General features: G+C 65.8%; 41 protein-coding genes and 1 tRNA gene (1 of these 42 running past the window's edge). 18 read left to right on the top strand and 24 right to left on the bottom strand.

Annotated elements, in window-relative coordinates:
• From ACOGJB_RS19505 to gap, 5 genes are all read right to left on the bottom strand, one after another.
• A protein-coding gene (locus ACOGJB_RS19505; protein WP_419838732.1) for a S8 family serine peptidase crosses the window boundary here: on the bottom strand, positions 1 to 2,480 show its 5' portion. 4,384 nt of this gene lie to the left of the window's left edge; 2,480 of the gene's 6,864 nt are visible here — the first part of the coding sequence; it begins with the start codon at positions 2,478 to 2,480; its stop codon lies beyond the left edge, outside the window.
• Between the two features lie 200 nt (positions 2,481 to 2,680).
• Positions 2,681 to 9,541, bottom strand: coding sequence for a S8 family serine peptidase (locus tag ACOGJB_RS19500; protein ID WP_419838731.1), 6,861 nt, complete (start codon positions 9,539 to 9,541; stop codon positions 2,681 to 2,683).
• Between the two features lie 165 nt (positions 9,542 to 9,706).
• Entirely contained in the window at positions 9,707 to 10,489 is a 783-nt protein-coding gene (gene tpiA, locus ACOGJB_RS19495) for a triose-phosphate isomerase (protein ID WP_419838730.1), read from the bottom strand.
• Between the two features lie 162 nt (positions 10,490 to 10,651).
• Complete coding sequence (locus tag ACOGJB_RS19490) at positions 10,652 to 11,833, bottom strand: phosphoglycerate kinase (RefSeq protein WP_419838729.1); 1,182 nt, start codon at positions 11,831 to 11,833, stop codon at positions 10,652 to 10,654.
• Complete coding sequence (gap, locus tag ACOGJB_RS19485) at positions 11,830 to 12,834, bottom strand: type I glyceraldehyde-3-phosphate dehydrogenase (RefSeq protein WP_419838728.1); 1,005 nt, start codon at positions 12,832 to 12,834, stop codon at positions 11,830 to 11,832. The genes ACOGJB_RS19490 and gap overlap by 4 nt, the downstream gene beginning before the upstream one ends.
• A 275-nt stretch (positions 12,835 to 13,109) precedes the next feature.
• Here gap and ACOGJB_RS19480 point away from each other — a divergent pair, with 275 nt between their 5' ends.
• Complete coding sequence (locus tag ACOGJB_RS19480; RefSeq protein ID WP_419838727.1) at positions 13,110 to 16,055, top strand: hypothetical protein; 2,946 nt, start codon at positions 13,110 to 13,112, stop codon at positions 16,053 to 16,055.
• A 5-nt stretch (positions 16,056 to 16,060) separates the two neighbouring features.
• Here the strand turns inward: ACOGJB_RS19480 and rapZ are convergent, their stop codons facing one another.
• Together rapZ and uvrC are read right to left on the bottom strand one after the other, a co-directional pair.
• Positions 16,061 to 16,975 carry an RNase adapter RapZ gene (gene rapZ / locus ACOGJB_RS19475; protein ID WP_419838726.1) on the bottom strand — a complete coding sequence of 305 codons (915 nt, stop codon included), beginning with the start codon at positions 16,973 to 16,975 and terminating at the stop codon, positions 16,061 to 16,063.
• 176 nt (positions 16,976 to 17,151) lie between these two features.
• Entirely contained in the window at positions 17,152 to 19,008 is a 1,857-nt protein-coding gene (gene uvrC, locus ACOGJB_RS19470; RefSeq protein WP_419838725.1) for an excinuclease ABC subunit UvrC, read from the bottom strand.
• Between the two features lie 163 nt (positions 19,009 to 19,171).
• Here uvrC and ACOGJB_RS19465 point away from each other — a divergent pair, with 163 nt between their 5' ends.
• The 5 genes from ACOGJB_RS19465 to ACOGJB_RS19445 all read left to right on the top strand — a co-directional run bounded on the left by ACOGJB_RS19465 (position 19,172) and on the right by ACOGJB_RS19445 (position 24,904).
• Positions 19,172 to 19,507 (top strand): STAS domain-containing protein, encoded by a 336-nt coding sequence (locus tag ACOGJB_RS19465; RefSeq protein WP_419838724.1) that lies wholly within the window; start codon positions 19,172 to 19,174, stop codon positions 19,505 to 19,507.
• Between the two features lie 8 nt (positions 19,508 to 19,515).
• Positions 19,516 to 20,691, top strand: coding sequence for a PP2C family protein-serine/threonine phosphatase (locus tag ACOGJB_RS19460; RefSeq protein WP_419838723.1), 1,176 nt, complete (start codon positions 19,516 to 19,518; stop codon positions 20,689 to 20,691).
• 91 nt (positions 20,692 to 20,782) lie between these two features.
• Positions 20,783 to 21,211: an ATP-binding protein gene (locus tag ACOGJB_RS19455; protein WP_419838722.1), complete on the top strand. Its 429-nt coding sequence runs from the start codon at positions 20,783 to 20,785 to the stop codon at positions 21,209 to 21,211.
• Positions 21,212 to 21,269: 58 nt separating this feature from the next.
• A complete protein-coding gene (locus ACOGJB_RS19450) occupies positions 21,270 to 22,571 on the top strand; it encodes an ABC transporter substrate-binding protein (RefSeq protein WP_419838721.1) in 1,302 nt (433 codons plus the stop codon).
• Entirely contained in the window at positions 22,568 to 24,904 is a 2,337-nt protein-coding gene (locus ACOGJB_RS19445; RefSeq protein WP_419838720.1) for an ATP-binding protein, read from the top strand. Before ACOGJB_RS19450 ends, ACOGJB_RS19445 begins: the two co-directional genes overlap by 4 nt.
• 41 nt (positions 24,905 to 24,945) lie before the next feature.
• Here ACOGJB_RS19445 and uvrA read toward each other — a convergent pair whose 3' ends face one another.
• Positions 24,946 to 27,819 carry an excinuclease ABC subunit UvrA gene (uvrA, locus tag ACOGJB_RS19440; RefSeq protein WP_419838719.1) on the bottom strand — a complete coding sequence of 958 codons (2,874 nt, stop codon included), beginning with the start codon at positions 27,817 to 27,819 and terminating at the stop codon, positions 24,946 to 24,948.
• A gap of 240 nt (positions 27,820 to 28,059) precedes the next feature.
• On the opposite strand from uvrA, the gene ACOGJB_RS19435 reads away from it, so the two are divergent.
• Positions 28,060 to 29,151 carry an S-(hydroxymethyl)mycothiol dehydrogenase gene (locus ACOGJB_RS19435; RefSeq protein ID WP_419838718.1) on the top strand — a complete coding sequence of 364 codons (1,092 nt, stop codon included), beginning with the start codon at positions 28,060 to 28,062 and terminating at the stop codon, positions 29,149 to 29,151.
• 11 nt (positions 29,152 to 29,162) lie between these two features.
• Here ACOGJB_RS19435 and uvrB read toward each other — a convergent pair whose 3' ends face one another.
• A complete protein-coding gene (gene uvrB / locus ACOGJB_RS19430) occupies positions 29,163 to 31,277 on the bottom strand; it encodes an excinuclease ABC subunit UvrB (RefSeq protein ID WP_419838717.1) in 2,115 nt (704 codons plus the stop codon).
• 178 nt (positions 31,278 to 31,455) lie between these two features.
• On the opposite strand from uvrB, the gene ACOGJB_RS19425 reads away from it, so the two are divergent.
• Positions 31,456 to 31,980, top strand: a complete 525-nt coding sequence (locus tag ACOGJB_RS19425; RefSeq protein ID WP_419838716.1) for a hypothetical protein — start codon at positions 31,456 to 31,458, stop codon at positions 31,978 to 31,980.
• A gap of 50 nt (positions 31,981 to 32,030) precedes the next feature.
• Here ACOGJB_RS19425 and coaE read toward each other — a convergent pair whose 3' ends face one another.
• The 5 genes from coaE to ACOGJB_RS19400 all read right to left on the bottom strand — a co-directional run bounded on the left by coaE (position 32,031) and on the right by ACOGJB_RS19400 (position 37,925).
• Positions 32,031 to 32,660, bottom strand: coding sequence for a dephospho-CoA kinase (coaE, locus tag ACOGJB_RS19420; RefSeq protein WP_419838715.1), 630 nt, complete (start codon positions 32,658 to 32,660; stop codon positions 32,031 to 32,033).
• Between the two features lie 59 nt (positions 32,661 to 32,719).
• Positions 32,720 to 34,045, bottom strand: a complete 1,326-nt coding sequence (gene rpsA / locus ACOGJB_RS19415) for a 30S ribosomal protein S1 (protein WP_419840779.1) — start codon at positions 34,043 to 34,045, stop codon at positions 32,720 to 32,722.
• Between the two features lie 278 nt (positions 34,046 to 34,323).
• Complete coding sequence (gene polA, locus ACOGJB_RS19410; RefSeq protein ID WP_419838714.1) at positions 34,324 to 37,059, bottom strand: DNA polymerase I; 2,736 nt, start codon at positions 37,057 to 37,059, stop codon at positions 34,324 to 34,326.
• Positions 37,060 to 37,136: 77 nt separating this feature from the next.
• Positions 37,137 to 37,712, bottom strand: coding sequence for an ANTAR domain-containing response regulator (locus ACOGJB_RS19405; protein ID WP_419838713.1), 576 nt, complete (start codon positions 37,710 to 37,712; stop codon positions 37,137 to 37,139).
• 130 nt (positions 37,713 to 37,842) lie between these two features.
• A tRNA-Leu gene (locus ACOGJB_RS19400) sits at positions 37,843 to 37,925 on the bottom strand.
• 147 nt (positions 37,926 to 38,072) lie between these two features.
• On the opposite strand from ACOGJB_RS19400, the gene fabD reads away from it, so the two are divergent.
• The 8 genes from fabD to ACOGJB_RS19360 all read left to right on the top strand — a co-directional run bounded on the left by fabD (position 38,073) and on the right by ACOGJB_RS19360 (position 46,463).
• Positions 38,073 to 39,257, top strand: coding sequence for an ACP S-malonyltransferase (gene fabD / locus ACOGJB_RS19395; protein WP_419838712.1), 1,185 nt, complete (start codon positions 38,073 to 38,075; stop codon positions 39,255 to 39,257).
• Between the two features lie 14 nt (positions 39,258 to 39,271).
• Positions 39,272 to 40,237, top strand: a complete 966-nt coding sequence (locus ACOGJB_RS19390) for a beta-ketoacyl-ACP synthase III (RefSeq protein WP_419838711.1) — start codon at positions 39,272 to 39,274, stop codon at positions 40,235 to 40,237.
• A 69-nt stretch (positions 40,238 to 40,306) separates the two neighbouring features.
• Positions 40,307 to 41,041, top strand: coding sequence for a 3-oxoacyl-ACP reductase FabG (fabG, locus tag ACOGJB_RS19385; RefSeq protein WP_419838710.1), 735 nt, complete (start codon positions 40,307 to 40,309; stop codon positions 41,039 to 41,041).
• Between the two features lie 161 nt (positions 41,042 to 41,202).
• Positions 41,203 to 41,436 carry an acyl carrier protein gene (gene acpP / locus ACOGJB_RS19380; protein WP_419838709.1) on the top strand — a complete coding sequence of 78 codons (234 nt, stop codon included), beginning with the start codon at positions 41,203 to 41,205 and terminating at the stop codon, positions 41,434 to 41,436.
• A complete protein-coding gene (locus ACOGJB_RS19375; RefSeq protein ID WP_419838708.1) occupies positions 41,433 to 42,608 on the top strand; it encodes a beta-ketoacyl-[acyl-carrier-protein] synthase family protein in 1,176 nt (391 codons plus the stop codon). Before acpP ends, ACOGJB_RS19375 begins: the two co-directional genes overlap by 4 nt.
• Positions 42,609 to 43,337: 729 nt before the next feature.
• A complete protein-coding gene (locus ACOGJB_RS19370) occupies positions 43,338 to 43,601 on the top strand; it encodes a hypothetical protein (protein WP_419838707.1) in 264 nt (87 codons plus the stop codon).
• Between the two features lie 164 nt (positions 43,602 to 43,765).
• Entirely contained in the window at positions 43,766 to 44,440 is a 675-nt protein-coding gene (locus ACOGJB_RS19365; RefSeq protein ID WP_419840778.1) for a DUF5819 family protein, read from the top strand.
• Between the two features lie 982 nt (positions 44,441 to 45,422).
• Positions 45,423 to 46,463: a serine hydrolase domain-containing protein gene (locus ACOGJB_RS19360; protein ID WP_419838706.1), complete on the top strand. Its 1,041-nt coding sequence runs from the start codon at positions 45,423 to 45,425 to the stop codon at positions 46,461 to 46,463.
• Positions 46,464 to 46,736: 273 nt separating this feature from the next.
• Here ACOGJB_RS19360 and ACOGJB_RS19355 read toward each other — a convergent pair whose 3' ends face one another.
• Together ACOGJB_RS19355 and ACOGJB_RS19350 are read right to left on the bottom strand one after the other, a co-directional pair.
• On the bottom strand, positions 46,737 to 47,903 hold the full coding sequence (locus ACOGJB_RS19355; RefSeq protein WP_419838705.1) for a serine hydrolase domain-containing protein: 1,167 nt from the start codon (positions 47,901 to 47,903) through the stop codon (positions 46,737 to 46,739).
• 328 nt (positions 47,904 to 48,231) lie between these two features.
• On the bottom strand, positions 48,232 to 48,381 hold the full coding sequence (locus ACOGJB_RS19350; RefSeq protein WP_419838704.1) for a hypothetical protein: 150 nt from the start codon (positions 48,379 to 48,381) through the stop codon (positions 48,232 to 48,234).
• On the opposite strand from ACOGJB_RS19350, the gene ACOGJB_RS19345 reads away from it, so the two are divergent.
• Complete coding sequence (locus tag ACOGJB_RS19345; RefSeq protein WP_419838703.1) at positions 48,380 to 49,435, top strand: CapA family protein; 1,056 nt, start codon at positions 48,380 to 48,382, stop codon at positions 49,433 to 49,435. The genes ACOGJB_RS19350 and ACOGJB_RS19345 overlap by 2 nt on opposite strands.
• A 5-nt stretch (positions 49,436 to 49,440) precedes the next feature.
• Here the strand turns inward: ACOGJB_RS19345 and ACOGJB_RS19340 are convergent, their stop codons facing one another.
• On the bottom strand, positions 49,441 to 51,891 hold the full coding sequence (locus ACOGJB_RS19340; RefSeq protein ID WP_419838702.1) for a CaiB/BaiF CoA transferase family protein: 2,451 nt from the start codon (positions 51,889 to 51,891) through the stop codon (positions 49,441 to 49,443).
• 274 nt (positions 51,892 to 52,165) lie between these two features.
• Here ACOGJB_RS19340 and ACOGJB_RS19335 point away from each other — a divergent pair, with 274 nt between their 5' ends.
• Positions 52,166 to 52,633, top strand: a complete 468-nt coding sequence (locus ACOGJB_RS19335) for a PPOX class F420-dependent oxidoreductase (RefSeq protein ID WP_419838701.1) — start codon at positions 52,166 to 52,168, stop codon at positions 52,631 to 52,633.
• A gap of 4 nt (positions 52,634 to 52,637) precedes the next feature.
• Here ACOGJB_RS19335 and ACOGJB_RS19330 read toward each other — a convergent pair whose 3' ends face one another.
• From ACOGJB_RS19330 to ACOGJB_RS19300, 7 genes are read right to left on the bottom strand one after another with little or no spacing between them, the layout of a single operon-like run.
• Positions 52,638 to 54,311, bottom strand: a complete 1,674-nt coding sequence (locus ACOGJB_RS19330; protein ID WP_419838700.1) for an acyl-CoA dehydrogenase family protein — start codon at positions 54,309 to 54,311, stop codon at positions 52,638 to 52,640.
• Between the two features lie 51 nt (positions 54,312 to 54,362).
• Positions 54,363 to 54,731, bottom strand: a complete 369-nt coding sequence (locus ACOGJB_RS19325; protein ID WP_419838699.1) for an MmcQ/YjbR family DNA-binding protein — start codon at positions 54,729 to 54,731, stop codon at positions 54,363 to 54,365.
• A gap of 14 nt (positions 54,732 to 54,745) precedes the next feature.
• Positions 54,746 to 55,534 carry an enoyl-CoA hydratase/isomerase family protein gene (locus tag ACOGJB_RS19320; RefSeq protein WP_419838698.1) on the bottom strand — a complete coding sequence of 263 codons (789 nt, stop codon included), beginning with the start codon at positions 55,532 to 55,534 and terminating at the stop codon, positions 54,746 to 54,748.
• 37 nt (positions 55,535 to 55,571) lie between these two features.
• Positions 55,572 to 55,964, bottom strand: coding sequence for a MaoC family dehydratase (locus ACOGJB_RS19315; protein ID WP_419838697.1), 393 nt, complete (start codon positions 55,962 to 55,964; stop codon positions 55,572 to 55,574).
• Positions 55,957 to 56,409 carry an FAS1-like dehydratase domain-containing protein gene (locus ACOGJB_RS19310; RefSeq protein WP_419838696.1) on the bottom strand — a complete coding sequence of 151 codons (453 nt, stop codon included), beginning with the start codon at positions 56,407 to 56,409 and terminating at the stop codon, positions 55,957 to 55,959. The genes ACOGJB_RS19315 and ACOGJB_RS19310 overlap by 8 nt, the downstream gene beginning before the upstream one ends.
• A gap of 50 nt (positions 56,410 to 56,459) precedes the next feature.
• Positions 56,460 to 56,753 (bottom strand): hypothetical protein, encoded by a 294-nt coding sequence (locus ACOGJB_RS19305; RefSeq protein ID WP_419838695.1) that lies wholly within the window; start codon positions 56,751 to 56,753, stop codon positions 56,460 to 56,462.
• A gap of 6 nt (positions 56,754 to 56,759) precedes the next feature.
• On the bottom strand, positions 56,760 to 57,527 hold the full coding sequence (locus tag ACOGJB_RS19300) for a Phenylacetic acid catabolic protein (RefSeq protein WP_419838694.1): 768 nt from the start codon (positions 57,525 to 57,527) through the stop codon (positions 56,760 to 56,762).
• Positions 57,528 to 57,671 lie beyond the last annotated feature (144 nt).

Genomic DNA, 57,671 nt, shown 5'->3' with positions numbered 1-57,671 from the left:
ACCGACACCGTCACATCCAAACTCCCGCCCTCAGCGACGCTCGCCGCCCCGAAAGACAGCGAAACCGGCTTCGTAGGCACGCTCGTGTGCCCCGTCACCTCGACGCTCCACGAGCTGACAACCTGCCTGAAGCCAGTGCCGCAATACACGATGTACCAAAACGGGTTCGAGAGGAAGAAGGAACGGTCGGAGCAATCCGGCCAAGTCGGCATGTGCTGGATTCTCAGCTTCCAAGTGCCCCTCGGGTTCTCGCCCAGGTGGCGCGACGATCCGAAGTCGAACGAGCCCCGCAACGAGCACGCGGCCGCAAAGCACGAGTCCCTCTCAGGCGAAAGGAGCGACTCGGTGCCCGTCGGCGACACCAGCGTCCACCGGTAGGCGCGGAAGTCAGACATGTCGCCGGCGACGGTTACCTTGACGTGCTCTGTGAAATCGATGGCCGTCTGCAAGTCCAGGGCCAACTCGATTTCATGGCCGCGCCCCGGAAGCGACACAGCGCCGGCGTGCGAAGCCGTGAAGGTTTGCATCGAGGGCAGCAGCGTCCAGCTCGCCGCGGCATCCACGGCGGCCTCAGCATCCACCAAACCGAAGCCGTACTTGTGGTTGAACGGGTACAACTCGGCCACCAGCTCCGTCGAGCTGTACTTCCTCGCACCGCTCAGCCAACCCGAGTCCCGCGGGTCGACCTTTTGCGCCGTGTCGGCCAGGATCACCTTCACATCCCGCCACGTCAACTCGGCGTTCAAGCTGCGCATCAACGCAATCACGCCCGACACCATCGGCGCTGCCGCGCTGGTGCCCCCGAAGGCGTCGCTGTAATAGTTCTGGCCCATCGGCGCCAAGATCCCCGCTCGGCCCGGAGGACCGTTCGACAGCCCGCACACCCACAGATTGGGACCCTTCTCGGAGTACCACGCCAATTTCCCCGTCATGTCCACCGCGCACGCCGAGATGATGGCTCGATAGTTGTTCCCAGCCTCCAAGCCTGACCAACCGAGCGGGCCGCCGTTGCCGGCCGCCGTCACGTAGGAAGTCCCCTTGCCGCCGAACCCCTGCTGAAGGCCGGTCTCCAATGCCCGCTGATAAATCGAGCCCTTCTTCGAGAGCCCCGGCCAATCGATGGCGCCGTAGCTCATGTTGACCACCGCCACCGTCGCCATGTTGAGCGTCAGCGCCTCGGCTTCTCGCGCGGCGGAGGAGTTGTCCAACAGGTTGTAGTTCACCAGGGTGGCCCGGGGCGCGACGCCGCGCCCGCCCACCGCGTTGTCGCGGGCGCCCACAACCCCGGCAACCGCAGTGCCGTGAAAGGCAGCGTCTCGGGTGGTCTCCGAGGTGAAACCGCCCCAGTTCGTGCTCCGGCTGGCATCCGCGTTGTCCCGGAGATCCTCGTGGTTCGGATTCCAGGTGCGGTCCACCACCGCCACCGTCACCCCGGCCCCCATCGTCGCGGACCACGCATCGCCGAGGTTGATGTCGATAAGCGGTTCCCTGGCCCCGTAGTAGAAACCGGCAGCGTCGTCATACCGGAAGTCGCCAGACGCGTCCAGATACCACTGGCAGCTCGACAGCTCGTCGGCCCAAAGGTCGGTGTATGCGTTGCACCGCCGCCTCGCATCCGCGGTCTGCGAAACGTAGTCGTCCGAGGCGTCCAACAGGTCCTGCCCCACCTCGAACGGGGTGAACGTGTTGGGAACCGCGGTGTCGACACCGGGCTCGGCCGACAACGCGTCTGCCAGACGCAGCGACTCAGCATCAGACACCGTCTTTACCAAGAACCCGTTGGGTAACTCGCCCAGCGGCGACACCCGCCCCGGCGCGACGCCGTGGCGGTCCCACACCGCCTCGATTGCCGATCCGCCCACATGTGGACCGAACAGCACATTCACGCCGCCCACCAGCAGGAGCGGCTCGCCGGTATCGGACACGAACCATGTGTCCGGCTTCGCCGCCGAACTCGCCGCAGCCCCCGACGCGTTACCAGCCGCCCCAGGCGCATAAGCAGTGGCCGCCGCAGATGCCGCCAACGACCGGGCATCACCCAGTTCCGCTACTTCCGCGGCATCCAGCAGGCGCAGCGGCACCTCACGCCCGCCGTCATGCATGATCCACACGCCGTCGGGCCCCACCAGATCGGTGACCCCCAACTCCTGCACCGCCTCGCCCAGCTCCGGAGCACCCAAACCGTCCTCAGGCGCCAGCCCGTCCTCGACATCGGGCGCGGGCACCGGCGGCGCAGGATCGCCGTCAGATGCTGAGGGCTCACCACCTATCGCGGACGGCGCCCGATTCTCCGTCGACTCCGCTGTCTGGAGGACGGCGCTGTACGACTCGCCCTCAGCGTCGAGCGGGGTCCGCGGATGCTGTGCCGGTGGGGACTGCTGTGACGCGCCCGCCGCGGGCACGCCGGCCAGCACCCCGCCCAACAGCGCCAACACCAAGCAGAAAACGTTGACTCGAACAGCCCGGGCCTTGACCACCATGACCCCTCAGCCTAATTCACCCACCGCAGCGGACCCGCAGACCACGCCCGCCAGACAAGCAAAGACGCCCTCGCGCCCACAGCTCGACAAGAGAGCATCTGACAACCTTGCTCCCTGAGACGAGGGCACCCGTGACTAGGCGGCGGCCAAGTTGCTGCACGACGGCGGACACTGGCGCGGCGGCGCCCGTCGGCGAGGAATCAGTCGGTGATGGTGGATGTGGCTTTGGCTGTGTTGTTGGCGGCGCCGATGAGGTACACGATGTGGAATTCGATGTCTGCTTCGATGCCTTGAGTGGGGACGTTCACGGTCGCGCCGGTTTCGCCGCTTTCGATGGTGATGGTGACGACGTTGCCGAGTTTTCGGTCGAGTGCGACGGCGTAGTAGACGGTGACATCGCTCGTCGAGCGGCAGCTGAGGCTGATCTCGAAGTGGAGGTCGTCGCCTCGTGCGGCTGTGGCGTCGGCGACGCTCACCCTCGGAGCGCCGGCGCAGGCCGCGACGGCAGGCTCGGGCGGCGGGTCGTCGTCGTCGGCGATGTGTGCGCTCTGAGTGGCTTGCCGGCCGATGGTGTAGCCGCTGCCTGTTGCGATGGTGGCGGTGATCGACCCGTCGGGCTCGTCGACGCTGTCGTCGGTCGTGGCAACAGCGAGGGTCGCCTGGTTGGCGCCTTGGGGGATCGTCACCGTCTGCGTGCCTGTCGTTGCGCCCCAGTCGCCTGCCGAAGCGATGTCAACGCTCACGTCGAGGTCGGCTGTCGTCGGGGTCGACGCGGTGACCGTGAACGTCGCAGCCGTGCCCTCGATCCCGCCGGTCGCGGCGGTGATGTCGATCTGCGGGGGCGGCTCGTCGCTGTCGATAATGACAACGGTGGTGGAACCGTCGGCGCGCTCCACGCCGTCAGGACCCCACGAGATCCCCAACGTCACCCCCTCGGTGCTGCCGTTCAGCGTCGGCACTCGAGCGCCGGTGCCGTACCACACAGTGATCTCCTGGTCGACCCAGTCGCTGTCATCCACAGCCGTCAACACCAACTCAGCACGCTGGTCACCGGGCTCCAGCACAACACCGCGATCACCCGGCCCGAAGACCACCTCGAACTCATTCGCGAACACCGCATCAGGATCATTGAGGTCGCGCATCGTCCAATGCGTGCCCTCAACGCCTCCGGTCACCCTCAACGGCACCGTGAGCGTCTCCCAAGACCGCAAAGCACGCGTCGGGGCGATCCTCAGATGCGCCTGATTGTCATCGCCGGCGCCGTCCTCAGCGATCGACCTCGCAAAAAAGATCATGTACACCGTCAACGGATCCACATCATCATCAAACACCCCCACCGCGGCCGTGCCCTGGACGGCCGAGATCGTGTAGCCCGCGTCCGCGGCCGGCGCGTCCAACGACACAGTGATCGACCCGTCGGCCTCGTCTGTGCTGTCGCCCGCAGTGGCCACCGTCAGCGTCGCCGTCGGCGTATTCGCGGCCAGCGTCACCGTCTGCGAGCCGACCGAGGCGCCCCAGTCACCGGCCGCCGAGACCGTGACGCTCACGTCAACACCGGCCGGCGGCGCCGGGTCCGCGGTCACCGTGAACACCGCGTCGGCGCCCTCGGTGACGTCGCTTGAGGCGGTGATGGTGACCTCGGGGATCACCAGCGGCGGGTCGTCGTCGTCGAGAACCTGCACCGTCTCCGACGCCAGCGGGCCGACGGTGTAGCCGCTGCCCGCGACCAAAGTCGCGGTGACGCTGCCGTCGGGCTCGTCGACGCTGTCGTCGGTCGTGGCGATGGTAAGGGTCGCCTGGGTGGTGCCTGATGAGATCGTCGCGGTGCGTGTTCCGGTTGTGGCGCCGTAATCGCCTGATGCGGTGATCGCCACGGCCACATCGAGGTTGGCTGTCGGCTGCGGCGTAGCGGTGATGGTGAACACCGCATCTGTGCCCTCGGTGCCCCCCGAGCCAGCAGTGATGTCCACCTGCGGCGGCGGGTCGTCGTCGTCGGCCACGACGACCGTTGCGGTCTTGTCAACGCCCAGGTCATAGCCGGCGCCGTCCACCACAGTGGCGGTGACCGAACCGTCGGCCTCGTCGGCGCTGTCGTTGGAAGTCGCGACCGACAGGGTCGCCGACCCCGACGTCGGGATCGTCACCGTCCGCGCGCCGACCGTCGCGCCGAAGTCCCCGGCAGCCGACACCGACACATCGACCGCCATCGGGCTCGTCGGCGAAGGCTCCGCGGTGACGGTGAACGTCGCGCTGTGACCCTCGGTGACATCGCCGCCGGCAACGATGGTGACCACCGGCCGCGGGTCGTCATCATCGGCGACTGCGACCGTCGCCGTGCTGCTGGTGCCCAGGTCGTAGCCGGCGCCGTCGACCAGCGTGGCAGTGACCGACCCGTCGGGCTCGTCGACACCGTCATCCCGGGTCGCAACGAGGTAGACCGCGGCACTGTTGCTCAAGACCAAGGTTCGCTGTCCCGACCGATAGGCGAAGTCGCCGCTTTGGGAGATGTCCATGGCGATGGTGATCGGGCTCGCCGGCGCAGGGACCACGGTCACGGTGAACGCCGCGGCGGCACCCTCGGTGATGTCGCCGCCGGCGACGATGCTGACCACCGGCGAGGTGGTGACGATGGTGCCGATGGCCGCGGGCACACGGAAGGCGTTCGCAGCGCCGGGGGCCCATGCGACCTGCAATTTCACCGTGTCGGCGTCCTTGGTGGGCACGCTCACCGTCGCGTGCGTGTCGCCGGGCTCGAAAGTGACCCTTTGGGTATTCCCGACGATCTCACCGTCGCGCGCTATGTAGTAGTGAGCCACCACCGAACCAGACGCACGACAACTCAAACTGAACTCGAACACCAACCTCCCACCCCGCGCCGCACTCGCATCAGCCACCGACACCGTCGGGCGGCCGTCGCACACCGGCGGGAGGTCGTGGTCGGTGATGGTGACGGTGAGCGGCCCGCCGAGCGTGATGCCGCCGGCGACGCCGACATGGGTCGGCGCTGTAGTCCCAGTGCCGAACGAGAACGTAATGGGCCGGTCAAACGTCTCGTCGTCGTCGACAGCCTCGAAACGCATCACCGCGACGCGCCCGCCGGCAGTGAACTCCACCGCGGTGGTCTTGCCGTAGCCGGTGCGCGTCACCCCCGGCCCGACCGGGTCGCCCAATATCCAGTCGCTGCCCGGCGTGCCTGTCACCGTTATCGGCACGCTGACCGTCTCGCCTGCTCTGAGCGCCCGGCTCAAAGCGATCTCGAAATCGGTCGCGCCGCCGTTCTCAGACACCGACGCGTCCGCCGCCGACAAAGAGACCGCCACCGGAACCGGGCCACCGTCATCGTCGCCGACCGTGACCGCCGCCGTGCTGCTGGCGCCAAGGTCGTAGTCGAGACCGTCGACCACAATCACGATGACCGACCCGTCGGGCTCGCCGAACGAGTCATCTGTTGTCGCCACCGACAGCACAACGCTGCCCGAAGCGGGCACCGTGACCGACCGCACGCCGGTGACAACGCCAAAGGCGCCCTGCTGAGCCACCGTCACGCTCACCGCCAGATCACCCGACGGCGCCGGGTCGGCAGTCAGGGTGAACTCCGCCGCGGAACCCTCCGCGACATCTGGGCTCGCAGCGATCGACACCCGAAGCCTCGCAGCGTCGTCGTCGAACACAGCCACGCTCGCCGACGGCACCGGCGGCGGCGTGTAATCGGCGCCCGCGGCGACCGTCACGGTGACCGACCCGTCGGGCTCCGCTGTCGAGTCGTCGGCAGTCGTCACAACCAGAACCGCACGGCCCGACGCGGGGACCGTGACCGTCTGCGCGCCGGTTGTGACGCCGAACGCACCCTGCTGGGCCACCGTCACGCTCACCGCCAGATCACCCGACGGTGCCGGGTCGGCGGTGAGGGTGAACTCCGCCGCCGAACCCTCCGCCACCGCAGTGCCCGCGGCGATGGCAATCACCGGGGCGGACTCGTCGTCGTCGATGCTCAACGTGATCGCCGCCGGGTCGGCCACGCCGTTGCCGCCGACAGCGGCAGCGGACACCTCGAACGTCTTCGCCGCCGACCCCGACAGCTCGTACACGTCGTTCTGCGACGCCGTGAACGCCACCGACCCCGAACTCGCCGTCGACCCCGCCGGGACCCTCAACACAGCCGGCGAGCCCAGCCACCCGTCTGAAGGCTGGGCCGGCGCGACCGCCGCCGCCGACAGACTGGCGGTCACATCCTCAGACGACAAGCCGCTGAGCCGCGCCGTGACATCCACCGAGCCGCCCTCGGCCACCGACGCGCTCGCGGCGCGCAACGACAGCACCGGCAGCGGATCGTCGTCGTCGATCGACACCACAACCAACCCCGACGCGGGCCGGTACCCAATCGGCAAAGCGCCCAGCCTGACCGCGAACGACTCCTCCCCCTCATGCACCACGTCCTGGGCGGTAGAGACCGTCGCAGTCGCCGAAGACGAGCCCTTCGGCACCGTGATCGATGCAGGCGCTGTGTAGTCGGCGCCCGCCTCAGCAGACACGCCGGCGAACGCCAGCGGGACCACCAGATCCTCGGAAGGCGCCGGGCCGCCCACCGACACCGCCACATCCACGCTCCCGCCCTCCGCGACGCGCGCCGCCGAAACCGACAAAGAAACCGGCTCCGTCGGCCCGCTCGTGTGCCCCGTCACCTCGACGCCCCACGAGCTGATGACCTCCCTGTAGCTGTTGTCGCAGTACCCGATGTACCTGAATCGGCTATCGCCGCAGTTCGGCCAGGTCGGCATGTGCTGGACTCTCAGCTTCCACGTGCCCCTCGCGTTCTCGCCCAGATGCCGCGACGACCCGAAATCGAACGAGCCCCGCAACGAGCACCGGCCCGCTTTGCAGTCGCTGTCTTCCGGCGCCAGGAGGGATTCGGCGCCCGACGGGGATACCAGCGTCCACCGGTAGTCGCGGACGTCCGATATGTCGCCGGCGACGGTGACCTTGACGTGCTCGGTGAAATCGATGCTCGTCTGCAAATCCAGGGCCAGCTCGATCTCCTCGCCGCGCCCCGGCAGCGCCACATCGCCGGTGTGCGAAGCCGCGTACGTCTGCATCGGGGGCAAAAGCGTCCAGCCCGCCGCGGCAGCCACCGCGGCCTCGGCGTCCACCAAACCGAAGCCGTACCTGTAGTTAAACAAGTACACCTCGGCCCCCGGCCCCGTCGAACTGTACTTCCGGGCGCCGCTCATCCAGCCCGAGTCCTGCGCGTCGACTATGCGCGCCGTGTCGGCCAGGATCACCTTCACATCCCGCCACGTCAACTCGGCGTTCACGCTGCGCATCAACGCGATCACCCCAGACACCATCGGCGTAGCCGCGCTGGTTCCGCCGAAATGGGCGGTGTAGTGATTCTGGCTCACAGGCGCCAAGATCCCCGCCTGGCCCCGCTCCCTTGCCAGCCCGCACACCCAAAGACTGGGGCCCTCCTCGGAGAAATCTGCCTGTATCCCCGCCGAGTTCACCGCACACACCGTGATCATGCCGCGATGGTTGTTGGATGCCTCCAAGGCCTCCCAGTAGCGTCCTGGACGAGTGCTGTCGCGGCCGTTGCCGGCTGACGTCACATGGGAGGTCCCCTTGCCGCCGAACCCCTGCTCGAGGCTGGTCTCCAAAGCCCGCTGATATATCGAGCCAGCCGGAGAGAGCCCCTGGCTAGGACGATCGCCATAGCTGTGGTTGGCCACCGCTACCGTCGCCTTGTTGAGCGTCAGCGCCTCGGCCCTCTTCGCCGAGGAATAGCAGTTCAACAGGTTGTAGTTCACCAGCGTGGCCCGGGGCGCGACGCCGCGCCCGCCCACCGCGTTGTCGCGGGCACCCACGACCCCCGCAACCGCAGTGCCGTGAGTCGCGCTCTCCAAGTAGATGTGGTAACACATGTTCTTGGTCCGCGCGTTGTCCACGTTGTCGACGAGGTCCTCGTGGTTCGGATTCCAGACAGTGTCCACCACCGCCACCGTCACCCCGGCCCCCATCGTCGTGGACCACACATCGCCGATGTTGATATCGATCCTCGGATCGCTGACTCGCACCGGCACCCAATACGGGGAAAACCGGTAGTCGCCCGACGCGTCCAGGTGCCACTGGCAGCTCGACAGCTCGTCGGGCCAGGGGTCGGTGTATGCGTTGCACCGGCTCCTCGCATCCGCCGTGTGCCAGGTACAGCCCTGGTAGGCGACCGAACAGTCTTCCGAGGCGACCGACGAGACCTGCCCCATCTCGAACGGCGTGAACGTATTGGGAACCGCGGCCTCCACACCCGGCTCGGCCGACAACGCGTCGGCCAGGCGCAGCGATTCGGCGTCCGACACCGTCTTCACCAAGAACGCGTTGGGCAGCTCGCCCAGCGGCGACACCCGTCCCGGCGCCACGCCGTGGTGGCGCCACACCGCCTCGATCGCCGGCCTGCCCACATGCGCACCGAACAGCACGTTCACTCCGCCTACCAACAGATGCGGCTGCCCGGTGTCGGACACGAACCATATGTCGGGCTTCGCCGCCGCTGCGGCACCTGACGCCGAAGCCCCCGACGCGTTCCCGACCACCCCAGGCGCATACGCGCTCGCGGCCGCAGACGCCGCCAGCGACCGGGCATCGCCCAGCTTCGCTACCTCGGCCGCGTCCAACAAGCGCAGCGGCACCTCACGCCCGCCGTCATGCATGATCCACACGCCGTCGGGCCCCACCAGATCCGTTACCCCCAACTCCTGCACCGCCTCGCCCAGCTCTGGAGCGCCCAAGCCGTCCTCAGGAGCCAAACCGTCCTCAGGAACCAGCCCGTCCCCGTCACCCGGCGCGGGTTCCGTCGGCGCAAGATCGCCGTCAGGCGTTGAGGGCTCGCCACCTGCCGCGGACGGCGCCCGATTCGTCGTCGACTCGGCACTGTGCAGGTCGGCGCTGTACGGCTCGCTCTCGGCGTCGAGCGGAGTCCGCGGTTGCTGTGCCGACGCGGAGTGCTGTGACGCGCCCGCCGCGGGCACACCGGCCAGCACCCCGCCCAACAGCGCCAACGCCAAACCAGCCATGCCCACACGCGTTCCGCAGCCCACGACGACTGACATTAGGCGCTACGCGGCCAGCAGCGATGCTCCCCGCCGGCGTCGCTGCGGCAGCGAAAATACATCAGCCGAGCTGCTGGCCGGGCAAACGGCGACAGTTTCGAGCTGTCATGCCTCCCAGCGCGACAGCGCCTACCCGACGCCTCTCGCGTCGGCGGATTGAACTATTCGCGCGAATTGAGTCGCATCCAGAGACGCACCGCCAACCAGGGCGCCATCTATGTCTGGCTGGCCGAGCAACTCCGCGGCGTTGGCCGGCTTGACAGAGCCGCCGTACTGGATGCGGACGTGCTGACCGCTTCCTCGCCGCAGCTCATCGACCACCTGGCGGACCGTGGCGCACATGTCCTGAGCGTCCTGAGGTGATGCGTTTCGGCCGGTGCCAATGGCCCATACCGGCTCATAGGCGATGACCAGGCTTTCGAGGCCTGCCTTGGTGAGCTTGGCGAGGCTGCCTCGAAGTTGCGCGCTCACCACTTCTTGCGCCCGGCCGGCTTCACGTTGTTCGAGCGTTTCGCCGACGCAGACGATCGGCGTCATGTCGTGCTTCGCCACGGCGGCGGCTCTTGCGGCGACGAATTCGTCGCTCTCGTTGAAGAGTGCCCGGCGTTCGCTGTGGCCGACGATGACGTAGCTCACGTCGAGCTTGGCGAGCATGGACGCAGACACTTCGCCGGTGTAGGCACCCTTGACCCGGTCGTGGCAGTTCTGTGCGCCGAGCTTGAACTCCAAGCGGTCGGCGTCGATGACGGTCTGGCAACTCCGCAGGTCGGTGAAGGGCGGGTGCAGGCTCACCTCGACCTGGTCGTAGCGGTGGCGCGCCAGTTCGTAGCTCAGCTTCTGGCACAGCTGGATGGCCTCAAGGTGATTGAGGTGCATCTTCCAGTTGCCCGAGATCAGCGGCGTTCGGCTCACCGTCTACCCCCACTGTTCAACTGCCCGCCGAGACGGCGGGTCATGCCCGAGATCACAGGCGTTCGGCTCACCGTCTACCCCCACTGTTCAACTGCCCGCCGAGACGGCGGGTCATGCCCGAGATCACAGGCGTTCGGCTCATCGTCGTTCTCCCCGACTGACCTACTGGTGCGGCGAGTCTCGCAGGGCCGCGAGGCCGGGCAGATCTCCGTGTTCGATGAATTCGAGGCCTGCCCCTCCCCCAGTCGAGATGTGATCCATGTACGGGGCGATGCCGAACTGGGCCACGGCTGCGGCACTGTCGCCGCCGCCGACAACGGTGAATGCCCGCGAGTCAGCCATCGACTGAGCGACCGCCCGCGTGCCTGCTGCAAAACGCTCGTCCTCGAACAGACCCATCGGTCCGTTCCAGAAGACGGTGCGGGCACGAGCGATGACGTCGTCGAACTCGGCTGCCGAGCCGGGGCCGATGTCGAGACCGCGGAAGCCATCGGGCAGGCTGCGACCCATCTGGCGCACGGTGCCGCCGGCGTCGAGGGCGGTGATGTCGGCGGGAAGCACGATGTTGGCGCCGCTGCCCATCAGGCGCGTGCAGGTCTCGATGAAGTCGGGCTCGCACAGCGATTCGCCGATGGGGTGCCCGAGAGCGGCCAAGAAGGTGAAACACATGCCTCCGCCGATCACCAGCGTGTCGACCACCGACAGCAGTGCTTCGACCACGCCGAGCTTGTCGCTGACTTTGGCCCCGCCCAGCACCGCCACAAACGGCCGCTTGGCGTCGGTTCGCAGGCCGCCGAGCACCTCGGCTTCCCGGTGGAGCAACCGGCCCGCTGCGCTCGGCAGGCGCTGCGGCGGCCCGACGATGGATGCGTGCGACCGATGGCTCGCACCGAAAGCGTCGTTCACGTAGCCGTCGAAGGGGGCCAGACCCGATGGCGACGTTGCGAAGGGGGCACCGGGGCCGCCTTTGACAAGCGCATCCACGAAGGCCGGGTCGTTCGCCACCTCCCCCGGGCTGAAGCGGAGGTTCTGGGCCAACGCGACGCCGGGTGCCAACTCCGACAGGCGCCCCGCTACGGGTGTCAGCGTGAAACGCTCATCTGGCGTGCCGCCGGGACGGCCCAGGTGCGAGCACGCGGTCACGGCCGCTCCGCGTTCGGTCAGCCAGCGCAGAGTCGGCAGGGCCGCACGTATGCGCAGATCGTCGCCGATCTCATGTTGCCCGTCGGCGCCTTCACGCAGCGGGACGTTGAAGTCGCAGCGAACCAAGATGCGCCGGCCGTCGAGGCCACCGAGTCGCTGCTCGAGATCCTCAAGCGTCGGCAGCCCGCCAGCGACGCTCATCGGTTGCAAGCGATGCCGACCAAGTCCACCAGCCGGTTCGAGTAACCCCACTCGTTGTCGTACCAGCCGAGCACCTTGACCATGGTGCCCATCGCCATCGTCAGGTCCGCGTCGAACACGCAGCTCGCCGGATTGCCCACGATGTCGCTGCTCACCAGCGGATCGGTGGAATAGTCCAGCACTCCTGCGAGCGGCCCTTTGGACGCTGCGGCAGCGAAGGCCTCGTTCACTTCCTCGACGCTAGGGCGAGCGTCCAGCGTTGCGGTGAAGTCGGTGATCGAGCCGTCGGGGATCGGCACCCGCAGCGACGTGCCGTCGAGCTTGCCTGCCATCGACTGGAGCACCAGCCCGGTCGCTCGGGCGGCACCTGTCGAGGTCGGGATGATGTTCACGGCTGCTGCACGAGCCCGGCGCAGGTCGGAGTGCGGCCCGTCCACCAGCGATTGGTCGCCCGTGTAGGCGTGGATGGTCGTCATCAGGCCCTGTTGGACGCCGAACGCCTGGTCAAGCACCTGCACCATGGGCACGAAGCAGTTGGTGGTGCAGCTCGCATTCGAGACCACCTTGTGCGCCTCGGGGTCGAAGTCGGCGTCGTTGACGCCGACGACAAACGTGGCATCCGCGCCCGAGGCCGGGGCCGACACGATCACCAGCGGTGCACCGGCGTCGAGATGCATCGCCGCTTTGTCACGGGAAGTGAAGATGCCGGTGGACTCCACGACCACGTCGACGCCGTAGTCCACCCACGGCAAATCCGCCGGGTTGCGCTCCGAGAGCACCGGCAGCACCTTGCCGTCGATCGAGATGCCACCGTCGGTCGCCGCGATGTCGTGCGGCAGATTGCCGAGCACCGAGTCGTACTTCAGCAGGTGAGCCATGGTGACGGTGTCGCCGAGATCGTTCACCGCCACGATCTCGATGTCGCAGTCGGGGCGGTCGGCCGCCCGGTAGAAATTGCGCCCGATACGGCCGAAGCCGTTGATGCCTACGCGCACGCTCATCTGTTGCAGTCCTCTTCGCTCTGCGAGCCCGGCAGGCTGCCTGTGCCCCGGCCCGTTCTGTCGCTAGCTGTCTAGCGGACGCGCGCCCTCCGGCCGCCCATCCCCGTGACGGGTGCTGCGGGTCGTACCATGCAACAACAGATGACCTGATGTGACGAGGCAGCCGCAGTGCCGGTTGCCTCAGACCTGCGGCCGATCCAGTCCGAGTCGATACGTGAACCAAGGGCCCTTCGCAGAAGGAAATCCGGCGCTTCGGACGACAGGCGGAATCTCAGGTGGCATTGACGGAGCACGCTTTCAACGTCGAGCTGGCCAATGCGTTGCGGCGAATGCATCCTCGCTGGACCGTCGAGGCTGAGCGGACCGGTCGGATTGTTGGACAGCCGGGCCGCCGGCCGGACATCACCATCGATGTACCGCGTGCAAGCCCGCTAGTGATCGAGACCGAATTCGAGCCGGCGAACACCGTCGAGGACGATGCGCAGGCCCGTCTCGACGTGCAGATCGAGGGTGCGCCGCTGCCGGTGGAAACGGTCGTCGCGCTCATCGTGCCTCGTCGGATGCGCGACGTCCCGTCGGCCGGCCTTCACCTGAGGCTGGCCGCTGCGGACGACCTTCGATGGGCTGTGCTACGCGCGGGAACGCCCACCCGGCGTCTGCCAGCCGACGGCTGGATGAGCGGGAGCCTGCGCGCGCTTGCAGACACCTTGGAAACGCTCGCAGTCTCGGTACGTCGACTCGACGAGGCGGCGGACACGCTCGAGACTGCCGTGGCGATCGGCGTCCAACTCCTGAACGACGCGACGCCGCATGTCCGAGCCAGGGTGGCGCGAGAGCTTCGTCAAGCGCCGGATGAAGCCACGGAGCATCAGACCTGGCGCATGGCCTCGGTGATCCTCGCCAATGCCTTCCTGTTCCAAGAAGCCGTTTCGCAGCACTACTCCACGCCGTCCATCGGCGACATCCGCTCAACGCAGAGCGAGACGCACACCCTCGACCTCGTGGGCACGCTCACCGCTTGGAATCGGATCCTCGAGATCGATTACCTGCCTATCTTCGATATCGCAACCCGACTGCTGCGGGCTATCCCAGCCCCCACCAGCAGCTTCCTGTGCGGGGCTATGTCGACGGCCGCGCTCGCACTGCACGAAGCCGGGGCGAACCAAGTCCAGGACATGACCGGTCAGATGTTCGGCCGCATGATCGTGGACCGCAAGTTCCTCGCAACCTTCTACACGCTGCCGTCGGCCGCCGCCCTGCTCGCCGAACTGGCCCTGCAACAGCTCGACCAGCGTCTCGACTGGGGCGACCCGTCGTCGGTCACCGGGCTTCGGGCCGCTGACTTCGCCTGTGGCACCGGCGTGCTGCTGTCAGCCGCCTACCAGCGCATCCGAGCACGGGTGCGGCGTGCCGGCCTCGACGACGCCGATCTGCACACAGCCATGATCGAGCACGCACTCATCGGCGCCGATGTCATGCCGGCCGCGGCACACTTGACCGCCACCATGCTCGCCTCAGCTCATCCGGAGCTGAGCTTCGGACACTGCGGCATCCACTTGGTCGACTACGGCCGGTCGAGCGCGTACGACAGATCACCCATCGAGGCCGACGCTGCGCACGGCCCGGACGGCCACATGGCCGTCGGATCGCTCGATCTGCTGGGCGAGCAAGGACAGGTCAGCTCCCTGCTGGTGCGGTCCGTCGAACGCGTCTCGGGCACCGATCGCCAAGCCGTGCCGCAAATGCAACTCGACGACCACTCGCTGGATCTCTGCATCATGAATCCGCCGTTCACCCGACCCACGAACCACGAGACCGCAGCTGCGGCGGGCGTGCCAGTTCCGTCGTTCGCCGGATTCGAGACCGATCCTGCTGATCAGCGTGCCATGAGCGAGCGTCTCAAGAACCTGATGCAGCGAGTCGGCAGCCTGCGAGCCGGTCACGGAAATGCCGGACTGGCATCCAATTTCGTGGATCTGGCCTTCGCCAAGACCAAGCCCGGTGGCGTCATGGCGCTGGTGCTTCCCTTCGCTGCGGTCACCGGCAACAGCTGGGCGGCGTCGCGTCGGCTCCTCGACAAGCATTGCGACGAGGTCACCTGGGTGGGCCTCGCTGCCCATGGCTCGACGGAGCGTGCCTTCTCAGCCGACACCGGCATGGCCGAAGCGCTGGTGATCGCCCGGAAATCTCCCACCCGACGTCGCAGCCGCGCCACCGAGACCAGATGGGTCACGCTGGCCCGTCGGCCGGAATCTGCAACAGCAGCCGTCTGGGTTGCCCAGTCGATCAGCGACGCCGCCGAGGCGGCGCCCAGCTATCTGCGCGTCGGCGACGACACCATCGGCCATGTCCAACCCGCCGGCACGAACGGGCCGATGCTGCTCGCCGTAGCGGAGCCCGATCTCGTCATGTGTGCCACCGCGCTCGCCGAAGGCCGACTGGCTCTTCCTCGCCACGCCACAGTTGACGTGTCGACATGCGCGCTCGCTGATCTCGGGCGGCCCGGCCCTGTACATCGCGACATCAACGGTGCACATCCGAGTACGGGCGCACCACGCGGTCCGTTCGAACTCGGGCCAATCGACCCGGAACACACGCCGTCCTATCCGATTCTGTGGGCCCACGCAGCTGCATCGGGCCGCGAGTCCGCATTGTGCGTCGCACCTGACTTCGCCGGACTGCTCCGATCTGGGATGCGGGTGGAGGCGCTGAAGACTTGGGCAACCGCAACCCGATTGCATGTCAACTGCGACTTCCAAGTGAACTCACAGCCACTCGGTGGGTGCATGACCTCCGAACCAGTGATCGGCGGTCGAGCGTGGCCGTCGTTCCTGCTGGACGAACGGGCGTGGGAACCGGTGATCGCGCTCTGGCTCAACACCACGCTCGGGCTCGTCGCACGCTGGTCAGTCTCGACTCGCCAGCAGCAAGGGCGTGCAAGCCTGACGATCACCACGCTGGGAAAGATCCCAGTGCTCAATCCGCGCCGCTTGTCGCAGGAGCAGGTCGATGCCTGCGCCGTGCTTGCGGACGGGATCCGGGATCGCCCGATGCTGCCTGCCAACGAGGCCTACCGCGACAGCGCACGCCAGGAGCTGGACCGGGCGCTGCTGGCGGGGGTCCTCGGGCTTCCCGAGAGCATCTTCGAGCCGCTCGCGGTGCTGCAGCGGCAGTGGTGCGAGGAGCCGTCGGTTCACGGCGGCAAATCCACCCGCCCCTGAGCCTCTCAGCGGGCGATGTCGCGGTGGCGGCAGTGGAGTTCGTGGCCCGCCGAGGCCAGCAGGCGGGTGACTTCTTCGGCGATTGCCACGCTGCGGTGCCTGCCGCCGGTGCAGCCCAGCGCAATCGTCAGGTACGACTTGCCTTCGGCGCGATAGCACGGCAACAGCGCTTCGAGCAGCGGCATGAGGTGCCCCAAGAAGGCGCCGGTTGCCGGCTGGCCAAGCACCCACTCGCGCACCCCCCGATGCAGTCCGGTGTAGGGCCTCAGCTCGGGCACCCAATGCGGATTCGGCAGGAAGCGGCAGTCGAACACCAGATCGGCTTCGGTGGGAACACCGTGCTTGTAGCCGAACGACATCACCGCGGTACGCATCTGAGGATCGTCGCCGGGCGCGCCGAACTCGTCACGCACCCGGTCGCGCAGCTCGTGCACATTCAGATCGCCGGTGTCGATGACGACATCGGCCGTCTCGCGCACATCGGCGAGCAGCTCTCGCTCCAGCTCGATCGCGTCGACGACCGACTCCGCAACCGGCTCCGCACCAGACGGCCCCGAGACCGGGGCGACCGCGGGCAGATCGGCGGTATGCAGCGGGTGGCGCCGCCGGGTGTCGTCGTAGCGGCGAACCAGCACGTCTGTCGGTGCATCCAGGTACACGACTCGTACCGAACTGTTGCGCTCACGAAGCTGCGTGATCGCCGTGACGAGGTCCTCCCGGTACTCGCGGGTGCCTGCGACGAGTGCCACGCGTCGCAGCCGGGAGCCGGGGCGGGCCACCATGTCGGCCACATCGCCGATGAGGTGGGGCGGCAGGTTGTCGATGACGAACCAGCCGACATCCTCGAGCGCATTCGCTGCGGTGGAGCGGCCCGCGCCCGACGAGCCAGCCACGATGACAAACTCCGGCCCCCCAGCCACCGCGTCGATGGTATTGGCTGGCTGGCGCGGGCCGAGTGTGCCCGATGCCCCGGCGCTCTCAGGTACCTGCCAGCACCCAGAGGCGGAGCCTGCGCCCGAGCGGCCCGCCACCGGCAGCGAAGAAGGGCGGGAGATAACCGTGCAGCAACAGGAAATTCATGGCTGTGCGCGCCTTCCTAACTCGGGTGGGTCGCGGCGTAGACCGCCTCGGCGACAGCATCGGGCAGCCAGCTCAACTCCTGCAGTTCTGCAAGCGACGCCGATTTCACAGCGCCGACGCCTCCGAATTCGCGCACCAGGCGTGCTCGCCGCTTGTCCCCCAGACCGGCGATTCCGTCGAGCACCCCGCGCTTGAGAGCCTTGCTGCGAAGCCTGCGGTGATAGGACACCGCGAATCGATGGCTCTCGTCGCGCACCCGCTGCAGCAGATACAGCGCGTCTGACTGCCGCGGGATCCGCACCGCCTCCGAACGCTCCGGCACGAAGACCTCCTCGAACTGCTTCGCGAGCGCGCACACCGGGATCTCCTCCCCCAGCCCCAGTTCGTCGAGCACCGCCGCCGCAACACTGAGCTGACCCTTGCCGCCGTCCACCACCAGCAGCTGCGGCGGGTAGGCGAACCGTCCCTGCTCAGCCGCAGGCAGATCGCGCTCGGCCAGGTAATTCCGCAGACGCCGACGCAACACCTCGTCCATGGCTGCGTAATCGTCGTTGCCCTCGACATTGCGAAGCCGAAAATGGCGGTACTCGCTGCGGCGCGGCAGGCCGTCTTCGAGCACCACCATCGACCCCACATAGTGCGTGCCCTGCAGGTGGCTCATGTCGTAGCACTCAATGCGCAGCGGCGGCTGCGGCAACTCCAAGTGCTCTGCCAACTCGTTCAGCGCGCGGGCGCGGCTGTTGTGGTCGCTGCCGCGGCGCAGCCGGTGCCGCGCGAGCGATTCGCGGGCGTTGTGGCACGCCGTGTCCATCAATGCGCGCTTGTCGCCCCGCTGCGGGATGCGCAGCGTCACCCGAGAGCCTCGCGCCGAACTCAGCCATTGCTCGTACAAGCCGGTCTCTGCGGGCAATTCGGGGACGAGCACCAGCTTCGGCCAGCCCAGCGGATTCTCCTCGTGATACAGCCCCGACAGCACCCGGGAGACGAGCTGGGGACCGTCGAGCGCTTCGACCTTGTCCACCACGAAGCCGCGCTGGCCCATCACCCGCCCCTTGCGCACGAAGAACAGCTGGACGGCCGCCTCGAGCTCATCGTCGCTGATGCCGATGACGTCGAAGTCCTCGTTCCGGGTGCCGGCAAGCTGCTGCTTCTCGATCGCGCGCCGCACGCTGCCCAAGCGGTCCCGCAGCCGCGCAGCCAGCTCGAACTCCAGTTCCGCCGATGCGTCAGCCATGCGCTGTTCGAGATCATTGACAATGGCCTCGGTGTCCCCCTCGAGGAAACGGACCAGATCCCGCACGAGCCGGTCGTAGGAGTCTGCGTCGATCTCGTCGACGCAGGGTCCAGCGCACTGCTCGATGTGGTACAGCAAGCACGGCCGGCCGAGCCGTTGATGGGTCTTCAGCTTGCTGTCGCTGCAGGTACGGATCGGGAACGTCCGCAGCAGCAGGTCGAGCGTCTCACGGATGGCATATGCGTGGCCGTACGGGCCGAAGTACCGGTTCCCGCGCTTACGCCGACCCCGAATCACCATCGCCCGGGGCCACTCGTCCAAGAGGGTGACCGCGAGGAACGGGTACGACTTGTCGTCTCGCAGCCGTACGTTGAACCTCGGCTGATGCCGCTGGATGAGGCTGTACTCCAGCATCAGCGCCTCGACCTCGGTGGAGACTTCGATCCACTCGACGGATGCAGCCGTGGCGACCATCTGGGCGGTGCGCGGATGCAGTCCGGCGGGATCGCCGAAGTAGCTGTTCAGCCGGGAGCGCAGGCTCTTGGCCTTGCCGACGTAGATGATGCGACCGTCCGCGTCCAGGAATTGGTAGCTCCCCGGCGTATCCGGTACCGATCCCCCCTCCGGGCGCAGACCCACGCTCGCAGGCTATGAGACTGAGCCCGATGGGTGGATACCGGGAAGGCGTGTAGTAAGTTTCGCCGACGAAAGGCCCGGACTGCGGGGTGTCGAACTGGCATTCCCGAGGACTGGCATGATGCGGCAGAACCGCATCTCGTAGCTGCGCAGGAGGCTGCACAATATGGAACTCGCACAGGAGCGGGACGCAGGCACCAACGTGATCAGTCCCGCGGGCCGCGTGGACGGATCGAACTCCGCGGACTTCCACGAGGTCCTGATGGCCGCTCTGTCGGACGACGACAATCGCGTCATCCTCGACATGGGAGCCATGGACTACATCAGCAGCGCCGGCCTGCGCGTCCTGCTGCTCGTCGCACAGCATCTCGGTGGCAACTCGACGCCCTTCGCCGTCTGCTCCCTCGCAGCCTCGGTCGATGAAGTGTTCCGCATCAGCGGCTTCAATCAGATCATCACGGTGTTCGGGACGCTCGACGAGGCGAAGGCCCAGCTGGCCTAGCCACGCCCATGTCGCAGCCCTGGCGCATCCTCGTCGTCGACGACGAGCCCGATCTCGAGCCGCTCGTCCTGCAGCGGATGCGGAGACACATCCGCAGCGGCAAGTACCAATTCGAGTTCGCAGGAAACGGCTTGGAGGCGCTCGACAAGCTGCGAGCCGACGACACCATCGACTTGGTGCTCTCCGACATCAACATGCCCCAGATGGACGGGCTGACCCTGCTGTCTCAGCTCGGCTCGCTGAACCAGGACCTGCGGGCGGTGATCATCTCCGCATACGGCGACATGGGCAACATCCGCACCGCCATGAACCGGGGGGCCTTCGACTTCGTCACCAAGCCGGTCGACTTCGACGACCTGCAGATCACCATCGAACGCACGGTCGAGCATCTGCGGCAGTGGCGAGAGGCCACGGCGTCACGCGACAAGCTCGTGACGCTGCAGAACGAGCTCGACATCGCCTCGAACGTGCAGCAGTCGATCCTTCCCGACGATTTCCCGGTGACGGCCGCATATGAGATCAACGCCAACATGGTGCCCGCACGCAATGTCGGCGGCGATTTCTACGACTACGTCGCGGTGCCCGACGACCGGATGTTCGCGACGGTCGCCGACGTGTCCGACAAGGGCATCCCCGCTGCGCTGTTCATGATGTCGAGCCGGACGGCGCTCAAGGGCGCCGCCATCGGCACGGGTTCTCCGCGGGAGGCGCTGATCGAGGCCAACCGTGTACTGCAGGCCGACAACCCGACGTTCATGTTCGTGACCGTCATCATGACCGTCTACGAGCCCCGCACCGGCGAGGTGACCTACGCAACTGCCGGGCATGACCCGCCGGTGGTCGTTCACGCGGATGGCACCGCCACCCAGATGCCCGGCACCGGCGGCATGGCATTGGGCATCGTCCCCGAGGCAGTGTTCGCTGCAAACCTGGCCGAGAACACGCTGACGCTGGCACCCGGCGAAACCTTGGTGCTGTACACCGACGGCGTCAGCGAGGCGATGAACGTCGAGCAGGAAGAGTTCGGCACCGAGCGACTGCTGGGAATGTTCGAAGGCAGCCCGCCTCGAGATGCCAAGCAAGCCATGAGCGCCATCTTCGAAGCGGTCGCCGAGTTCGCCGGCGAAGCACCCGCGTCGGACGACATCACCTGCTTGGCTCTGCACCGGAGCGCCACGCCGTGAGACCGCAGCCGAGCAGTGCCGAGGACCGCACAGACTTGCTCCCGAGCGCCGCGGCGGCGCTGCGGGACGCCCCCACTACGGAGCACCGATCATGCGACGTTCGCTGAACATCACACCAGTGCCCGGCGCTGCTGCAGCCGAGGCGCTCCCACGCATCGTGGCGTTCGTGGAGGAACTCGCCGAGCTGGACGACTGGGCGCCAGATCTCGTCTTGCGGGCCAACCTCATCCTCGAAGAACTCATCTTGAACACGCTCACCCACGGGCGCACCAGCGGGCTCAGCGACATCGAGATCACGCTGGAGAGCGGCGAGAACTCGGTGGCGATCACCTTGGTCGACGACGGGGCCGCGTTTGATCCGCTTACCGACAACACCGACCCCGGCACCGAACTGCCGCTGGCGGAGCGATCCATCGGCGGGTTGGGCCTGCACCTCGTGCGCACCATGGCCGAAGACCTCGCATACAAGCACGCCGACGGCAAGAACCACCTGACGCTGGTCGCACGGGCTGGCGGCTGACGGGACGCCGATGCGCTCGCGCCTGCCAGCACGTCGGCGCGCAGGCGCCTCAGCAACGATGCGGGCGGTTGCGGCCCTCGGCGTCGTCGCTGGCGTCACCGCGGGGCTCAGTGCCTGCAGCGATGCCGTGAGCGATCCGGCGCGAGACGGTGCCGACGCGCCGGGTGCGATCGTCGCTCCGGCACGCCCCACCGTCCCCGATGCGCTCAACGACGAGACCGGCGTCTATCCCGACCGGGTGGTGTTCGGGCAATCGGCTGCGCTGAGCGGTCCGGCAGCGGAACTCGGCGTTGGCATGCGCCTGGGAATCCTGGCCGCCTTCGAAGAGGCCAACCGGGCCGGGGGGGTGAACGGGCGACGGCTCGAATTGACATCGCTCGACGACAGGTACGAGCCCAACGACGCCATCAAGAACACGACTGCCCTCATCGAGAGCGGGAACGTGTTCGCGCTGATCGGCGCCGTGGGAACGCCGACCTCGCGCTCCGCGACCCCCGTGGCCGCCGCGGCGAGCATCCCCTACGTGGCGCCGTTCACCGGGGCCGGCTTTCTGCGCAACGACGACTGGTCCAACATCGTCAACCTTCGTGCCTCCTACGCCCAGGAGACCGAGGAAATGGTGGAACGCCTGACCGCCGACTTGGGCATCGAGCGCATTGCCGTGCTCTTCCAGGACGACTCCTTCGGCCGAGCGGGGTACTTCGGCGCACTCGCCGCCCTCGAACGACGCGACATGGAGCCCGTCGCGATCGGCTTCTACCCGCGCAACACCACCGCCATCAAGACGGCCCTGCTGGACCTGAAGGCAGGCGACCCTGAAGCGGTGATCATGGTCGGTGCATACGAGCCCGTCGGCACGTTGATCTCGTGGTCGCGCAACACCGGCTTCGACCCCGTCTTCATCACGCTGTCGTTCGTCGGCTCGAACGCCCTCGCCGACCAACTCGGCGCGGTCGGCGAGGGCGTGCTCGTCACACAGGTGGTGCCGTTCCCGCTCGACGAATCCATACCGGTCGTCAGGGCCTATCAGGCAGCCTTGGAACATGTAGGCACACTGCACCTCCAGTTCGACCATGTAGAGCCGAATCCGGTGCCCGGCTTCGTGTCGCTGGAGGGCTACATCGCCGGCAGGCTTGCCATTACCGGACTGGAGGAATGCGGCAATTCGGTGACGCGCCGGTGCTTCCTGAACGCGATCTTAGGCGCCGAACAGCTCGACATCGACGGCTTCAACATGCATTTCGGCGACGGCGCGAGCATCACCGAGGACAACCAGGGCTCTGATGCAGTGTTCGTCACCCGAATCGGATCCGACGGCGCCTACCACCCGCTCGACACGCTCACAGGCACTGAGCCGTGACGCCTGCAGAATCCGCCGAGGAGGCGCTTGGGGGCAACGGCGTCAGCGATGACCCCGATACGGCCACCGCACAGGGCGAGCCTGCGGCGAGTTCGCCGCCCGCCGATGCCGCCGGCGCGGCCGCCGCTGAGTCAGGCGGCACATTCGGATACCGCAAGCCCGCGCTTCACCTTCGGATCTCCACACAGATGTACGCGGGCATCGCAGTGCCATTGCTGCTGACGCTGGCAGCGAGCGTCGTCGCATGGATCTCGTTCACCCGAGTCGGCGAGGCGGAGCGCGAGGTCACCGAAGGGGCCATTCCCGAGCTGGACGCGGCTTTGGGCGTCGCAGAGGCGAGCAATCGGCTGGTGGCTGGCGGGCCGCGGCTCACGGCTTCGACGCCTGAGGACTACGAGACTGTTGTCGCTGAGATCGCCGCAGCGCGCAGCGAGTTCGAGACACAGCTGGACCTGCTGTGGAACCGCGGCGCCGGCTCCATGTGGCTCGGCGAGATGCGCAGCGACGCCGCCCAGCTCAGTTCCAACATCGACGCCATCGAGGCGGAGATGCCCGAGTTCTTCGAATTGCGCGAGCAGGCACGGGCTCTGCGAGCGGGGACCGACGCCGCAGTCGGTGAGCTGGCCAACCAGCTGGTGCCCGCACTCGACGACCAGCTCTTCTTCCTGGTCGAGGGACGGCGACAGCTGTGGACCCCGCCGGCGCCTGAGTCCATCCACAGATCCGAAGCCGAGGTGCTGGCCTATCGGCGCTGGTCGGCATTGAGCGGTGACGTCTCACAGGTAGACGCCTTGCTGGCAGGGGCGTTCAGCGCCTCAGAATCAGCGCTGATCGAACCGCTTCGTGAGAGCTTCGAATCTGCCAGGGACCGCATCGAGATCAACCTCGCTGCGCTCGACGAGCGCGGCGGCGACGAGCTCCGCCCGACGGTGAACCAGTTGATCGCGCTCGGTCTCGGCAACGGCGGCGTCTTCGACGTGATGTTCCGCGCCCTCCAGATCTCGGAGAACCAGCGAGACCTGCTCGCCCAGAACCAAGACCTCGGCGTTGGTCTCGTGGACGAGATCGAGTCGCTCGTCGGCGCAGTGCAGGCCAGCGTGGACGCCGCTACCGCGGCGTCGGCACAAGCGGTCAGCACCGGACGCGTGCTGCTCGTCGTGATCAGCATCGTGGGCGTCGTCGGTGTGCTGGCCTTCAGCTGGCTGTTCGTGGGCAGGCGCATCCTGCGGCGGGTCGCCCAGCTGTCCGACCGCATGAGGGCGCTGGCCGGCGGCGACTTGGAGTCGCCGGTGGATGCCGGCGGACGTGATGAAGTCTCCGAGATGGCCGACGCTCTGGAGCACTTCCGCAAGGCTGCGCTCGAAGTCCAGCGGCTCAACTTGGTCGAAGAGCTCGCCGGTCAGCTCAGCGAGCGCAATGAACAGCTCTCCCAGACGCTCGCCGACTTGGACCGCGCACAGGACCAGATCGTTGCGAACGAGAAGCTCGCGGCGCTCGGTGAGGTCACTGCCGGCGTCGCCCACGAGATCCGCAATCCGCTGAACTTCGTGAAGAACTTCGCCGAATCGTCCGACGAGCTGCTCGAAGAGCTGCTCGAAGCAATCGCAGATCCCGAGCCGCCCGAGGACCAAGCCGGCTACATCGCCGAGATCACCGGCGACCTCAAGCAGAACCTGACCCGCATCCGCGGGCACGGCGACCGGGCCAACCGCATCGTGGAGAGCATGCTCATGATGGGCCGCGGCGGCGGCGAATCACGCCCCGTCGAAATCAACGCCCTGCTCGACGAGCACGCCATGCTCTCCTACCACAGCGCCCGGGCGCAGGATCCGGACTTCAATGTGACCATCGAACGCGACTTCGATCCCGAGATGGGCGAGTTGGAGGTCATCCCGCAGGACATGGGCCGCGTGTTTCTCAACTTGGTGAGCAATGCCGGCTATGCGGCCAACGGACGATGGCGGGAACTCGGGGGCGAGCCCGGCAAGATCGTCACCGACGGTGACGGCGACGACTCGACTTACTTCCCTACCATCCGGCTGAGCACTCGACGAACCGATGAGTCGGCAGTGATCAAGGTGCGCGACAACGGCAGCGGCATCCCGCCCGATGTCGTGCAGCGGATCTTCGAGCCGTTCTTCACCACCAAGCCCACCGGCGAGGGCACAGGGCTGGGCTTGGCGATGACCAACGACATCATTCGTGGCCACGGCGGCCAGATCTCGGTGGAGAGCGAGCCAGGCGAGTTCACCGAGTTCACCGTGGAGTTGCCGCTCGAACGGTCGGTGCTCGTCGAGGCCGCCGAGACCGAGGGCACCGCAGCGGCGACATGATCACCCCGGCCTGACGGGGGTGAACTGTCTCACCGGACAGTTCAGCCGACCAGCGGCGCCAGATACCGACCAGTGTGCGATTCGGGGGCCTGAGCCACCTGCTCCGGCGTTCCTGCGGCCACCACAGTGCCGCCGCCGACTCCGCCCTCAGGCCCCAAGTCGATGATCCAGTCGGCGGTCTTGATGACATCGAGGTTGTGCTCGATGACCACCACGGTATTGCCACCCGACACCAGCCGGTCGAGTACGCCCAGCAGCCGGCGGATGTCCTCGAAGTGCAGGCCGGTGGTGGGCTCGTCGAGGATGTAGATCGTGTGGCCGGTGGAACGCTTCGACAGCTCGCTGGCGAGTTTGACCCGCTGTGCTTCGCCGCCTGACAGCGTCGTGGCGGGCTGTCCCAGGCGGATATAGCCCAAGCCCACGTCGACCAGCGTCTGCATGTGGCGCCGGATGGGCGGCTGCGCCGCGAAGAACTCGAGGGCGTCCTCGCAGGGCATGGCCAGCACGTCGGCGATGGTCATGCCCTTGAAGCGGACCTCGAGCGTCTCGCGGTTGTAGCGAGCGCCCTTGCACACCTCGCAGGGCACATACACGTCGGGCAGGAAGTGCATCTCGATCTTGATGTTCCCGTCGCCCGAGCAGGCCTCGCAACGCCCGCCCTTGACGTTGAAGCTGAACCGGCCGGGAAGGTAGCCCCGCACCTTCGCCTCGTTCGTGGCCGCGTAGAGCTTGCGGATGTGGTCGAAGACGCCGGTGTAGGTGGCGGGGTTCGAGCGCGGCGTGCGGCCGATAGGCGATTGGTCGATGTCGATGACCTTGTCGAGCGCCTCGGCGCCTTCGATCGCCGTGTGCAGGCCGGGCACTCCCTTGGAGGAGTAGATCCGCTGCATCAGCGCCTTGTAGAGAATGTCGTTCACCAGCGTGCTCTTGCCTGAGCCCGACACGCCTGTCACGCAGATGAAGCAGCCCAGCGGGAACTCCACGTCGATCTTGCGCAGGTTGTGCTCTCGCGCCCCCCGGACGACCAGCCGGTCGTTGCCGCGGGGCCGGCGCGCCGGCGGCGTCGGGATCTCCCGGATGCCGGAGAGGTACTCCCCCGTCACCGAGCCCGGCGCGCCCGCCAGCCCGTCGGTGGGCCCGCTGTAGACGATCTCACCGCCGTGCTCGCCGGCGCCGGGGCCGATGTCCACCACCCAGTCCGCCACCGAGATCGTCTCGAGATCGTGCTCCACGACCAGCACGGTGTTGCCGAGGTCGCGCAGGTGCAGAAGCGTGTCGATCAAGCGGCGGTTGTCACGCTGATGCAACCCGATGGACGGCTCGTCGAGCACGTACAGCACGCCTTCGAGCCCGCTGCCTATCTGGCTCGCCAGCCGGATGCGCTGGGCCTCGCCGCCTGCCAGCGTCGCCGCTGAACGGTTCAGCGTCAGGTAGTCCAAGCCGACGTCGAGCAGGAAGTTCAGCCGTGCGTCGATCTCCTTGATGATCGGGGCTGCGATGATGCGCTGCCGCTGCGTGAGCTCGAGCCCGTCGACGATCTTCGCTGCCTCGCCGATCGACGCCGAGCAGAGCTCGAAGAGGTTCCGGCCGGCGACCCGCACGGCGAGCGACACCTCGTTGAGCCGCGCGCCGTGACAGGTTCCGCACGGCACCTCGCGCATGTATCCCTCGATGCGGTTGCGTGACCAGTCGCTCTCGGTGTCCGCATGGCGGCGGCGCAAGAACGGGATGACGCCCTCGTAGCGGGTCGTGTAGCTGCGCGAGCGGCCGTAGCGGTTGCGGTAGCGCACGGTGATCTGCTCGCCAGCCGGGGCGCCGTCGAGCAGCAGCTTGCGCTGCTGGGCTTCGAGCTCAGCCCACGGCACGTCGAGCGGGATGGCGTGCTGTTCTCCAACGGCCTCGAGCAGCCGGGTGAACCACTTGCCGGTCGACCCTGCCCACGGGGCGAGTGCGCCAGCCGCCACCGACAGCTCCGTGTTCGGCACGACAAGCTCCGGGTCGACCTCGTACCGGGTGCCGAGGCCATCACAGGTCTGGCATGCGCCGTAGGGAGAGTTGAACGAGAAGTTGCGGGGCGCCAGCTCCTCGAAAGAGCGTCCCGTGCCCGGCGAGAACAGGTGCTGGCTGAACGTCAGCACTTCGGGCGAATCGTCGGGGGCGCCGCCGTCTCCCGAGGGCACTGTGCTGTGCGGAACGAGGTGGATCCACACATGCCCGTCAGCGAGGCCCAGCGCCGCCTCGACCGATTCGGTCAGGCGCTGTTCGATGTCGCCACGGATCACCAGCCGATCGACGATGACCTCGATGTCATGGTTGACGTAGCGATCGAGTCGCTCGATCTCATCGACGCTGCCTAGATCCAGCACCTCGCCGTCGACCCGCACGCGTGCATAGCCCTGCCGGGCGAAGTCGCCGAGCTGCGTGTGGTAGTCGCCCTTGCGGCCGCGCACCACCGGGGCGAGCACCTCGAATCGGGAGCCCTCGGGCATCTCCATGATCCGGTCCACGATCTGCTGGGACGTCTGGCGCTCGACCACCTCACCGGTTTGCGGATCGTGCTGCACGCCGATTCGGGCGTAGAGCAGCCGGAGGTAGTCGAACACTTCGGTGATCGTGCCGACAGTCGAACGCGGGTTGCGGCTGGCGCTCTTCTGGTCGATAGAGATGGCCGGCGACAAACCCTCGAGGAAATCCACATCGGGCTTGTCCATCTGGCCCAGGAACTGGCGCGCGTAGGCCGACAGCGACTCGACATAACGGCGCTGCCCCTCGGCGTAGATGGTGTCGAATGCCAGCGACGACTTGCCGCTGCCCGACAGCCCGGTGAACACGATCATGCGATCGCGGGGCAACTCGACATCGACGTTGCGCAGGTTGTGCTCCCGCGCGCCGCGGACGATCAGCAGCTCACCCATGCTGCGGACTGTTCCTTTGGCGCCCATCCATGCAGGGCGAGCCTACCCGTGCCCCCGCCGTGCATCCCGGAAACAAACACAAGTTCGTTCGGCGCTCAGAGCACGCCTTGACCGTCGCGCCGATCGGCAGAACTAGGGTCGCGATCGCGCGCAGCGGACCGTGCATGCGGTGCTGCGACAGTGCCGATACTCAGCACGAGCCGTCGGGGCAGATCACCGGAGAGCGAACTGGGGGCCGTCATGCCATACGAAGTACGAGGAGTCGTGGCGAAGGCTGTCGGCGAGCCGGTCAGCGTCGAGACCATCACGATTCCCGACCCCGGGCCCGGCGAAGTGATCGTGGACGTGCAGGCCTGCGGTGTCTGCCACACCGATCTCCACTATCGCGAAGGCGCTATCAACGACGAGTTCCCATTCCTGCTTGGGCACGAGGCAGCGGGCGTGGTGTCCGAGGTCGGCGAGGGTGTCACGAGTGTCGCCGTGGGCGATTTTGTGGTTCTCAACTGGCGGGCAGTCTGCGGAGACTGCCGGTCCTGCGACCGCGGTCGCCCCTGGTACTGCTTCGCGACCCATAACGCAGCACGCAAGATGAGCCTCGACGGCGTCGAGCTCTCTCCCGCGCTCGGCATCGGTGCATTCGCCGAGAAAACCCTCGTCGCAGCAGGACAGGCCACCAAGGTGGATCCTGCGGCGCCGCCTGAGGTCGCTGGCCTCATTGGCTGCGGAGTGATGGCCGGCTTGGGAGCTGCAATGAACACCGGCGGAATAGGCCGGGGCGACAGCGTGGCGGTGTTCGGTTGCGGCGGCGTGGGCGACGCTGCGATCTGTGGGGCGCGTCTTGCGGGAGCGCACACCATCATCGGCGTCGACATCGACAGCCGCAAACTCGAATGGGCCCAAGAATTCGGTGCTACGCACGCCATCGACTCGTCAGGCATGAGCAACGACGAGGTTGTCGAGGCAATCCGTGAGCTGACCGGAGGCAACGGCGTGGATGTGGCCATCGAGGCTGTCGGACTGCCCCAGACCTACGAGCAGGCCTTCTATGCCCGTGACTTGGCAGGCACTGTCGTGCTCGTCGGGGTGCCGAATCCCACGATGAAGATTGAGCTGCCGTTGATCGAGGTGTTCGGTCGGGGCGGGTCGCTGAAGAGCTCGTGGTACGGCGACTGCTTGCCGAGCCGGGACTTTCCGATGCTGATCGATCTTCACCTGCAGAATCGTCTGCCGCTCGACAAGTTCGTCAGCGAGACGATCGGGATTGCCGGCGTCGAGGAGGCCTTCGAGAAGATGGAGCGCGGCGAGGTCCTGCGCTCCGTGGTCGTTCTCTAGGCAGTCGTTCTCTAGGCGCTGGCGTCTCGGAGGTCTCGGCGCAGTTCTCTGAGCTCGTCTCTGAGGCGGGCTGCGTATTCGAATCTGAGGTCTGCCGCTGCTTCGGCCATCTCCTCTTCCAGCGAGGCGATGAGCCGTGTGAGGTCGTCTGATGGCAGGTCGCCGTACGCGGCTCGGACCTTTTCTGCGTTCACTCGGCCTGAGGCCAGCTTCTCTGGGACCGGGGCCGTCTCTGCTGGGCCTCTGAGGACTTCGAGGATGTCAGTGACCGCCTTGCGGATCGTCTGGGGGTCGATGTTGTGCTCCGCGTTGTATGCCTGCTGCAGGCCGCGGCGCCGGTTCGTCTCCGATACCGCACGGTGCATCGAGGGCGTAAACGCGTCGGCGTACATCACGACCTGACCGTCCACGTTGCGCGCTGCTCGCCCGATGGTCTGGATGAGCGACGTCTCGCTGCGCAGGAATCCCTCTTTGTCGGCGTCGAGGATGGCGACAAAGCTCACTTCGGGCAGGTCGAGGCCTTCTCGCAGCAGGTTGATGCCCACCAGCACGTCGAAGTGCCCGAGCCGCAGGTCACGGAGGATCTCAATCCGCTCGATGGTGTCGATCTCGCTGTGCAGGTACCGCACCCTGACGCCCAACTCCAGCAAGTAGTCGGTGAGATCTTCGGCCATCTTCTTGGTGAGCGTCGTCACGAGCACCCGATGGCCCCGTTCGGTGACCCGCTCGATCTCACCCATCAGGTCGTCGATCTGGCCCTGCGTCGGGCGCACGACGATTTCGGGATCCACCAGGCCGGTCGGGCGGACGATCTGCTCCACCACTTGAGAACTCGTCCGCAGCTCATACTCCCCCGGCGTCGCTGACAAGAAGACGACCTGATTCAGCCGGTCCATCACCTCGTCGAAGCGCAACGGCCGGTTGTCCCGAGCCGACGGCAGCCGGAAGCCGTGCTCCACGAGGGTGTCCTTGCGGCGTCGGTCGCCGGCGAACTGGCCGTGCAGTTGGGGCACCGCGACATGGCTCTCGTCGATGACGAGGAGATAGTCGTCGGGGAAGAAATCCAGCAATGTGTACGGCGGCTCGTCATAGACCCGGCCGTCGAGGTGCATCGAGTAGTTCTCGACGCCGTTGCAGTAGCCCAGCTCGCCCAGCATCTCCAGGTCGTACTCGGTGCGCATGCGAAGCCGCTGCGCCTCGAGCAGCTTGTTCTCCTTCTCGAATTGCTGCAGCCGTTCCGCCAGCTCGGCCTCGATCTTGGAGATCGCCACGCGCAGCTTGTCCTCGCCGGTGACATAGTGCGACGCAGGGAACACGGTGACCTCCTCGAGATCGCCCAGGCGCTCACCGGTGACCGGGTCGATGCGGCTGATCCGATCGATCTCGTCACCGAACAGCTCCACCCTCACGAGGAACTCCTCATATGCCGGGTGCATCTCGAGCGTGTCGCCGCGTACCCGGAACCGACCCCGCACGAGATTCATGTCGTTGCGCTCGTACTGCATGTCGACGAGTCGGCGCAACACCGCGCGCTGATCGACCGTCTCGCCGACCCTCAGGTACAGCATCTGGCGCAGATACTCCGAGGGTGCACCGAGCCCGTAGATGGCAGAGACCGATGCCACCACGATGACGTCCCGCCGCGTCAGCAGCGCGGCGGTGGCCGAGTGCCGCAGACGGTCGATCTCATCGTTGACGCTGGAGTCCTTCTCGATGTAGGTGTCCGAGGCCGGCATGTATGCCTCGGGCTGGTAGTAGTCGTAGTAGGAGACGAAGTACTCCACACGATTGTCGGGAAAGAACTCGCGGAACTCGTTCGCAAGCTGTGCCGCCAAAGACTTGTTCGGCGCCAGCACCAGCGTCGGACGCTGCGTGCGTTCGATCGTCCACGCGATCGTGGCGCTCTTGCCCGAGCCAGTGATGCCCAGCAGCGTCTGGAACCGTTCGCCGCGGCTGATGCCATCGGCCAGATGGGCCACTGCGCGCGGTTGGTCACCGGCCGGCTCGAAGCCCGCCTCCACCCGAAACGGGTACGCAGCAGTCGGCGCCGGCAGCCACGGCCGGGCCTGACGAGATTCGTCCCGCCCCGAGTCGGCGTGCCGCGGGGCTGTCGAGACCGATGCCATGATCCCGAGGCTAGGGCTGGGACGCGTCACCATCCCGCCGGCGTCGGCTTGCCCGCGGGGGGACACTGTTGCGACGCCGGCGCCGAAATTGACCCACTGACGCCATCCGGTGTGGTTATCCTGCCGCGCTGACCACTCACCAGATGAATACTGACGACACCACTACCCGAGACCATTCATGAGCCGCGACGAAACAGACGCCCCTGAGCCCCAGGACGAAGCGCTTGACGACGCCATGGCAGACTCCGGCTTGCTCGGCGACGACTTCGAGCCGGTCCCCGACGACCTCGAGGCCCCCGAGCTGGTAGTGACTGGGCTCGAAGATGATGACGACGACAATGGCGAGGACATCGACGAATTGGATATCCCCGAGACGAAGGCCCCCGACAAGGACGCAGCCCCGAGCCGCGAAGTGCCCTCCGGGGTTCGCCCGACCGACGACGAAGACGACGACGACGACGAAGACGACGAGGAGCTCGAAGCGGACCTCGGCGAGATCCTCAAAGAGCGGCTGGCGTCCGAAGACGACGACGAAGACGACGAAGACGACGAGATCGGCATCGTCACCGGCTCACGTTCATCGTCCAAGCAGGAGGACGAAATCCTCTGCGAGGGCTGCTTCCTGCTGGTCAAGCCTTCACAATTCGACACGCGGTCGCCCGAGCCCAGCTGTCCGCACTGCGGTACGCCCCTCGCATACTGAGGCCGCGCTGCGACCGCAGAGCTGAGCGCTCGCCACGTGCCGAGCGCCCGTCACGGGGCTGGGTCGATGTGCGGCAGCGCGCTCGCCCAGCGAAAGGCTGCGCCGATCGCAGCTTCGAGCTCGTCGAGACCGCCGGAGTTGTCGATGACCCAGTCGGCGATAGCCAGTCGCTCTTCGCGCGACAGCTGTGCGGCGATACGAGCGCGTGCATCGTCGGCGGAAAAACCCCGCGAGGTCACGAGCCGCTCCACAGCGATATCGGTCGGCGTGTCCACCACCAGGATCCCGCTGGTCTGATAGCGGGGCCGCTGACCCTTGGCCAACCCCTCGCCTAGCAGCGGGATGTCGAGCACCACCAGGCAATCGGTTCCCTCCAGTTCGCTGAGCCGGCGACGGATCTCCCGACCGACCGGAGGATGGGTGATCGCGTTCAGATCGGCGAGCGCGTCGGGATCGTTGAACACGATGGCCGCAACCGCGCCGCGGTCGAGCGTGCCGTCCGGCGCCACGATGTGGTCGCCGAAGCGCTCCACCATCTCGACAAAGACGGGGCTCGATGGTGCCTGCTGGGAGCGAACGATGGCGTCCGCATCGATCAGTACGGCTCCGTGCTCGACGAAGCCCGAAGCAACAGTGCTCTTCCCGCTGCCGATGCCGCCCGTGAGCCCTACTGAGATCATCCGACCGGCTTCGAAGGAGACGGATTCAACTGGAGCGGATCCAGCGAAGAGTGGCTGCGCTAGCCGTCACCCTCGGCAGCGGCCGTGGCGGGCTCGCCCTCGGTTTCCTGGTTCTCGTATTGCGCGAGGGCCTGGCGGTAGGCCTCCTCGCCATGCTCTTCGTAGTACTCGCGCCATGCCCGCTCAGCTTCCGATTCCTCGCCCTCGGCAGGTGTTTCGTAGCTGAATTCGCCGATGAAATTGCCCTCTTCGTCGTACGCGTGGTCGCCGAACGCCTCGCGGTATTCCTCCGCTACCACGCCGCCTTCGGCGGCCTGCTTGATCGACAGGCTGATGCGCCGACGCTGCAGGTCGAGATCGATGATCTTCACCCACAGCTCCTCGCCGGGGGTCACTACCTGCTCAGGCAGCTCGACGTGGTGAGCCGACATCTCCGAGATGTGCACCAAGCCCTCGATGCCATCGCCGACCTGTACGAAGGCTCCGAACGGCACGAGCTTGGTGACTCGGCCGTAGACGAGTTCTTCGACCCGGTGGGAGTTGGCGAACGCTTCCCACGGATCCTGCTGCGTCGCCTTGAGCGACAGCGAGATGCGCTCGCGCTCACGGTCGATCTCGAGCACCTCCACCGTCACCTCGTCGCCGATGGTGACGACCGAGCTGGGATGATCGACATGCTTCCAGGACAGCTCCGACACGTGAATGAGGCCGTCCATGCCGCCGAGGTCGACGAACGCGCCGAAGCTGACCACCGACGAGACTCTGCCAGTGCGCCGCTCGCCCCGCTGGAGGTCTCGCAGGAAGCCTTCCCGCTCCTCCTTGAGGCTCTCCTCCAGCCAGGCTCGCCGGCTGAGCACAACGTTGTTGCGGTTCTTGTCGAGCTCGATGATCTTGGCTTCCAGCTCGCGGCCGACATAGGGGGCCAGATCGCGGACGCGCCGGAGTTCCACCAGCGACGCCGGCAGGAATCCCCGCAGCCCGATGTCGACGATCAAGCCGCCCTTCACGACCTCGATGACGGGACCCGTGACGACGCCGTTCGATTCGCGGATCTCTTCGATGCGACCCCAAGCACGCTCGTACTGCGCTCTCTTCTTGGACAGCACCAGGCGGCCGTCGGGGTCTTCCTTTTGAAGGACGAGCGCCTCGATCTGATCGCCGACGTCCACGACTTCGGAAGGATCGACGTCGTGGCGGATCGAGAGCTCGCGAGACGGGATGACGCCCTCAGACTTGAAGCCGATATCGAGCAGTACTTCGTCGCGATCGACGCGCACGATGGTGCCGGCCACGATGTCGCCGTCGTCGAACTCGACGATGGTCTGCGCTATGGCGTCCTCGAAGGAGGTGTCGCCCAGATCGTCGACGGTGACAGTCCGCGGCACGTAGTCGCCCGCTTCGGTGAACGTGCCGAAAGCGCCCTGCGAAGCTCCGTTGCCCGCTTCCTTGCCCGAGCTCTCACCGTCCTGGGTATCCGGCGGTGCTGCTGCCGTGGCTTCGGATACAGGGTCTTCGGATGCGGTGTCTTCGGATACAGGGTCTTCGAGGTCTGGTGCGGGGGCAAGTGCGTCGGTCACGGGGGGAATGCTCACGTCGGGAGTACGGGCGCAGGCGGCCGAGCGAGCCGCACGAAGCGCACGGCGAGGCTACCGGCCCGCGGCGTTCAGCCCTTGGCGTCGGCCCAGGTTGCGCCCGCCGAAACATGAACTTCGAGCGGGACCGCCAGGTCGGCGGCATGCCGCATCGTGTCCACCGTCAGCTCGGTCACCTCGTCGCGCTCCGATGGGGGCACTTCGAGGATCACCTCGTCGTGCACCTGCAGCACCAGACGGCTGGCTGCCGACCGATCCTGCAAGGCCGCATCGAGGCGTACCAGCGCCACTTTGAATATGTCCGCTGCGAGTCCCTGGATGGGAGCATTCATGGCCTGTCGCTCCGCGGCCAGGCGCACGCGATGATTTCGAGATGTCAATTCGGGAAGCGGGCGACGCCGCCCGAAGGCCGTCTCGGTGTACCCACGCTCGCGACTCTCCGAGACCACGCCGTCCATGAACGAGCGCACCTCTGGGAACGCTTCGAAGTAGGCGTCCAGAATGCGTGCTGCTTCGTCGGTGGGCACCCCGAGTCGCTGTCCGAGACCGTATGCCTCCATCCCGTAGGCCAGGCCGTAGCTCACCATCTTTGCCACCGACCGCTGCTGCGGGTCGACCTCGCTAGGGGTGATGGCGAAGAGGGATGCTGCAGTCGCGCTGTGGACGTCGTGGCCCGCCTCGAAGGCACCGACGAGGCCCGGGTCGCCCGACAGATGCGCAATCACCCGCAGCTCGATCTGGTTGTAGTCGGCAACCAGCAGCTCGTAGCCGTCAGCCGGTACGAACGCGCGCCGGAACAGGCGCCCCTGGGAGGTCCGCACCGGGATGTTGTGCAGGTTCGGCTCTTCGGAGCTGAGCCTGCCGGTGCGCGCAACCGTCTGGTTGAACGTGGCGTGGATGCGGCCGTCCGGTTCGACGCATTCGAGCAAGCTGTCGCCGTAGGTCGATCGCAGCTTCTCCACCTCCCGGAACGCCAGCAGCTTGTCCACGATCGGGTGCTCGCTTCGCAGTGATTCGAGCGCTGTGGCGCTGGTGGAATAACCCGTCTTGGTCTTGCGCTGCGGTGTCAACCCCAAGTCCTCGAAGAGCACCTCTGCCAGCTGCTTGGGCGAGTTGACGTTGAGATCGTCCCGACCGGCCAGTAGCCGCACTTCTGCTTCGAGTGCAGACACTTCGCTCGTCAGGTGGTCACGCAACGACTCCAGTTCGGTGTGGTCGACACCGATCCCGGCCGACTCCATGCGAGCGAGGACGCAGATCAGCGGACGCTCGATGTCGCGATACAAATCGGACATCCCGAGGGTCTCGAGTTCCCGGTCGAGTACTGGGGCGAGCATCGCCACTGCGAGGGCATCACTGCCGGCCGCGACACTTGCTGCAGGACCGTCGGCATCGAGATCATCGAAGCCGAGTTGATCTTGTCCATCGCTGCCGGGAAGCTCAGTGCCGCAATGCCGGGCGAGGAGCGCTCTCAGCTCGGCGCGGCCTTCCGATGGATGGATGAGATAAGCGGCGATCGAAGTGTCGGTAGCGAGGCCGGGCACCGACCCGCTGGCAGCGAGATCACCGTTCGCTAGCTCCAGTGCCCGCATCAGCGCTTTCGCCTGATGGACGTGGACGCCTGGCCCGTCGGCCCCGAGCAAGCGGGCAACCCGCTGGGCGATGTCGGGCACCTCCAGATCGTCGGCACCGAGCGCGAGCACGGACCCGCTTGAGGGGTCGACTGCGACCGCCAGCACGCCCACGGCGCCGTCCGCCTCGAGGTTGTATCCGAGCGCGACAGGATCGTCACGGTCCGCCAGCTCGGCCAGCAGCCTCACTGCATTGGCGCCACGGGCATCGGCTTCGCCGTCGACCGGCAGAAACTGCGCCTCCGCGAGCTGGATGGCATCCGGGGATGCTGCGTCGGCCGTCAGCAGGCCGTCCAGGGCCGTGCCCACCAATGCGTCGCGGAGACGAGCGTGGAGGCTGCCGAACTCCAGGAACTCGAACGCACGCGTCACCAAGTCGCCGTCGAGAGCGTCCCATTGGAGATCCGCTGGTGCCGCTTCGACCGGTGCGTCGGTCCGAAGGGTCATCAGATCGACGTTGCGCCGCACCTGCTCGGTGTGCGCCGCGAGATTCTCGGCCAGCTTCGGAGTCTGCTCCCCAGCCGCGGCCAGCAGGGCTTCGAGACTGCCGTACTTGTTGAGCAGCTTGGCGGCCGTCTTCTCGCCGACCCCAGGCACTCCGGGAAGGTTGTCGGACGGATCGCCACGCAGTGCGGCGTACTGCACGTAGAGGTCCGGCGTGACGCCAGTGCGCTCGGCGATGCCCGCTTCGTCGTAGAGCGCATAGTCGGTGACGCCGCGCCGGTTGTAGACCACCCGCACCCTAGGGTCGCGCACAAGTTGGTACACGTCGCGATCCCCGCTGACGATCAGCACATCGTCGCCACGCTGTTCGGCTGCGGACGCCAGCGTCGCCAACAGGTCGTCGGCCTCGAAGCCGGCACAGTCCAGCGCAGTCATGCTCAACGACTCGAGCACTTCGCGCACCAGGCCGAGCTGATCGATGAGTGTTGCCGGCGTCTCGTCGCGATGTGCCTTGTATTCCGGCGCAGCGATATGCCGGAACGTCGGCTCGGGACGGTCGAAACACACCGCGATCGCGTCTGGGCGGTGATCCCGCACCAGGTTGATGAGCATGGACGTGAAACCGAATACGGCGCCGGTGGGCTGTCCCGAGCGTGTGGCCATGTCCTCGGGTATGGCGAAGAAGGCCCGGTACGTGAGCGAGTTCCCGTCAAGCAAGAGGAGCTTGGACATCGGAACTCTCCCAACGTTGCGGGGCGGCGATTGTGGAAGCCTGCGAGGCGCAGGCGAGCAGATCTCGAAAGAGCGACTCAGGGAGTCAGCGATCCATCGACAATCTGCTGAGCGATGTCTCGCATCTTCGCACGGTTGGCCATCGCCGTACTCCGGATGAATTCGAAAGCATCCCGCTCAGACAGCTGAAAATCGTCCATGAGCAGGCCCTTCGCACGTTCCACGGCCTTGCGAGTCTCCAGCTTCTCCTCGAGGCTCTCCACGGTGTCCTCGAGCTCTCTCATCTCTGTGAAACGACCCCACGCCACCTCTATGGCCGAGACCAGCTCCTCGCGCTGAAACGGCTTCACCAAGTACGAGAGCACTCCGGCATCGCGAGCCTCGGAGATGAGATGGCGCTTGCTGAACGCCGTGAGGATGAGCACCGCAGAGGTGCGGTCTGCGGCGACCTCGCGCGCCGCGTCGAGGCCATCGCGACCGGGCATCTGGATGTCGAAGATGCACACCTCGGGCTGATGCTGGCGTGCCAATTCCACCGCTTCATCGCCGCGACCCGTTTCCGCCACGACGACATAGCCCTCGTCTTCGAGCATCTCGCGCAGGTCGAGCCGGATGATGGCCTCGTCCTCTGCGATCACGACTCGCTTGGACACACGCGCTCCCCTCACAGGACAGGATCGCACCGGCGGGCGGGCCCGGTCGGCTGCTGCGGATCGGCCAGCCTACCGCTGCACTTCGGCGGCCTCCCCAGAGTGTCCTGGCGGGATTCCTGCCGGTTTCGGGTGCCCGGGGCGGGAGTTGAACCCGCACGCCCGTGAGGGCAGAGGATTTTGAGTCCCCCGTGTCTGCCGTTTCACCACCCGGGCTGTGGGGCGTTTCAGCGTACTCAGCGACGCGGTCGCACTTGCGCCGAGTTGGCACCTACCCTTTCGGCTGAATCCAATCGTGCGTTCACTGCGCCGCGGCCCGGGCACGTGCCCGAACTTCCGCACCGGCGCTGCGGAGGAGGCCGAGTGCTCGCATTCACATTTCCCGGTCAGGGCTCCCAGCAGCCCGGCATGGGCGAGCCGTGGATCTCGCATGAGTCGTGGGAGCTGGTCACCGAGGCGTCCGATGCCTGCGGGCGCGATGTCGCCGCCCTGCTGCTGGAAGCAGACGCGGAGGAACTGCGTCACACAAGGAACTCGCAGCTCTCCACCTTCGTGCTGTCGATGGTCGTGCTCGATGCCGTCGAGCGCACTGGTGCGACCTTCTCATGTGCCGCCGGGCACTCGCTGGGCGAATACAGCGCCCTGACGGCCACTGGCGCATTGGCGTATGACGATGCTGTGCGGCTGGTCGCCGAGCGCGGCGAGGCCATGCAGGTTGCCGCCGACGAGCAGGAAGGGACCATGGCAGCCGTGCTGGGTCTCGACGACAACCTCGTGGCGCAGGCATGCGACGCGACCCCGGGCGATGTCTGGGTCGCGAACTACAACGCGCCGGGACAAGTCGTCATCGCGGGTGCCCCTGATGCCGTTGCCGCAGCCGGCAACGAAGCCAAGGTGGCCGGCGCGAAACGGCTCATGGCACTGCCCGTGGGCGGCGCATTCCATACGCCGTTCATGCAGCCCGCACGTGACCGGCTCCGCAAGGCGCTGGCAGAAGTCGAGATCCGAGCCCCGAGCGTTCCGGTCGTAGCCAATGTGGATGCACGCCTCCGCTCGGATGCCGACGAGTGGCGCACGCTGCTGGCCCAGCAGCTCACCAGCCCCGTGCTGTGGCGGGCCGGCCTCCATGCGCTCGGCGACTCCGGGGTCACTGCCTACGTGGAGCTCGGCCCGGGCAAAGTGCTCACGGGGATGACCAAGCGCACCCACCGCGGTGCGACAACGATGTCAGTGAGTGCGCCGGCCGAGATCGACGCACTGATGGAGGCGCTTGCGACCGATGCCCCCTCGGCGCCCACCGTGCTGGGCGGCGAGAACCTCTATGTCACCGAACGCCTTATCGTCAGCCCCTGCGCAGGCATCTTCACGCTCGGAGCCGACGTCGTCGACGGGCAGCAAATCCGGGTCGGCGATGTCATTGGCCACGTCGCTGGAGAGGAAGCGCGGTCCGCATTTGCGGGTACTGTCATGGGGATCATGGCCGTAGAGGGCGAGCGGGTCACCGCTCGGCAGCCCGTTGCGTGGCTGCGGACGGCCTCAGGGACCTGAAGGGGAGGCCACAGATGACGCTCAGCGTGGGAAATGCATCCGGCGCGCGCATCGTCGGCATCGGAACGGCGCTCGGCGAGCGAGTCGTCACCAACGATGAGCTCGCCCACACGGTCGACACTTCCGACGAGTGGATCATCGAGCGCACCGGCATCAAGCAGCGGAACATCGGGGGCACCACGGCGGGCCTGGCTGCACGTGCCGGCGGGGCAGCCATGGAGGTGGCCAGCGTCGATCCGTCGAGCATCGACATGCTCATCTTGGCAACGACCACTCCTGATCGGAGCGTGCCGGCTACGTCTTCGCGGGTGCAGGAGGCCCTCGGGCTCGATTGCGGGGCAATGGACGTCAACGCCGCCTGCTCGGGTTTCGTGTACTCGCTCGTCGCAGGTCACGGCATGATCGCCATGGGACATGAACGGGTGCTGGTCATCGGCGCCGAAGTGCTCTCGCGGATCACCGATTGGACCGACCGCTCCACGTGCATCCTGTTCGCCGACGGCTCTGGTGCCGCAGTGCTCGAGCGCAGCGAGCAGGGATCGGACTTGCTCGGCTGGCACGTCTCGAGCGACGGCGCCATGGAGGAGCAGCTGTACTGCGAGCACGGCGACTACATCCGGATGGCCGGCCAAGCCGTCTTCAAGAAGGCCGTGCTCGTGATGGAAGAGTCGGCTCGCCAGTCCATGAAGCAGGCCGGTCTCACGCCCGACGACATCGACGTCGTCGTGCCGCACCAGGCAAATGTCCGCATCGTGCAGACCTCCTGCAAGCGGCTGGGCATTCCCTTCGAGAAGGCTGCGATGGTCATCGAGCGCACCGGCAACACGTCGTCGGCGTCGATTCCCCTCGCGCTCGATGACGCCGTGCGGGGCGGTCGCATCAGCGAGGGCGACCACGTCCTGCTGGTCGGATTCGGGGCCGGCATGACCTCGGCATCAGCGTTGCTGCAATGGTCGGGCGCTCCGGCTCGGGCCTCCTGAGCCCCGATTCCGAGCACGACCAGGAAACCGAATCAACATCGCCCACCAGCGTCACGAACACGGCTCACGATGAATCAGACCCAAGCGGGCCCCCCAAGCCCACGGACCGTCCTGGTGACGGGTGGCAGCCGCGGCATCGGTCTGGCCACGGCCCGGTTGTTTGCCGATGCGGGCCACCGTGTGGCAGTCACCAGCCGCACTGAACCGCCTGACGACGAGCGTCTGCTGTGGGCGGCGTGCGATCAAGCGGACAGTGATGCAGTCGATGCCGCGTACAGCACTGTCGAGGCAGAGCTGGGCCCGGTGGAAATCTTGGTCGCGAATGCCGGCATCACTCGTGATCAGCTGGTGCTCCGCATGGCCGACGATGACTTTGCTGCTGTTATCGACACGAATCTCACGGGCGCGTACAGGATGGCCAAGCGGGCGGCCCGGCCGATGCTGCGCGCCCGCTGGGGGCGGCTGATATTCGTCTCCTCGGTGGTTGGACTGCTCGGTTCGGCCGGGCAGGTCAACTACGCCGCGTCCAAGGCAGGCCTCGTGGGCATGGCCAGATCGCTGGCGCGAGAACTCGGTTCGCGCAACATCACTGCGAATGTCGTCGCGCCCGGTCCGGTCAACACTGAGATGTTCGGTGCCCTGAGCGACGGGCAGCAGGCCGCCATCACCGGTGCTGTCCCGTTGGGCCGGGTGGCGGAACCGACGGAGATTGCCGCCGCGGTGGCGTTTCTGGCATCAGACGATGGCGCGTACATCACCGGGGCCGTGATACCCGTCGACGGCGGTTTGGGCATGGGCCATTGAGCCGACAGGCTCAGCCCGGGCCTCAGCGGCCCGTGAGCGACAGCGAACAAGAGCGGAATGCAAAAGGTGTGACGACGGCGAGGCTCGCGGGACCTACACTGCGCACTCGCACGGCCGCCGGGGGATCGTGCGCTTGACCGCCCGCACATGAGGGGATCAGCATGAGTGACACGTTGGATCGATTCCGTGACTGCGCCGTCGAGGTGCTGGCCGTGGATCCCGAGCAAGTCACGCCCGAGGCCAGCTTCGCCGACGACCTCGACGCCGACAGCCTGGACCTCGTCGAGTTGGTGATGGCCTTGGAAGAGGAGTTCGACATCAGCGTCGACGAGGAAGAACTCGAAGGCGTCACCACCGTCGCGCACGCGATCGAGCTGGTCGAATCGAAACTGTGAGCGACAGCCGGCGAGTAGCTGTCGTCGGCCTCGGCGTCATCTCATGCGCCGGGACCGGCATCGACGACTTCTGGCAAGGCTTGAACTCCGAGCCGCCAGAGGGCGAGCGCCGGGTCACCGACTTCGATCCAGCGCCGTTCTACGACAATCCCAAGGAGGCGCGGCGGGCTGATCGGTCGACTCAGCTCGGCATGGCATCGGCCGCACACGCGATCGCCGATGCAGGCGACTTGGCGACCGACCCGGATCGCTGCGGGGTGATCTACGGCACTGGTGTCGGCGGCCTGCAGACCTTCGAAGACCAGGTTCTCGTGCTCGACCGCAAGGGTGCGCGTCGGGTGTCGCCGTTCATGGTCCCGATGATGATGCCCAACGCCCCCGGGGCTGCCATCTCCATGCGCTTCGGCCTAGCCGGCCCTTGCGAGGTGCTGACCACGGCCTGCGCAGCAGGAACGCACGCTGTCGGGTACGCAGCTCGGCTGATCCGCACAGGAGTCGCTGACGTGATCGTGGCCGGTGGCTGCGAATCGGTGATGACCCCCGTTGGCACTGCAGGCTTCGTCAACATGACTGCTTTGTCGACGAGCGGTGTCTCCATGCCGTTCGACAAGAACCGTGACGGCTTCATGATGACTGAGGGCGCAGCCACCCTGATTCTCGAGGAGTGGGAGTCAGCGGTCTCGCGGGGAGCAAAGATCTACGGAGAAGTGCTGGGTACCGCGTCGAATGCCGACGCCCATCACATCACCGCACCGGCTCCGGGCGGCGCGGGAGCGCTGCGCTGCATGCAACTCGCGATCGAGGACGCCGGCCTCACCCCCGACGACATCGCGCACGTGAACGCGCACGGCACCTCGACTCCGTTGAACGATGCCGCTGAGGCGGAGGCGCTCAACAAGCTGTTCGGCCCGAACGGGCCGCTGGTGACGTCTACGAAGGGCGTCACCGGCCATGCGCTGGGTGCCGCGGGAGCGCTGGAGGCGATCGCGGTGCTGCTGTCGATGCGTCACCGCAAGATCCCACCGACGGCGGGCTGGACCACTCCCGATCCCGAGCTTGCGGAGTTCCGCTTGGTGACCGGTCAAGCGGCCGACTGGGAGCCGGGCCCGTCGCTCAGCAACTCGTTCGGCTTCGGCGGCCACAACGGCTGCATCGTGCTCGGCCCCGCCTGAGCACCAACATTCTTTATACTGCTATGATCCGAACCGTGGCCGCGGCACATCTCCATCACCAGAATGTCGCACCTCGGGCACTGACAGTGGCGTCGACACTCGCAGTCGGGGAGGGGGGGGGGGGCAACACCCCGCCCGAAAGCCACCTGCGCAGGCCCAGAACTTAGGGATATCTGCAGCGGATCCCTACTCCAATGGCATTCGCCGGGCTTCGTACCGACGCACCCGAGTCACCGTTCAAATGCAAGACGCGGTCGTCGGCTCCACCGTTCAAGCCCACACAGATGCCGACACACTGATTGGCACAACCCGAACGGCCAGTGCCAATTGTTCAATCGCGCATGGGATGTTTCGAACTATCGACATCTTCCATCGCCCTCGTCATGCGTGCCCGATTCCAATCATAGAAACCCGCTGCAGCGAGCCAGTAGCGAACCGCATACGGCTGATACCAACATTAGGTCAGCTAGCCAGATCAAGCGCTGGCCCGATCAACCTCCCCAACCCATGCGACAGCAATAACAATCAATACAGTGACAATCGAAACATCGACAGAAATCGCGCCAACTACTGAGATCATATCCGATATTCACCCATCACAATTGAACAGATAGGAAACATTCGATGGCCAGAACAGCAAAGATAATCCTCACACTCAGCACGATATGCGCAACGCTATTCGTTCTAGACACGGCAACGGGTGCGGCTCGAGACCCAGCGCAATCACACATGATGGAGATGGCCAAGTCTTCGCCAGATGGCGACACGTCACCGGAACAGTACCAAATATGGAACGACATGCGCAAGTACTGGAATCTTGCGCGCGATGTATTCAGAGCACAACGGGGAGCATACGCGGCGAACAGCCGCGGTGTCGTCAATCTCGCCCTCGACCTCGCGAACAACTACTTTGGTTATCAACCAAGTCATGCGTTTAGCAACTCACCTGGTGGCCTAGATCCCATCGACATTGACCGAATCTTCGATAGGTGAACCCGTAGCCAGAAACCGGGTCGTTTCCGGGAGGACTGGTGCCCTCTGACAAGACAAAGAGAAATCGCGAAAGATCTCGTCGGGGCCTAGACGTGCTGCCTAGAACAAATGTCAGCACCTTCCCTAAACTCCGTATCATCGTCACCGGCATCGCATTTGCCACTATGTGCCTTCACTTTCTGATGATATTGCTCTATACCTTGCCCATCAATCCTGTGAGCGTGCGCTTGCATGGCCCTATATCACGTTACGTTGAGCCGCTGTTTTATCAAAACTGGCAACTTTTTGCTCCAGAGCCATTAGATTCCGCGCAGGGCCTTCTGCTCAGAGTCCGTGTGCGAGACGGAATCAATAGCGAGAAGACTACCGAATTCATCGACATTACGAGTCCGAAGATCTCGTCCCTTCACGCGACGAGATTCTTTCCTCCTTTACGAACTCGCATTGTTTCGTCCGTTCTCGGCACCGTAAATTACCGGCATCCGATACTCCTACGTCTCGACGCGTTGGATGGTGATGTTTCTCCTTGCAGTGCCCTCTTTGAGAATGTCGACCAGACCGGGACGATGTCTGACCACGAGTGCAATACGGACGCGGCCGCTCTCTTTCCAGAACCGGTTCGAGAAGTGATACGTTCTTTTGCGCAGGCAGAATTGCCGTACATTGCACCGGATTTGCCCGAGCTTCAATCTTTCCAGCGGAATAGACCGGCGCGGATAGAAGCTCAATTGAGACTAGTTTATGCCAATGCGGTCCCATTCTCTCGACGAAATGACAGCTCATATATCAGCCATCCGACGATAATCGATTCTCCATGGCTTCAAATCCTATCGCAATAAACCGCGATCTCACTGTGTCTGATCTCATTGCTGACAATACCCAGAAGATCTGGAGTCATCGCTACTGTACTTATGGAATCGCACTGGTTCGCATTGGCTACGGAATGTCATGGTTACTGTTGGCTATAACGAATCACCAGGACAGGTCTTACCTGTGGGGGCCACAAGGTTTATACTCATACGATCTATTTCAGCAAGTATCGGTGTTCCCCTATTTCAGCCTATTTCAGCTGAGTGACCAAGCCCTATATTTCGAGCTGATTTTTCACATAGGTATTATAGTCACATTGCTCTTTACGCTTGGAACTCTTGGCAGGTTCGGCGTAGTCTTACAATATATATTCGTCGCTTCTCTATACCACCGGAACCCAATCATTCTGGACGGTGGAGACAATATCGCGCTACTTGTTCTGTTTTGGCTCATGTTAGCTGACTCAAGTGCAATAGCTCTTCGGCCGAGGCATTCCTATGCGACACGCCCGACTCAAAGGAACTCAATTGCAACGTTCTTGCATAATGTAGCGGTAGCAGCAGTCATCACCCAGCTTTCTATCCTCTATTTGCTATCTGGGTTATACAAGGCCCAAGGGAGCACCTGGTTTGAGGGCACAGCGCTATACTATATCTTTCAAGTGCCGGAGTTCTCTTGGCCACCATTGACGGATATACTTCGCAGTAGTCTGACATTCGGACTTATAGCATCCTATTTGACGATCTTCTTTCAAATTTCGATGCCTGCATTACTCCTGTCTAGAATCGGGCGATTTGCTTTCTTGGCTTTTGCGATACCATTTCACGGATCAATAGCCCTATTCATGGGCTTGACCTCCTTTGCCAGCTTCATGCTTGCTACAGAATGCGTATTGATCAAGGACTCAGAGTATGACGCTTGTAGGGTCGGGCTACTACGAATATGCGGCGGCATGAGTCGTCGAACACGTCGTGCTTTCGCGAAAATAAGATAGCACGAAGGGAGAAAATAGTGCGGGATAACGACTTGGTCGAATGGTGGAATTATTGGGGTCTGTCAGAAATGGCGACAGCTGTGGGAGCGGCGATAACCGGAAATGGAATCGTCGTCGCGACGGATGTTCGTGGCCTTTGTGCGGACGGTTCAGCTCAGCGTGTCGAAGCCAAAGATCAGTGGCACTTGGGATCATGTACAAAGCTGTTCACATGCTGTCTGTGGGCCAAATTTGTCGAACTGGGACGGTGCGACTGGCGTAGTCCTGTGGCCAGCTACTTTATGAGTGAATTTCCGGTTGATGATGATTGGCAAACTGTGACTGTGGGTGACTTGCTCCAGCATCGCGTGTCAATCGCAAGTGATCTACCACGCAGTGTGATGTACGAACATTGGCATCATACTGGAGAACTTGCAATTCAGCGGACGTCGATAGCTATGGAAGCTCTCTCGTCGCCAACAAGACCAATTTCGTATCCCGTATATTCCAATGTCGGGTATATTCTGGTGGGCGCGATTATCGATCGATTAGGTGTTGGTCCGTTCGAACTATCGCTTCAAGAGCATCTTCTTGATGAGTTGTCGATCACTTCAGCCGGATTTGGCCCACCCCCGAGAATACGTGGCCACAGAGCGCGACTTCGACTTGGCCCATTTGAATTCGGCCGCTCTTCACCGCGTGATCCGCAGAGTACCTACAGCGACAACCCAGCCGTCTATTCGTCAGCAGGCACACTGCATATGTCCCTCGGTGACGTGCTATCACTACTCACGGCCCTCGTCGACCCGGCGGTGGAATTGCTCCCACCCGAGACGTGTATGAAAGTGCTCAAAGTCTCGTGTAACCACGCGGCTAAGACTGCGATGCAGCCGCTAGAAGAATCCAACACTCGTTTCGAGATAGTCGGCTCGAACACGATGTGGTCCTCGGCGTTCGTCTTCGATTTGCAAGAGCGACGAGCATCTGCCGTCGTAGCGAACGACGGCCGTACCCGTGTCGTGAACGCAGTCGCTCGGCTCGCCCATCGGCTTGTTGTCAACTCCGCAACCGCCACATGAAGTCTTAGACAACCTCTGTTGGACCGCTGGTCTGGAGGTCTATTATGGAGGGCACAGCTCGGCCCAACATGCTGTTCTCGTTTGTCTTCGGAGGCCACAACGGCCGCATCGTGCTCGGCCCTGCTTGGTTCCCAGACAAGCCGAGAACGAGGGCTAGTTGGTTCGCGCGCAGGGACGGAGTTGGACCCTCTGCTCCAGCGATCCAGCAGATCGCAACATCGCAGCGTCCCCTACCCCCCCAACTATGACATCTGCGCCGAGCGGCTTGAGTCCTTACAGGCTGTTGTACGTAGCGGTCTCGATGGCTTCGTAGAGTCCGTATGACCGGGGATCCGCAAACGGCACCTGCTGGCTGATGTAGCAGCCGGCCACCTGGTTTTGCAGATCGATCCAGAAGTAGGAGTTGGCCAAACCGGCCCACATGAGGCCGCCGGCCGGGCGCCCCGTCGGAGCGGGTTCCTCGTTGATCTGGAATGTCAGGCCCCACGATTTCTCGACGCCGGGGAAGAACTCAGCGTCAAACGAGTACGGCGGGATGGCGGTCGGAAGCATCGTGACGCGCAAGTCGCCCATGGCATTGGTGACCATCTGCGCATGCGTTTCGGGTGACACGATTTCGTTGCCGTTGAGGCTGCCGCCGTTCAGCATCATGGCCAGGAAGCGGCAGTAGTCGTCGACGGTGGAGTACAGGCCGCCGCCGCCCATCTCGAACTCGGGCTCTTGAGGGATCTCGAATGGCATCTCGACCAGCGAGCCATCCTCCATCCGCGCTTGCATCGCCGAAATGCGAGCGCGCATGTCGTCGCTGATCTTGAACGACGTGTCGGTCATACCCAGCGGCCCGAAGATGTGCTCAGACATGTACTCGCCGAGCGACATCCCCGAGACCGCCTCCACCATCTGGCCCGCGCAGTCGATGCCCGTGCCGTAGAACCAGCGATCGCCGGGGTCGAACAGCAGCGGGATGCTCAGCGTTTCCTTCCGGCACTCGGTGACGCCGGGCGTCCCGGTGACCTCTTCGTACTGGCCCAGCTCCGGGCTCCAGATGTCGTATCCCATGCCAGCGGTGTGGGTCAGCAGGTGACGCAGCGTGATGTCGCCGTTGCGGGGCCGGGTGACCGGGTTGCCGTCGTCGTCGAAGCCGGTCAGCACGTCGAGCTCGCCGAGCAGTGGCAGCACCTCCGCGCCGGGGCCGTCGAGCGAGAGCTGGCCCTGCTCGACGAGCTGCATCGCCGCGGTGCCGGTGATGGCCTTGGTCATGGAAGCGATCCAGCACACGGTGTCATCAGACATCGGAACGTCGCTGTCGGCGCCCCGTGTGCCAGCCGCCGCTGAGCAGATCTCTCCGTCGGCACTGATGACCCTGGCTACCGCGCCTACGACATCTCCGTCGGCGACGCCTCGGTCGAGAATTCCTTGAACCGTGTCTCCGAGCGACATATCAGGCCTCCTGTTCGGCTGAGTTCAGCGCTTCGCAGGGATTGATTCGGCCCTGCGGGCGCGACGCTAGTTCGGAGCAGCGGCACGAAGGACACCGACCGACCGACATACGCTCGGGCCGATGCCGGCGCCTGAGATGTGTGAACCCGCCTGCACGCACTTGCCGTGCCGCTCACATGCGTGACTCCAAGCGGCACGGCAGTCCCCCAAGCGCGCGGACGCTCACGGTCGCAGCAGCACGGATTGTTGCGGCTGGTCTCGTCGGCGCCGCTGCGGTGGCCGCTGGATGCAGCGCCGGCCCTGTACGGATCGAGCCGCCGCCGCCCAGTCAATCGGGGGCGCCTGCTCCCGCTTCGCCTGCTGAAGCCGGAGCACTCGGGGCAGAAATCGAGATCGAAGCCGTGGCGGTTGCCGTCACCGCACCGGTCGCTTCGGCCGCGGCCGCGACGACAGCTACAGCCGAAATGGCGGTCGTCATGGCGACAACGACAGAGCCGGATGTGACGTGGACGCTGCTGGCGGGCGGCGACGTGCTGATGGACCGCAGCGAAGCAGCCGGCATCGACCCGTTCGCCGGCATCGAGCCAGCGCTTGGACCGGCGGACATCGCGGTCGTCAACGTGGAGATGGTCATCAGCGAGCGCGGAAATCCCGCCGACAAGCAGTACGTGTTCCGGGCGCCGCCGTCGGCAGCCGAGCGCATCTCTGCAGCCGGCGTGGATGTGGCCAACCTGGCCAACAACCACGCCATGGACTACGGACCGGACGCGCTGATCGACACCGTCGACCTTCTCGAGGCCAACGGTGTGATTGCGCTCGGTGCGGGGGCGAGAGGCCCCGATGCGTACCGGCACCGCGTGATCGAGGTCCGGCCCGGTGTGCGCGTCGCATTCGTCGGCGCCTCGATGGTTGTGCCGCTCGGGTTTCCGGCGACCCAGACGCGTCCGGGAATTGCGTCGGCGTACCAGCGGGACCGAGTGCTCGCCAATGTGCGGGTGGCCGCAGGCGAGGCAGACGTGGTGATTGCCGTCGTCCATTGGGGCATCGAGCGCATGACGTGTCCAGAGGGCCGCCAGCGCGATTTCGCCTTCGAGCTGCTGCACAACGGCGCCGACGTGGTCATCGGCCAGCACCCACACGTGCTGCAGCCGGTCGCGTTCGACGGCGGGAAGCTGGTGGCCTACTCGCTGGGCAATTTCGTGTGGCATCACCGGTCCGGTATCACTGGCGAGACGGGTGTCCTGCAGATCGACTTCGACGGCAACGAAATCGTGGACTGGTCGTTCCATCCGCATCTGCTCGACGCCAACGGCGCGCCGGTGCCTGCTGCTGCAGGGGCCCGCGTCGACCGCATCAATGACATTGTCTCGGGTGACTGCGCCCGCCATCAGCCGCCGCCGACGACTGCTGCGCCAGCGCCCGATACCGACGGTGAGACCGGGTCGGAGGCCGAGTCTGAAGCCGAAGGTGAGGGCCCCGATGGCGCGGAGGAGGCCGAATCCGGCACGGCAGCCGAAACCGAGACCGAGTAGCGGCCTCAGCCGAGCACTTCGGCCGCTGCGAGGTCGGCGATGCGGTCGGCGTCGTAGCCCAGGAAATCGGTGAGCACCTCATAGTTGTCCTCGCCCAGGCATGGGCCGCCTCGCCAGACCACCGGTGGCGTTCGAGACATGCGCGTCCTGCAGTGCTGCGTCCACATCGTCCCGCGATAGCTGTGGGGAACGTTGATGTGGTGCTCCCGAGCCTGCAGCTGCGGATCGTCGCAGCATCCTTGACCGTTGTTGACTGGGTAGGCATCCACACCGCTGGCCTGCAGCGTCTCGGCCGCCTCCGTGTTGGTGCGCTCCGAGGTCCATGCCGAAATGGCCTCGTCGATCTCCGCCGCACGCTCCCTGCGCGCAGCCTGATCCGAGCCTGGTGTCCCATCGCCGACGAGCCCGATGGTGTCAGCCAGCGCTGCCCACCGGTCATCGGCGCAGGCAATAGCCACCCACTGGTCGTCGCCCGAGCTCGGATACACGCCATGCGGGCTCATGTGCGGGTCCTCGTTGCCGCAGCGCTGCGGATCGCGGCCATTGATCGACGCATCCAAGATGGCCGGCGCCAGATAATGCAGAGCTGCTTCGGTCTGCGACACGTCGATGTAGCAGCCGGTTCCGGTGCGGTCGCGTCGCTCCAACGCCGCCATCAGCGACGCCACGATGACGCGTGGCGCCAGGAAATCGGTGTAGGGGCCATACGGGCCGGCGGGTCCCCGGTCAGGCCATCCAGTGATCTCGTAGAAACCGGCGATCGCAGCTGCCATGAACCCGTAGCCGGCAAGACTCGAGTACGGCCCGCTCTGGCCCAGCAATGAGCTCGACAGCATGATGATCTCGGGGTTGATCGCCGAGAAGTCGTCGTAGCCGAAGCCCATGCGCGCTGCTGCTCCTGGTGCCCAGGACTCCGTGGCGATGTCGGCCCAGCGGATCAGGTCTTCCACCACCGCTCGCGACTCGGGCTTGCTGAGATCGAGGCTGAGGCTGCGCTTGCCCGCGTTGTACACGCCGTAACCGACGCTGTTGTCAGGATGGGCTTCCTCATCGACGAACGGGTTGACCGTCCGCATCGTGTCGGGCCGGCTCTCCGTCTCCACCTTGACCACGGTTGCCCCGTAGTCGGCCAGGATCCGCACTGCGGAGGGCGTGGCGATGACCCACGAGAATTCCACGACTTTGAGGCCGGCAAGCGGCAACTGGTGTCCGTCGGAACTGGGGCCGCCGGCACCAACCACTGCTGTCGCATGCGGCTGGCGGTCGGTGTCCACGGTGTCGTTGCCGGCACCCAACGGCGGAACGGCAGGGGTTCGTTCTGGAGCGTCGGCGCTGAAGTGGACAAGCGGACCGCAGTAGCGAGCCGTGCGGCCGTCATCCATCTCGGTGTCCCGCCAGAACCCACGATCGGCGAAGTGCGGGTTGGTGAGGAGGTCGCTGACCAGCGCCGACGGTGTGATCAGCAGGTTCCGGTCGAATGCCGCGGCCCACAGTTCATCGGTGGTCTTGGTCGCGAGGAATCGGGCGTGTGTCGCGAACGACTTGGCGATGATCTCGGGCGATCGCTGGCCGCTGAGGACCTCGACGGCGATCGTCTCCCAGTCCACCGCCTGGAGTTCCTCGTCGGCGTAGCCCTCTTCGGCCTCCCACTCCACGAGCCGTTGGGTGTAGGGCGCGAATGCGGCGCCCATCAGTGCCACACAGATGGTGTTTCCGTCCGCGCACGGGAACATCATCGGAACATCGATGCCGCCGAGGCTCAAGCCCCCGGCGAGGCGGTCGATGGGGTTGGCATTCACCCGTGGCGACAGATTCTGCGGCTGCCCGTGAGTCATCGACTCCATGGCGGAGATGTCGACGTGCTGACCGAGGCCGCTGCGCTGGGCCTCACGCAGCGCAATGAGCGTCGCAGCCGCGGCGTCTCCGGCTGCCTGCAGGAAGCTCTGAGGCGCACCCGAGACACGGACGGGGGCGCGGTCGGAGTCCCCGCTGGCGTGCAGGAAGCCGCTGCCGGCCACGGCGGTCAGGTCCGAGCCTGCCCAGGAGCTGTGAGGCCCGGTCGAGCCGAACGGCGTCACCGAAGCATGGACGATCGCGGGATTGACGGCGGCGAGGTCGTCATAGCCGAGGCCCAGCGATGCCAAGTGACCAACCGGGGCGTCCTCGATGAGTGCATCTGCGCCCCTCACCAATTCGAGCAGCCGCAGTCGGCCGTCCGCGCTGGAGAGATCGGCAGTGACGCTCTGCTTGCCCTGGTTGTAGGCCCAGTGGGCGAGCGAGCGCTCCGGGTCTCGCTCGTCGTCGACGAAGGGCCCGAGGTGACGGCTGCGGACACCGCCGGGTGGCTCGACGGCAATGACCTCCGCGCCGAGGCTGGCGAGCAGGTAGCCCGCGAACTGGCTGACTCCCTCGCAGAGATCCAAGACCCGATAGTGCTGCAACATCTCGAACGTCACCCCTTATTCATGCCGGCACGTTGCGCCGCCCGACGCCGATTCTTCCCTGTGCGGGCGGGTGGCGCGGACCGTTGGGCAACCGAGCTGCCCAAACAGTCGCCGATTGGCCAGCCGAGCGGCGAGACTGCCCGAGCTGTTCGGATGGCCCAGGAGGTTGCGCCGCACGGCGCAGCCGTGGCCCGAGCGGCCCGCGAGCGCAGCGAGCGAGAGCGGGAGACAATGGGTGCGACAGCGAGGGGTTGCGCCAGTCTGCGCTGCCCATTGGGAGGACCAGATGGTGTCGATAGCGACTGATCGCGTGGTGGAACGTGCTGAGCTGCTGGAGTTCGTGCGGGAACGGCACCACGGCGTGCTGCTCACGCTCCGGCGGGACGGTCGCCCGCAGGCATCGCTCGTCACGATGGGTCTCGATCCCCAGGGCGACGCCGTGCTGGTGAGCAGCTACCCCGACAGGGCCAAGTCGCTGAACCTTCGGCGCAACTCCCAGGCGTGGGTGGTCGTGATGTCCGATGCTTGGAACGGCGAGTGGGTGCAACTGGAGTGCCGGGGCGAAGTGGTGGACCTGCCCGACGCTCTCGACGGCCTGGTCGAGTACTTCCGGGTGATCAGCGGCGAGCATTCCGACTGGGATGAATACCGCGAGGCGATGACCCGCCAAGACAAGGTGCTGCTGCGCCTGTACATCGAGACCTGGGGTCCGATCTCGAAAGGCGGCTTCCCCGCCCGCCTCGTTGAGGAGTAGCCGATCAGCGGGACGGGACGGCTCGTGCGGCGATGTGGCCCAAGCTGGCCGTGGGATTGAGCGTGCCAAGCTCGCTTCCCCAGTCGCCGCCGAGACGGGACTGCACGTACGCCTCGGCCAGCGCTGAATCGCCGTGCTGCACCAGCAGCGATGCTGCCCAGCACTGGGCCATCTGCTCAACGAGACGGCGCGCGCCTGCTTCACGCGTCGCCCCCGAGCCACCGTCATCGTGGCCCCCTATTGCGGCGCGAAGATCGGCGAGGTGCCGGTCGAGCGTGGCGTTCGCGCCCCTCGCGCGTTCCAGCCTGTCTGCAAACGCTTCCACACTGTGCGGGGAGCGGGCCATGGCTCGCAGCACGTCGAGCGCGATCACGTTGCCAGCGCCCTCCCAGATGGCGTTGAGCGGGGCCTCGCGGTACAGGCGGGGCAGGATCGACTCCTCGACGTAGCCGTTTCCGCCCACGCACTCCAGTGCTTCGCGCACGACTGGGCTCGAGCGCTTCGTCAGCCAGTACTTGCCCACCGCGGTCGCGAGGCGCGAGAAGGCGGCCTCATCGGGATCCGTCGGCGCTCGATCGAAGGCGCCGGACATCTGCGCCATCATCAGCGTCGCCGCCTCGACTTCGAGTTCCAAGTCGGCGAGCACGTTCACCATCAGCGGCTTGTCGATCAATTTCGAACCGAACGCGCTGCGATGCGCCGCGTGCCAGCCCGCCTGGGCGACCGCTTGGCGCATCAGCGATACGGCCCAGATGGCCACGTCGACCCGGGTGGCATTGACCATGTCGATGATCGTGGGCACGCCGCGCCCCTCGGGGCCCACCATCTGCGCCAGCGCGTCGTCGAATTCCAGCTCGCCCGACGCGTTGGACCGGTTGCCGAGCTTGTCCTTGAGTCGCATGAACCGCAGCCCGTTGCGCTGCCCATCGGGCAGTACACGCGGCACCAGGAAGCACGAGAGCCCCTTGGGCGCCTGGGCCAGCACCAAGAAGGCGTCGCACATCGGGGCGGAGGTGAACCACTTGTGACCCTGCAGCAAGTGGGCACCCTCCAAACCGGCGGCGGACGCGCCGACGGGCTCGGCGATTGAGGTGTTGGCCCGCACGTCCGAGCCGCCCTGCCGCTCGGTCATGCCCATGCCGACGAGGCAGCCCGACTTGGTCGACGGTTCGACGAGGCGGGCGTCGTAGCTGCGCGACACCAGGCGCGGCCGCCACGTCTCAGCGAGCTCCGGTTGGTGTTCGAGCGCGCCCAGTGCTGCGGACGTCATCGAGGTCGGGCAGCCGTGGCCTACCTCGACCTGACTCACCAGGTACATCAGAGCGTTCCGAGTGACCGCGCCGCCGTCGCCGGGCTGGGACTCATACCGCATGCAGTGAATGCCCGCCGAGACCGACATCTCGAGCAACGAGTGATATGCCGGGTGGTACCGCACCTCGTCGATGCGGTTGCCGAAGCGATCATGGGTTGCGAGCTCGGGCGAGTGCCGGTTGGCCAGGAAGCCCCACTCAAACACTTCGCCGGTGCCCACCGACTTGCCGAACGCAGCCATCGTCTCACGGTCGCCGCCCTCGCGTTCCATGGCCGCACCGAGCACCGGGTCGCTCGCGAAGAGGTCGTACGGTTCGAGCGGCGGCGGCTGGTTCGCGCTCGCTTCAAGCGTCATCGCATCATCCATGGCCACCAGTGTGGTGCGTGACGGCGAGATTCGTGTTGGCGCAGGACCCTGCTAGTCGGCGTCGAGCTGGCGTACGAGGGTCGGAGGCGCTCGGTGCCGGTAGCTCTCCTCGAGCCAATCGGCTAGGTCGTCGAGGTCCACGTCAGCCATGCGGACCAACACGGCGCCGTACCCGTCGTAGTGGGGCACGGTGAACAGCACGTCGGGATGGTTCTCGAGCAGGACCGGCTTCATCTCCAGCTCGCAGAACAACACCAGCACCTCAGTGTCGTGTACGTCATCGCGGTTGTATTCGCGCTCGCTCCACATGCGACACACGAGTTTCTTGCGGACCTTCAACGCCGGCGTCCCATACGAGGTGGACTCGGTCATCTCGGGCAGTGCCATCCCGAGCCGCCGCACGTCGTCAAACGTCGCCATCCTGCGGCCGTGCTCTAGCGGGCTTGCCAGTCGGGGGCGCGGCGTTCGAGGAATGCGTTGGCGCCCTCGGCGTGGTCGGCGGTGGTCTTGAGCACGCTCTGGCCGAGGCGCTCGAGACGGCGTCCGGTCTCGTGGTCGACGTCGGTGCAGGTGTTCAGCACCGTCTTGGCCATGCCCAGGGCGAGCGGAGCGAAGGCGGACATCTCCGCCGCGAGCTCCATGGCGACGTCGACCGCCGAGCCCTCCCGAGCCACTTCGGTCGCGAGGCCCATGGCCTTGGCGTCGTCGGCGCCCACATTGCGCGACAGCATCACGAGTTCCTTGGCGCGCCCCAGCCCGACGTAGTGGACCAATCGGGAGCAGCCGCCCGAGCCCGGGATGAGCCCCACCTTGGCCTCGGGCATGACGAATCGGGCGTTCTCAGCGATGACCCGGAAATCGCACGACAGCGCCAACTCGAAGCCGCCGCCTGCAGCGACGCCGTTCACCGCGGCGATGACGGGCACTTCAAGCGCCTCGATCAGATCGAACACCGAGTGGATGCCGCGGGCCACCGCACGGAATCCTCGGGTTCCCATCTCGGTCAGATCGCCCATCTCCGAGACGTCTTCGCCAGCAGAGAAGGCTCGGCCCGCGCCGGTGATGATCAGCGCACGAATTCCGGTCGCCATCGCCGTGTCCTCGACAGCGTCTCGCATCTCAGCACGCATGGCAGCGTTCCAAGCGTTGAACTTCTGCGGCCGGTTCAGCGTCAGGATCCGCACGCCGTCCGCATCTTCGCTCAGCAGGTGTTCGTAGCTCATGTTTTCTCCCTCTGTCGTCGGCGCTCGCTCGTGCAGGTCACTCGTCGGGATCGCCGCGCATCACCACGATGCCCGTGGCAACCACATCGCCCCGCTGGTTGCGCAACTCCACCCCTCGATCCAGCTCGCCAAAGCTCACCGGCGACACCGTCACCTCATCGCCAGGAAAGATCGGTCCGCGCAGCCGGACGTCGAGGTTCAGGATCGCGTCGACGCCGAACTGAGCCACGAGCGCATCCAGCGCGATTGCGGTCGTGTGCGAGGCCTGCACCACTACATCGGGCAACCCGGCCTTGGCTGCGAACTCCGGGTCGGTGTGCACCGGATTGGGGTCACTCACGCCGTCGACGAAGCTGCGCATGGCCTCGGAGGTGACCGCCGGAGCGGTTGAGGGGGTCAACTCCAAGTCGCTTGTGCGCTGTTCATTCATCGCCGGGCTCCCCCGCCTCGCCGCCGTCGTCTGCGGCGGCTTTCTGCGCCCGCTCTCCGGCCGGCTTGCGTTCCACGAACACCGTCCGCTGCCGCTGGATCAGCTCGCCGTCGGAGTCTCGATACTCCGACAGCACCGTGGCCAGGTGCAGCGTCCCCTTGTCGATGATGTCCTCGACCGACACCACCACCGACACCCGCTCGCCCGGACGGAACGAACGGTGCCATTCGAAGGACTGGCCGCCGGCGAGACCGCGCTCGAGGCTGAGCTCGATGGGCCCGACCACCGAGTCGCCGCCTCCCACCGTCGGCCCGAAGAACGGCAGCCGCAGCGCCACCTCCTGAGCGTGGGGCGTGCCCAGCGCATCGACGAGCAGCGCCACCGAGGCAGGCTCCACCACCACCTCGGTGCGGACCAGCACTCGGCCCAGCGTCTCCAGGTTCATCCTGATGCCTCGCTACCCATGATTCCGCCTAACTCTGCAGCCCAACACGCTCAATTCGAGCTCAGCAACTGCCACACCTGCACCAGCAGGTCCTGGTCGTCGCCTGCAGACGGCGGGTCGCAAGCCGGCTGCATGTCCCAGCCGTAGGGCTTGTTCATCACCTGCACCCGAGGCTCCGGCGTCGAGCGGTCGCCCCGGTCGAATGCACCGACGACAAGCGTGTGCTCCCCCTCGGCCACCCAGAAGCACTCCCAATGCGCCGATGACGACGTCTCGATGAACGCCACTTCGGGCGCCAGGCGCGTCACCTTGATCGCAAGTCCGCCCGCGGCCGCAGGGTCCATGGCCTACTACAAGAACCGGCGGTTCAACCGGTTCGGCGGTACCTCGATCCCGAGCTCGGTGAGCAACGGCCTCGTGTCGGCGATGTACTGGCGGCGAAGGTCGGCGTTGTTCTTCTTCCGCAGACCCCACCGCACATACGCGTCGCCGAAGTCGGAATCGGACCGGCCGAACATATCCAATGCCGCGGGCCACCAGAAGTTGATCTTCTCATTCGCCTCGTCGAGCCCCTCGGACGTCTTGCAGACGAGGCGGAGGTTTCGCAGCCCGAGGGTGCAGTGGAAGAGTTCTTCCTTGTGCACCCGCGTGGCGATGTCAAGCAAGGGTTTGTAGGGCACGCCGTCCCACGTCTCGCCGATGTACACCCCCACCCGATCGATGAGCGCATGGAAGTACGACAGGTCGCAGAACGTCTCCATCGGGTGCCGGAATGCGTACTGCTCAATCGGACGGTCGACGTGATCGACGCCGAGCCCGGCCAGGATCTGTGCATTGATGATCCCGTGCTCTACTTCCTGCTGCATCAGCTTGACCAGGAGCCCTTTGGTCGCCTCGTCGGGCGCAAAGCGCAGGCAGCGGTCCCACAGTTTGGTGAGCAACTCCGTGTAGTGGGGGTTCGCGCTGTTCTCGACGTGGTAGCTCAGCATCCGCACGAGCAATTCGTGGAACTCGGCGGGAATGTCGGGGTCGCCCTCTTCCCAGATGCGCTGAGACTCGCCGATTGGCCCAGACCCGATTCGATCAGATTCCGGGCGTTCCAGCGTTGACGTGCTCATGTCATCCTCACATCGCCACAGTCCGAGCGGTACTCCGCCGACATCTTCCGAGAGTACTCAGCCAGACACCGTTCAGACGGGCGAACCCTTCCGTTGTCGCACAATTTGTCTCCCGCTCTTGTTCGCTGCGCTCACGGGCCGCTC

Origin of the sequence: Candidatus Poriferisodalis sp. (genome assembly GCF_965208895.1) — a bacterium.
In the GTDB taxonomy this organism is placed as follows: Bacteria; Actinomycetota; Acidimicrobiia; order Acidimicrobiales; family Poriferisodalaceae; genus Poriferisodalis.
Note: the sequence above shows the minus strand (reverse complement) of the source record. Positions and strands in the feature narration are given on the sequence as shown.

What these genes read in the sequence shown, in the direction of transcription:
- ACOGJB_RS19335 (WP_419838701.1), top strand. Translation starts at nt 52,166, where the DNA reads ATGGTGTCGATAGCGACTGATCGCGTGGTGGAACGTGCTGAGCTGCTG.
- fabG (WP_419838710.1), top strand. Translation starts at nt 40,307, where the DNA reads ATGAATCAGACCCAAGCGGGCCCCCCAAGCCCACGGACCGTCCTGGTG.
- ACOGJB_RS19425 (WP_419838716.1), top strand. Translation starts at nt 31,456, where the DNA reads ATGAGCCGCGACGAAACAGACGCCCCTGAGCCCCAGGACGAAGCGCTT.
- ACOGJB_RS19300 (WP_419838694.1), bottom strand. Translation starts at nt 57,527, where the DNA reads ATGAGCACGTCAACGCTGGAACGCCCGGAATCTGATCGAATCGGGTCT.
- gap (WP_419838728.1), bottom strand. Translation starts at nt 12,834, where the DNA reads ATGAGCGTGCGCGTAGGCATCAACGGCTTCGGCCGTATCGGGCGCAAT.
- ACOGJB_RS19450 (WP_419838721.1), top strand. Translation starts at nt 21,270, where the DNA reads ATGCGGGCGGTTGCGGCCCTCGGCGTCGTCGCTGGCGTCACCGCGGGG.
- polA (WP_419838714.1), bottom strand. Translation starts at nt 37,059, where the DNA reads ATGTCCAAGCTCCTCTTGCTTGACGGGAACTCGCTCACGTACCGGGCC.
- ACOGJB_RS19315 (WP_419838697.1), bottom strand. Translation starts at nt 55,964, where the DNA reads ATGAATGAACAGCGCACAAGCGACTTGGAGTTGACCCCCTCAACCGCT.
- ACOGJB_RS19460 (WP_419838723.1), top strand. Translation starts at nt 19,516, where the DNA reads ATGTCGCAGCCCTGGCGCATCCTCGTCGTCGACGACGAGCCCGATCTC.
- ACOGJB_RS19455 (WP_419838722.1), top strand. Translation starts at nt 20,783, where the DNA reads ATGCGACGTTCGCTGAACATCACACCAGTGCCCGGCGCTGCTGCAGCC.
- ACOGJB_RS19310 (WP_419838696.1), bottom strand. Translation starts at nt 56,409, where the DNA reads ATGAACCTGGAGACGCTGGGCCGAGTGCTGGTCCGCACCGAGGTGGTG.
- ACOGJB_RS19365 (WP_419840778.1), top strand. Translation starts at nt 43,766, where the DNA reads ATGTGCCTTCACTTTCTGATGATATTGCTCTATACCTTGCCCATCAAT.
- ACOGJB_RS19355 (WP_419838705.1), bottom strand. Translation starts at nt 47,903, where the DNA reads ATGTCGCTCGGAGACACGGTTCAAGGAATTCTCGACCGAGGCGTCGCC.
- ACOGJB_RS19490 (WP_419838729.1), bottom strand. Translation starts at nt 11,833, where the DNA reads ATGAGCGTCGCTGGCGGGCTGCCGACGCTTGAGGATCTCGAGCAGCGA.
- ACOGJB_RS19370 (WP_419838707.1), top strand. Translation starts at nt 43,338, where the DNA reads ATGATGGAGATGGCCAAGTCTTCGCCAGATGGCGACACGTCACCGGAA.
- ACOGJB_RS19500 (WP_419838731.1), bottom strand. Translation starts at nt 9,541, where the DNA reads ATGGCTGGTTTGGCGTTGGCGCTGTTGGGCGGGGTGCTGGCCGGTGTG.
- ACOGJB_RS19350 (WP_419838704.1), bottom strand. Translation starts at nt 48,381, where the DNA reads ATGACGACCGCCATTTCGGCTGTAGCTGTCGTCGCGGCCGCGGCCGAA.
- coaE (WP_419838715.1), bottom strand. Translation starts at nt 32,660, where the DNA reads ATGATCTCAGTAGGGCTCACGGGCGGCATCGGCAGCGGGAAGAGCACT.
- uvrB (WP_419838717.1), bottom strand. Translation starts at nt 31,277, where the DNA reads ATGGCATCGGTCTCGACAGCCCCGCGGCACGCCGACTCGGGGCGGGAC.
- ACOGJB_RS19325 (WP_419838699.1), bottom strand. Translation starts at nt 54,731, where the DNA reads ATGGCGACGTTTGACGACGTGCGGCGGCTCGGGATGGCACTGCCCGAG.
- ACOGJB_RS19305 (WP_419838695.1), bottom strand. Translation starts at nt 56,753, where the DNA reads ATGGACCCTGCGGCCGCGGGCGGACTTGCGATCAAGGTGACGCGCCTG.
- ACOGJB_RS19330 (WP_419838700.1), bottom strand. Translation starts at nt 54,311, where the DNA reads ATGGATGATGCGATGACGCTTGAAGCGAGCGCGAACCAGCCGCCGCCG.
- acpP (WP_419838709.1), top strand. Translation starts at nt 41,203, where the DNA reads ATGAGTGACACGTTGGATCGATTCCGTGACTGCGCCGTCGAGGTGCTG.
- ACOGJB_RS19435 (WP_419838718.1), top strand. Translation starts at nt 28,060, where the DNA reads ATGCCATACGAAGTACGAGGAGTCGTGGCGAAGGCTGTCGGCGAGCCG.
- ACOGJB_RS19390 (WP_419838711.1), top strand. Translation starts at nt 39,272, where the DNA reads ATGACGCTCAGCGTGGGAAATGCATCCGGCGCGCGCATCGTCGGCATC.
- ACOGJB_RS19465 (WP_419838724.1), top strand. Translation starts at nt 19,172, where the DNA reads ATGGAACTCGCACAGGAGCGGGACGCAGGCACCAACGTGATCAGTCCC.
- ACOGJB_RS19320 (WP_419838698.1), bottom strand. Translation starts at nt 55,534, where the DNA reads ATGAGCTACGAACACCTGCTGAGCGAAGATGCGGACGGCGTGCGGATC.
- ACOGJB_RS19345 (WP_419838703.1), top strand. Translation starts at nt 48,380, where the DNA reads ATGGCGACAACGACAGAGCCGGATGTGACGTGGACGCTGCTGGCGGGC.
- uvrA (WP_419838719.1), bottom strand. Translation starts at nt 27,819, where the DNA reads ATGGGTGAGCTGCTGATCGTCCGCGGCGCGCGGGAGCACAACCTGCGC.